Here is a 41,430-nt window from a genome sequence, read left to right on the forward strand (position 1 = left end):
AACCGCACTTGGGGTGAACCTGCTGAGCAATTACACGAACGTCATGATGCGTCAGACTTTGAGTTAAAAACTCAAGATAAACTAGATGCTCAGACAACTGAAGAATCGAAAAAATAGACGCTTTGTCTATGATTTACTAGCCTACTTAAATAGTCTTATTGGTCTATTTTAAAGGTAATGTTAATTTTTCCTGTTACTACTTGGGACGACTGTAAACATCCAATACTTTTGCACTTAAGACTGCTACTGTAAGGCTGTTAAATACCAACTAACCATAAAAATACTATTAAAAAGGATAAGAACTATGTCAACAGATTATGCTCAAAAAATTCAAGCCGGTACTACGTTTCCTAAAATGGAAGTACAAGTATTAAACAGTGAAATGACTTCGTTAGGCAAACCTGAAAACGGTCATGACTGGAAACTGGTTGTTGTATACCGTGGTAAACATTGCCCAATTTGCACAAAATACTTAAATACCTTAGAGACAGTAAAACAGTCTTTCTATGACGTCGGTGTCGATATCATCGCAGTATCTGCAGACAGTAAAGAGCAGTTAGAAGGTCATCTAGATCAAATAGATGTTAGCTTCCCTATGGCTTATGGTCTGACTATCGAACAGATGAATACGCTAGGTCTATACATCTCTGATCCACGTTCAGAAAAAGAAACTGATCATCCTTTCGCTGAGCCTGCTGTGTTCGTTATCAATGCTGAAGGAAAAGTGCATATCGTTGATATCTCAAATGCACCGTTCTCTAGACCAGATCTTGAAGCCTTGGCAAACGGTTTAGCTTTTGTTAGAAATCCAGAAAACAACTACCCTATCCGTGGTATGCACGGTTAATTGATATAGTAAATATAAAGTGTTGATCCACTCGGTTATTTAGCTGATTACTATCTAATCAGTATCTAACCAGTTAAATTGCAAAGGGCGTATCGAGATAATTCTTGATACGCCCTTTTTTTATTTATTGATAACCTATCTGCTATCAAACGTAGTCGCTTCATATCTAATTTCATTAATCTTTGCTCAGTACTAATGTGTGAGTAGCACTGTGAATCTATAAAAAGAGGTTCTAGACGAAACTCATAGACTAGCCAGCATATAAGGGCTATATTTGAACTCAAAATATCATCTACAAACATGTTACCTTTGAGCAAGCTATATTTCTTTTTTCATCGGTTAGTTTTTATGAATAAAACAGGCTGTCTTTATGGTCTGGTTCGTATTTCGCTTTGGCAAAATCTTGATATAATTGTACGTTCTAATTCACCAATGCTGTTTATTATTTGTTGTTAACACTCGTACACTGAGATTAATTTCTGCTAAAATCATGCAGCAACATTATCAATATCTCATCATAGGTATGAGTAAAAGGATTCGATATGCGATTGAAATCAATCGTTCAAAAATTACATGAACGCGCTCCAAAATTGGGCAAAGCTGCCTCACTGACGACAGCAACCAGCGTTATCACTTTTAATAGTATGTTAGCTGGTTTACCTGTCTGGGTAATGGGTGCTACCAAGGCTATCACCGGTGCTGCCATCGCTGACAAAGCCGTTATCGATGTGACGAACTATTGGATCAATAGCAACAATGCATTGATCGATAACGTATTACCGCGCAAAGACTGGCGCATTAACCTACCTGACGATGTGCATACCAACGGTAAGTATCTACTGGTAAGCAATCATCAGTCATGGGTTGATACCAGTATCGTGCAATATATCAGCGAAAAACGTTTGCCATTGACGCGTTTTTTTACCAAGTTTGAGCTCATATATATCCCTGTCATTGGTCAAGCTTTCTACTTTCTCGACTTTCCTATGATGCGTCGACATTCCAAAGAAGCCATAGCCAAAAACCCTGCTCTAAAGGGTAAGGATATCGAAGAAGCGAAACGAGCGTGTGCGTTGCTCAAGGACAAGCCTTTTACGCTATTGAACTATCTAGAAGGAACTCGCTTCACTCCTAGCAAACATGATAAGCAAGAATCCCCTTATACGCATTTACTTAAGCCACGCGCTGGCGGGTTATCACTGGCTATGAGTGCATTAGGGGAAGAGATTGATGGGATTTTGGACATGACGATTGTCTACCCTGACGGTGTGCCCACTTATAGCGATCTATGGAAAGGCAATATCAAACGTTTAGGCGTCGATGTGCGACATATTGAGATACCCAAAGACCTGTTTACTGCGATCAAGAACGGCGGCTATGAAACAGATGAAGCGATAAAAGCACAGATGTTTGAATGGGTAGAGCAAATATGGCATCAAAAGGATCAGCTAATCACAGAGATGTTGGCTGACTTTGAGAACAAAGATGCTATCAAAACAAGTGATCTTTGATACTTTTACCTAAAGATACTCATATATAGATAAGAGTTTCTCATAGTGTAGTAAGTTCTAATACAGATAATTTGGCACCTCATGACTGAAAATTGATGTGCCAAAGTTTTTGATGATGTATGTTTCAATAACTAGCTATTAATAACGAAGTCATTCAAACCTCTTCAATGTCTAACCCAATGACATGTTTGAGATGACCAGTTTTTAAGTATATGGTTGCGCCCTCCACCCCTACTTTTATTTGTACATTTGCATCTATCGGTAGGCGTATCCAACTATCCTGCTGATATACATGCTCACCTTCTATTAGCTTGCCTGCTACAACTAATATTTCTGCACCGCCATGAACTGTCTCAGTGAATAATAACTCGCCTGCATCGATACGCTGTAGACTAACGTGCTCTACCCCATCGGAAAAAAGTGGGCAGACAATACGATTACCTTGTTGTTGCCAATTAGCATCGTCATAAGTGTCGATAGCCACGTGCTGCGTTTCGTCAGACGACATTTGCCGTAACTTGACGAAAATAACAGCACCTTCATCACTATAAGGCCGATGACCTGAAGACGGTGGATTACGTAGATACCAACCTGCTGGATAATGAGTGTCATCTGCAGAAAAAGTGCCTGACAATACCAATATCTCTTCGCCGCCTGGATGCAGATGGTGCGGAAAGTAAGAGTTTGGCGCGTAACGCACAAGACTGGTAGCACGAGCCTTCTCCGCCCCCACACGATCAAGCATGACACGCTCCACACCATTTTGTGGTGACTTAATCCATTGATGTGCTTCAGGGGTTAATGAAGCACGTTGTGAAAAATCTGCATTGATAAGCATAAAGTACTCCAAAGGTATTAAACGATTAGGGCGTACCCACAATATAAAACCGAGGACACGCCCTAGACGATAAACACAAATATATGACGTTATTACCGCACTAGAATGACCGGCGATAACGTGCTAGCGATAATTTCTGTCGTTGTACTACCAAGAAACAGTTGCTGCCATTTCGAATGTCCGTACGCACCTACGACCATAATGTCGACATTGTTCTCTACCTGAAACTTTAACAATCCATCTACTGCATCAGAAGCAGATAAGTGATGTGCTTCAACGACAAATCCAGCATCTTCTAACTGTGCAGCGGCGGCGCTCATACTTTGCTTAGCAACGTCGTTATGATTGCCCACCATCACGATGTGACCTTTTAGACCTTTTAATAATGAACTTTTTGACACCATTCGTGCCGCTTTGATAGAGGTTTTACTACCATCAAAGGCAATCATATAGGAGCTTGGCTCTTCAAATTTCTCTGAGCAAATCAATATGGGAATATCTGACCCACGAGCGACCGTCTCAATCTGACTACCAATATTGATCCGACTGTTCTTATGATCTTCTCCGCGTCGTCCCATCACAATCGCACGATTTTCTTCTTTGAAGTGCTCAATGCTAGGAAGCAGTTTGCCGTGGCGTTGATAAACGCGAACATTGACATCAGCGAAACTGCTTTGAATATGGCTTTTTGCATCTTGTACCAACGCATTACTATAGCTGTTGACGACTTTTGCTCTTTGCTCATCCAACTGAGACAACTCTTCTAATAAAAACTGACGGCTGTTTATGCCTATGGCACCTGATAAATCTCGTCTGGTCGATGCCGGTATGTCACTGACATGCAACAACCCAACAGGTACGTTTAATTTACTGGCATACCATGCTGCATAGTCACAAACCGATTCAGTCACTGCCGAGCCGTCAATACAGGCTAAAATGTGCTGTGATGTTGTCATAATCTGTCCTTAAATTTAATTATTTAATCCTATACAGCTTGTTAGATCTGACCAAGCTATGCTCTTTGGCTTATGTTCTCTGACTGGGGTATGTTTCATTTACCTTATAATAGTTATTTTTCAAAAATTATCTTATTAAGTAAATTTATCCCTTCATTTGATAATAACCAATTTACACGGCTTCATCCAGCGATGTGTGCGACCCTTTTGCAATAATTGCAATTTGTTACTGACAGCATTGTATATGGCTTACCGCAGACTGAAATTTAGCTATATATAAAGTCTTACCATCGTCTGACCACATGCGCTAGGAAAGTTTGCTACAATGTATTTTTTAGCATTTATGATTTCGGTAACGTTATTTAGGTGATTGGATTATGGCAAAAAACGCCCTACAGGCTCAATTATTAAAGGCTGGATTGGTTGATAGCAAAAAGGCTAAGAAGATCAGCAAGCAAACGCAACATGCCAAGCGTACTGGTGACTCAGAAAGCGTCGAAGCAAAAAAAGCGTTGGCAGAGGCGCAAGCCCAAAAGCTGGAAAAAGATCAAAAGCTTAATCAAGAAAAACAGCGCGTATTGGAAGAGAAAGCATTAAAGGCCAATATCGTGCAAATGATTAAGCAGCATCAAATTACTGAGACAGAAGGTGAGGTCAGCTATCAGTTTGTCGATGAGTCCAAAGTAAAGAAAATCGCTATCACTCAGAAACTGTACGATCAAATCGTAGCCGGTCACGTGGTCATCGCACGCTTGGAAGAAAGCTACGCGCTATTACCTCGTCCATTGGCTGATCGTATTGATTCAAAAATGGAAGGCTTTATGGTTGTGTCCAACGATACTGCCGAAGAAGCATTGGCAGAAGACGATCCGTATGCTGCTTATGTAATTCCAGATGACTTGATGTGGTAAGGCATTATTCTACTGCTGCTGGCTTTACTATAGTGTTCTAAGCATCCCCTCAAAAGCCCTTTATAGAATTTATGTTCTATAAAGGGCTTTTTGCGTTTATACAGGTTAGGCAAATCTTTATAGCGCAAAATAAACGTCAAATGTGTCGATAGGCTCAATCAAACGTACATAAATCAGGCTTCTTTAACCTAACATTGCTGGTTTAGTTAAAGAAAGTAACCCAGCTACATAATTGCCAGAACATAGATACAATCAACTTGAACAGTTATTCAATAACTACTACAATGCATTTTCAGCACATATGGTGGTAATACTTTGTTTATTTTTGAGTAATCACTCAATATTATTCATACTTTACCTGTGTTTATTACCTGATAGTTCGGTGCCATCGTGCCCATTTTATTTGCTTAATTTGTTCCAATTCACTTTTGCTTTTTCTCAAAAAGAGATAATTCATGCCAAAACACTTGCCACTCTCACTATTATTTCTTCGCCTTGGTGTTTTCATCGTGTTCTTCTTTTGGACACTCGACAAATTTGTAAATCCTGAGCATGCCGCCAATGTGTTTGCTAAATTCTATGCATTGGAAAACTTGGGCATTACTATTGTTTACGTTATTGGTAGCTTACAAATAATTCTTATCTTCTCGTTTGTCATGGGTTTATTCAAAAAATGGACCTACGGCATCATTTTATTACTACACGCCGCCTCTACGTTTGCATCCTTTGGTCTTTATTTAACGCCTTTTGATAACTTGTTATTTTTTGCCGCATGGCCGATGTTGGCAGCCTGTTTGGCGCTATACCTAATGAGAGACTATGACGCCCTAACATTGGGTAAAAATACGTCTCCAGTATAACTGTTGGCAGCAGTGCTTATTGCTTCAGTCGTATAAATGTCAGCCAATAAGACATAATGTATATACTATCAAGACTGCCGACTTCATTTTTTTATCGTAGTTAGGCGATTCAGATGATTCGATTTGATCGCCACGTAACTCAACTATAGTTACTTAAGTATTGTTACTTAAGTTTAGTTATTCAGATGATGAGTATTCTACTGCTTGAGTAATAACTACGATTTTAGCCTTTGCTCCCTTATTTGGCCGGATTTTCCATGATTAAAAGAATATTTTTAATACTATTAATATTGATATTAGCGGCAAGCTTTTTTTATTTTGACCTAAATCAATTATTGACGCTTGATGGCTTAAAAGGGTCGATGGCGCAATTTAATGAATACAAAGCGCAGTCACCGCTATTGATTATCGGTGGGTTTTTCTTACTATATGTTGTCGTCACTGCCCTCTCCTTACCAGGCGCTGCGATTCTGACGCTAGCCGCTGGTGCGCTATTTGGTTTGGTTCAGGGATTACTCGTTGCGTCATTTGCATCGAGTATTGGTGCTACCATTGCCTTCTTGGCATCGCGCTATTTACTGCGTGACACCATCAAACAGCGCTTTCCTGAGCGGTTGGCAGCTATTGATGCAGGCGTCGAAAAAGAAGGTGGATTTTATTTATTTACCTTACGTCTGGTACCTATATTTCCATTCTTTTTGATTAACCTATTGATGGGCGTGACGTCTATTAAAACATGGACTTATTACTGGGTCAGTCAAATCGGTATGCTGGCTGGAACGTTTGTCTTCGTCAATGCAGGGACACAGCTGGCACAGATAGACAGCTTATCGGGTATTTTATCTTTCAACTTAATTGTCTCGTTTGCGTTATTAGGTTTCTTCCCCTTAATAGCAAAAGGAGTGTTGAATATGTTTAAAAAACGCCGTGTTTGTAAAAACCACACCAAACCTAAAAAGTTCGATCGCAATATGATTGTGATTGGCGCTGGCGCTGGCGGATTGGTCACAAGCTACATTGCCGCCGCGGTAAAAGCGAAAGTCACACTGATTGAAGCAGGTGAGATGGGCGGTGATTGTCTAAATTATGGCTGTGTACCTAGTAAGGCTATCATTAAGAGCGCAAAAATCGCTGATCAAATTCGTCATGGAGAAAACTACGGTCTAGAGAACACTGTACCGCAGTTTTCATTCAAAAAAGTGATGGCACGCGTACAGCAAGTAGTGGCTGATATCGCACCGCACGATAGCGTTGAGCGTTATACCAATCTGGGCGTCGATGTGGTCAAAGGCTATGCTAAATTAGTTGACCCGTGGACAGTAGAGATTCAACTGAATGACGGCGGCATGCAAACCCTAACGGCGCGCACCATCGTCATTGCCACGGGCGCCCGTCCATTTGTGCCACCTCTGCCAGGTATAGAAGAAACAGGTTACGTAACCAGTGACAGGCTATGGACTAAGTTTTCTGAGCTAGAAGAAGCCCCGAAAAAGCTAGTAGTACTAGGCGGCGGACCCATCGGTAGCGAGCTTGCGCAAAGCTTTGCTCGCTTAGGCTCTAACGTGACGCAAATTGAGATGAGCGATCGTATTATGGGCAAAGAAGACCTTGAAGTGTCTACCTTTGCTCACCAGTCGCTCACTGAAAGCGGTGTCAATATTTTGACCTCACATCAAGCAATGCGCTGCGAGATACGTGATGGCAAAAAATACATTATCGTCAAACACAATGAAACAGAAATCGATATCGAGTATGATGAGCTACTTTGTGCCGTCGGTCGTAGCGCACGCCTTGAAGGTTATGGTTTAGAGGCGCTAGGTATCGAAACCAATCGTACTATCGTAACCAATGAATATCTCGAGACGTTATATCCCAATATTTTTGCCGCAGGCGATATCGTTGGCCCATACCAGTTTACTCATGTCGCTGCCCATCAGGGTTGGTACGCCGCCGTAAATGGCTTATTTGGCAATCTGAAAAAGTTTAAAGTAGATTATCGCGTCATTCCGTGGGTTACGTTTATCGACCCAGAAGTCGCTCGTGTCGGTATCAACGAGCAAGAAGCCATTGATAAAGGCATCGATTACGAGATTACTCGTTTTGAGTTTGAAGAGCTCGATCGCGCCATTACGGATAGCGCGGCTAAAGGCTTTATCAAAGTCATTACGCCAAAAGGCAAAGACAAAATACTGGGTGTTACGGTGGTTTCTGAACATGCAGGCGACCTAATCGCTGAGTTTGTATTAGCAATGAAACATGGTCTGGGTCTTAATAAAATATTGGGCACCATTCATAGCTACCCGACTTGGGCTGAAGGTAACAAATACGCCGCTGGTGAGTGGAAACGTGCTCACGCCCCTGAGACCGTATTAAGTTGGTTAGAAAAATACCATACTTGGCGTCGCGGTTAATTAATGGCAGTTTGCTGATCAACGTCATTAAATGATGCAATTAGCAGCAAAGTTCTAAAAGACTCTAATAAAGCTGGTTTAGATTTTGTGATATCTGTTTGGTTTGACATGGCAGACTATGAAATCTTTACCAGCTTTACTAACATTTAAATCATAACGGAAACTTGAATGCGCGTTATTACCGCTTTACCGATGCTCAAACGTCTTACGCGATACAGCACCTACGCTATGGTGATGAGCATTTGTATTGGTATATCAGCAAGCACCGCATCGCCAACTACTGCCAATATTAACCAAGACTTGTCACCTTGGCAGCAGATAGAGGCCCAAGGCAGCAACCAAGATGTTTACTTTTATGCATGGGGCGGTGATCCACAGATTAACGCTTATCTACAATGGGTCTCCGATCAAGTCGATGATAAATATAATATCAACTTAGTCCATGTCAAATTGAGTGACACCAGTGAAGCAGTCAGTCGTGTACTCGCAGAAAAATCTGCTCATAATGACGATCAAGGCAGTGTTGATGTGGTCTGGATTAATGGTGCTAACTTTGCCACCATGAGTGAAAATTCGTTATTACTTAAACAGTGGGCAAACAAGCTACCCAATTTTGCGCTAACTGACCCAGAGAATAATCCAACTGTAAATTTCGACTTTGGTGTGCCGACCAACGGCATGGAAGCACCATGGGGACAAGCCTCTTTGACGTTTTATTACGACAGCCTGTCGACCAGTAAACCGCCAACAACGCTAACTGAGCTAACCGCTTGGACAGCACAAAACCCTGGCCGTTTTAGCTACCCACAGCCACCTGATTTTTTGGGTATGAGTTTCTTAAAATACGTCTTAGTTATGCTGCATGAACAAAAAGACGCTCAAACGGGTAAAAACACTAGCGTACAGCTCAACTTGCCTGCCACTGAAGAAAACACCGCGCTCATATTAGATCCGCTATGGGCGTTTTTGGATGGTTTTCATCCAACCTTATGGCGTAATGGCGAGCAGTTCGTGCAGACAGGTGCGCAGATGCGGCGCTTGGTCGATGATACTGAGCTGAGTCTGGCCTTTACCTTTTCAGCACCAGAAGTTCCTGCAGCCGTACAGCGTTATGACTTACCCCAGAGCATTCGCAGCTATGCGATGAGTGACGGCAGCTTAAGCAATACTCATTTTGTCGCTATCCCTTATAATGCCAGCCACCCTCAGGCAGCACAATTAGTAGCCAACTTCTTAATGAGTCCAGAAGCCCAAGCAAAAAAACAAACCCCTTCGGTATGGGGTGACAAAAGCGTACTGGTCCAATCTACGCTTAGCCCTGCACAACAAGCGTTATTCAAAACCAAGCAGCCCCATCCAAGCGCCCTGCCCTTTGATAGTGTCAAACGCACGGTAAGCGAGCCGCATCCAAGTTGGGTAGAGGCCATTCAGCAAGGCTGGCAAGCACGTTATGGGGTGAGTCCATGAGCCACGGCTTTGATAAAATAACGAAAAAAGGTGATAGTCCTAGACCTATTACGCTTGAGAAAAAAGACCTGTTTACGCGTATCGTGTCTTTTAGTCCCAAACTCTTAATTCTCATATTAATACTACCCGTACTCTGTGGCCTTATCTGTGTACTGTTGCCTGCCCTAAGCTGGGTTCCTGCCCTAGAAAAAACAACCTTGAACCTGCAAGGGTTTATAGACCTATGGCAAACGCCTGGCATCACGCAGATGGCTGCGTTAAGTCTTGCTACAGGACTTATCAGCACCCTACTCGCTTTTGTTATTGCCCTGATGATATTGGCTGCGTTTTTTAACAGTGTTTGGTTGCAGCGTATTGAGCATTTATTAAGTCCTATCTTAGTCATTCCTCATGCAGCTGCAGCCATTGCCGTTGGGTTTTTGATTGCGCCGTCAGGTATGTTTGCACGGCTCATCTCCCCGTGGCTAACTGGTTGGGAGATGGCACCCGATGGTATGTTTCCACATGATCCATACGGTATCAGTATCATCTTAGGTTTAACCTTAAAAGAGCTGCCGTTTTTATTATTAATGGCACTGGGCGCGCTTGCTCAGCCTGAACTTGGCAAAAAATTGCGCCAACAATATACTGTTGCGCTCAATTTAGGTTATTACCCAATTACTGCTTTTTTTAAGGTGGTCTTGCCCTTGTTATATCCTTTTCTACGTTTACCGATTTTGGCCGTGTTGGCCTATGCCAGTGCGAGTGTCGAGATGCCATTGATATTGGGTCCTAATACACCGCCAACGCTTGCCGTCTCTATCATACAATGGTTCAACGATGTCGACCTGACATTGCGTATCAAAGCATCAGCAGGCGCATTATTACAACTCGTACTGACAGCAGGTTTAGTTGCCTTTTGGCTGGGCGGCGAAAAAACGATCAAAGCCATGTTTAGTGTTTCGTCAATCAATGGCAAGCGTCATTATGCAGATACTATCTGGCAAAAAGTCACCGCTATACTTACCGTAGGCGTGATTGGTTTTATGCTGCTGTCACTAGCCGGCCTTGTGTTATGGGCATTTGCAGGGTTTTGGCGGTTTCCGGCGATGCTACCAGAGCAATTCGTGCTACTACATTTTCAAAGCGCCTTTACCCAAATGAGCACACCACTGGTCAATACGCTTAGCATTGGTGCCGTCAGTACTGCCTTTGCTGTTTTTCTAACTTTGCTATGCTTGGAAGCTGAGCAATTAAGTGCTAAACCATTGTCACACTTCACCAGTTTTATTATTTACTTACCGCTACTAGTGCCAAGTATTGCGTTTCTATTCGGCTTAGTATGGTTACAGCAGTTGGCCAATCATCAATCAGAATTTTTTAATGTGGCATTTGCCCATCTTTTATTCGTGCTACCGTACGTGTTTTTATCACTGGCCAGTAGCTATCAACGCTTAGACTCACGTTTCGCTCATGTGGCCGCTAGCCTTGGTGCTGCACCAATGAAAGTATTTTTTCAGATAAAACTACCACAGTTATTTGCCCCTATTTTAATTGCTATAGCACTCGGTCTAGCGATCAGCTTTGGTCAGTATTTACCAACTCTATTGGCAGGTGGTGGACGTATTGCCACTATCACGACAGAAGCGGTGACATTGGCAAATGGTGCCAGTAGACGTACCAGTGCTGTCTACGCAATTATGCAAATGGCGCTACCGCTCATCGGTTTTATATTGGCTTGGATGCTACCCAAATATTTCTTTAGAAGTGGCGCTCGGTAGCAAGCTGTTCATGAATAAGAACAGTTGTGAAAAGTATCAGCTATCGAAAATAGCCATTATGAAAAAACTAGCTGCTAAAAATACTCAATATTAAAATAATTAGTCATAGAAAACGCAAATAAAGGGTTCCTGATGCCATCATCTCTACAGATAAAAGACTTACAACTGTTTCGTCAAAACGAGCAGTTATTGAGTATCAATGAGCACATCGCTGGTGGCGACATCCTAACCGTGATGGGGCCTTCTGGTAGTGGTAAGTCCAGTTTGCTGAACTGGCTGACAGGCACTTTGGCGAGCGATTTTACCGCGACGGGTACTGTCTGGTTGAACGATGAAAACGTGACTCACCTGCCAGCCCATTTGCGCCGTATTGGTGTGCTGTATCAAGATGCACTGCTGTTTTCACACCTATCAGTCGCGGGCAACATTGCTTTTGCTATGCCAAAAGGAAATAAGAGACAGCGAGTTGAAAAAATAGCGCAGTCTTTAGCGCAAGTGGGCTTAGAAGGGATGGGAGATCGTCATCCTGATAACCTATCAGGTGGTCAACAAGCACGTGTCGCCCTACTACGTACGCTACTGAGTGAGCCCAAAGCGATACTACTTGATGAACCGTTTAGCAAACTTGATACTCAATTGAGAATGGATACGCGGCAATTGGTATTCGATCAGATTCGTACTCATAAGTTGCCTGCTATTATGGTCACGCACGACCAAAGCGACGCTGAAGCAGCTAACGGTAAAGTTATCTATGTAGGACGATAATTTTGGACATCAGAGTCAAACACTCAGTCAAAATGACAAAGAAAGCAAAATATAAAAGGCAGCTCGCATGTTAGACAAGTTCATTACGCCCGTTATCAAGCCGCTGCTAACACCAATAGTAGCGACATTGCATAAGCTCGGCATCACGGCTGATCAGCTTACGGTAGCTGGGTTTTTGATTGGTATGTTGGCATTACCACTACTTGCGTTTGAGCTATGGTATGGCGCACTGGCAGCGATAACATTGAATCGTATTTTTGATGGACTGGATGGCGCAATGGCACGCTACGCAAAGCAAAGCTCAAGCGCTGGCGGCTACCTAGATATCACCCTCGATTTTTTGTTTTATGCCGCTGTGCCACTTGGGTTCATTTTAGCCAATCCTGCGCAAAATGCTATTGCAGGTGCCTTGTTGTTAGCGGCATTTATTGGGACAGGTTCGAGCTTTTTGGCTTTTGCGATTTCTGCAGAAAAATTTCAATTAGATAAGCCTCAGTTTAAATATAAGAGCTTTTATTATCTCAACGGCCTCACCGAGGGCACCGAGACTATTGCTCTTTTTATTGCTCTTTGCATTTGGCCTCAGCATTTTGTGCTACTGGCTGGTATCTTTGCTACTGCCTGCGCTGTTACTATTTTTACTCGTATACATGGTGGATATCATACTCTCAAGCAGTTAGAATCTACCAAGTAAGCGTCTGAAGATATACGCTGTGTTGGATAACCGACCTTGACACTATTAAGCATTTACTGAATCATCTAGTCGCAGTGCTTCTATAGATAAAGCCATATCTTCAGCAAGGGCGTGTACCGTCGAGCTCTCTATGTCACGCTGGGCAAAGGCACGCAATCCCATGACTTCTGCCTGTAGACGGCGACCAAGCCTAACCGGATCAAGCTCACGATCCATCTCACCGACATTCTGCGCTTCTTTAAAGCATTCTATAAAACGCGTCTCCATACCTGCCAGCAGCATTTCCACCTTGGTTAACGCTTTCTGCTCACGCGCACCCAGCTCTAGTAAGCTCTTGACCAGCATGCAGGCTCGGCTCGGTAACGCCTTATCACGAATCCCACCAAGCTGACGTATATAAGCGGCAAGGCCTAATAAAGGCGTTTCATAATGGCTCAACACTCGCTCAAGCTCGGTCAAACCTAGACGTGCATAGTATTCTAGCGCTTCTTGAAACAAACCTTCTTTATTACCAAAAGCGGCATAGATACTGCCTGGGCGCATATCGAGTGCTTGCTCGATGTCTTTTAGAGACGTGGCATGAAAACCCTTTTGCCAAAAAAGCTGTAGCGCACGCTCCAAGGCGTCATGACGGTTGTAAAGTGCGGTGCGTGACATAATGTGCCCCATTTAAAAAGCCGTGACCTCATATAAAAATGGGCACGGCTATAAAACTTGAATGATTGCTCAATTTTATCCTGAATGGGTGCGACAGTAAAGTTAATATAAGAAACGGTCTGGTAAACAAACGTAATGCTAGAGCGCGACCTAGCTATCAACAATCACTCTACAATAATTCAACAGTCATGCTGATAGCTAGAAAATAGCCACTCTATAGTGGCTAATGACAATCTAGTCAAAAACCCAATTAATCGGTCAGTAATACGTGTTTGCTCTTCTGATAAGCGGACAAACCATCGCCGCCTAGCTCACGTCCGATACCACTTTGTTTAAACCCGCCCCACCCAGTTTCAGGCAACACAATTTGTTGCTCGTTAATCCAGATATGCCCGGCTTTGATTTGTAGCGCCATCCCGAGTGCGGCAGTCTCATTGGCGCTCACGATGGTTGCTGCTAGAGCAAACTTGCTGTCATTGGCTAGGCGAATAGCCTCTGCATCGTCAGTAAAGGTTGTACTGACTAATACAGGACCAAACACTTCCTCCATCCATAATTGACTGGTCGTTGGCACATTCGTATAGACAGTTGGCGTTACAAAATAGCCAGATGCTTCTAATAGCTCACCGCCAGTTAAGCAGTCCAGATTTTCAGCTGTCGCAATCTCAAAGAATTTTTTAACTTGGTTCAGCTGCTGCTCACTCACCAATGGACCCATTTGCGTCTCTGTCGCAAAACCATCACCAATCTGCAAACTTTCTGTTTTTACTTTTAATGTGTCAAACAGCTGCTCAGCGATATCTTGATGTACAACCAATCGCGACGTGGCCGAGCATATCTGACCTGCATTGGTAAATATACCGCCAATGATTAAATCACAAGCATAATCAATATCAGCATCTGCGCATACCACGATGGCAGACTTACCACCCAGCTCTAGGCTAATGTCTTTGATGCCTTTTGCTGCTTGAACCATCACCTTTTCGCCGACTACATTACTACCAGTAAACGATACTTTGTCAATCAGCGGATGGCTGGTCATAGCAGTGCCCACTTCAGCAGCACCCGGTAAGATATTAACCACCCCTTTTGGCAAGTCAATCTCAGACAAGATATTACCTAGCATAAGCTCTGGTAATAGTGTCACTTCAGACGGTTTCAATAGCACGGTACATCCTGCCGCTAGCGCAGGGGCCAACTTCCAAGAGGTCGTCACCATTGGGAAATTCCAAGGGGTAATCAGCGCACAAATACCTACTGGCGAGTACGTCTTTAACAAACGAATGCCTGACTCAAGCGTTGAGACCTTAGACCACGTTGCTTGCTCTGTGATGAGATTGGCATAGTAGCGATAGCAGGCGATGGCATCGCCGACGTCTATCTTTGCTTCCTCAATTGGTTTGCCGTTGTTTAATACAGACAGTCCAACCAAGGTATCGAATTGCTGCTCCATAGACTCTGCAATCGCATTTAGATAGCGAGCACGCTCACTTACACTAGTCTGTGACCAGCTAGCAAAGGCTTCATCAGCTGCTTCGACTGCCTGCTCTACATGAGCACTGGTGCATAAGCGTGCCGTTGCAATCACCTCACCTGAATTTGGATCATACAACGCATGATTATTCGTATTATCAAAGCTTGCATCACCAGAATCGGTCGCGAGCGCTTCAATCGTAACCCAGTCACCATTGATATAAGCGGCATTTAATACAACTTCGTTTTGAGCTGCTTGTAGCGCAATTTCTCTGGTTAAGTTTGTAGAATTCAGCATTTCCATAATGGTCAATCGCCTTATATTTTTGATCAAATTGTCTTTATGTACGTAACGTCCGTAATGTGATTGGCTAAATGGTCGGTTTAACTGCCTACAGAAAAACCGACCATTTGCATATTATCGTCAGGCTAGACGCCTTGTGAATACTAGACGCGCCACTAATACAGTAGATGCGCCACTGATGTAATGACTACTAGGCTGATAAGCGTGCGAAGGATAAAGATTAAAAATAGCTCTAACACGTTTAGCTTGATATTTGACTTCAAAATCAGCGCACCAACTTCAGACATATAGATAATCTGAGTAATTGAGGCAGCACCAACGATAAATCGTGTCATCTCACTTTCAATGCTTTTGCCAACTAGCGCTGGCAGATACATATCTGCAAAGCCCATAATCATGGCAGGTGCAGCCTTTGCCGCCTCCGGAATCTGTAACCACTCAAGTAGTGGTACAAGTGGTGTCGCAAGCCAATTAAAGACTGGCGTGTACTCTGCTAAGCCAAGACCGATGGTACCAATCGCAAAGATAACAGGAATCAGTCCAAAATAGATATCAAACAGATTGTGTACGCTGCGTTTGAACACTTTACCTAAGCTTGGCATAGAATGCGCGCGAGTAACCGCACGATTAACTGCCCACTTATACGTTGTATATTCAGCAGGAATGCCTTCATCTAGCATGCTTTCGCCAGAGTGATACGTATCAGGCTTGAGTGATAAGGGCGGTATACGCGGCATGATAATCGCAGCGATGAAACCAGTTAGCGCAATGGTCAGATAAAAGAAAACGAAGTTATTGTCTACGCCGATGGTTTTGGCAACTACGTAGGTAAAGGCGATAGAAGTGACGGAAAATGTGGTCGCGATAATGGCGGCTTCACGCTGACTATAGAAGCTTTTGTCATACTCTTGCATGGTGACTAGCAAGCCTATAGATGCTGCACCAAACCAAGAAGACATTGCATCGACAGCAGAACGACCAGGTAGTTTAAAGAGTTTGATAAATACTTTACTGGCTAAGGTACCCAAAAACTCCATCAAACCAAAGTCTGTCAAAAATGGCAGCGATAAAATGGCGAAGAAAAACAACGGAATCAGAATAGGAATCAAATCTTCGAAAATGACGCCGCCCGTATTCCGATTGATAATAAACTCGGGGCCGACTTGTAGGAAAATCATCCAAACAAACAACATACCTAAAAAACGCGTGGACAGCCAAAACCAATCAACATCAAAAAGCTTTTTTACCAATGAATCTTCATGCAAATTAGACTTTAACGCTTTGACTGCCAGTGCACCAAGAGCGGAGATAGTCACTATCGCCATCGCAATATAGGCTACAAATCCACCTAACACGGTTTGTAGCGTATCGGTCAACACACCCAATAAAATTGTGACCTTACCATCCCACTCAAACGGTATGATAAAAAGTGCAATACCCAGTGCTGAAAACAATAGGAACTTCCACATTGCTGCACGCCACTGTCCTGCTTTTGGCGTTGCTGGATCAACCGTATTATTCCCTAAAATCGGCTGCTGCGATTTATCCATATAACTCGTCATTTAATTTCTCCTTAATGGGCGATGATTGCCAGTTTTTCCATTTCTCTGTCTGACCAATACCTGGGTTAAGCGAATTGGTTGGATCCAGTTTCTTATAAAAATAATATAGCTCAGCTTTAGCAGGATACACATGCCCCACATTGTGCTCAGCAGGATACTCAATATGACGTTGGTCATAAAATGCTAGCAGCTCATCCTTGAATTGCTTGGCATTGGTCTTAGGTTTTAATAAATAGTCTTGGTGCATGACATGACAGAAAAAATGCCCCAGATAAAAGGTTTTACTGACTTGTTCTTGCAAGTGTTCAGGTAGAGTCTCGTCCCAATCTACGGCATTTCTAGGTAAAGCAATATCGGTCGATAGCAGCTCGCCAAATTTATCTTGATTTAAATTATGATAACGGAACATAGCAGCGGTCGCGGCACTGCGAAATACCAATAACGATTGCGATTCAAGCTCTGTACACACATGCAGCGCACCTTGATACTGCTGTAGATAGTTTTGCAAAAAATCCTGCGCAGCGGCGATATTGTTGCCATCATTTTTATTAGAATCTTTATTAATGCCATTATCAAAGTCGTTAACAAAACCATCTGCGACTTTTATAATCAAATGGTATTTATATGAGAGTGCCTGCGTGGTCAAAGTGGCTGGTAACGACGGCGGCATAAACCTAGATGTCATCTGTAATATCCGATCTGGCAGCGTCTTTGGGAGATGCCACTTATCCAGATAGTAGCCAATCTTTGCTTGCAGTCGATACAGCGACCCTATCTTGCTAGCAGGAAGCTTACGCATGCTCAAGCAAGTGTCTCGACCATAGTACATCGTGATGTCGTTATAGTTTTTATACATATACTCAGCTAACACGGGCAATTTCAACTCGCTTTTTAACCATTGTTTTCTGAGTGTGGTCAAGGTGTCAGCGTCGTTGGTCGAGATATAAAATGTTTGCTCTTGCTTGGGCTTGGCAAAGGTCGCTACCCTTACCGCAAATACAATGACCTTGCCAGCTGAACCAGACGCTTCATACAGGCCGTTAGGATCGTTGTTAAATCTAGCAGGTGTCTCTGCCTCACAATCACGGACTTTATGTTGATAATGATGGTTGGTGCAGGCGTTACTGTTGCTCGTACTGTTTGAGACCTTATTAAACGTGCCAGCTTGCAGGTTCTCTAGCATTTCCTCTGGCTGTGTGCCCAAATCCAGTCCCAGATGATTGATTAACTCAAACGCTCCTGAGGTATTACGTCTGGCAAATAACGCCATCTCAGTATAGGCAGGTCCACGCTGCACCAACATCCCGCCCGAGCTATTGCAGATGCCGCCTATCACCGATGCACCTACGCAACTAGAGCCCAGTACTGAATGTGGCTCACGCCCTAGTGGCGCAAGGGTGGACTCTAATTGCTGCAAAGTAGCGGCTGGCAAAGCAATCAGTTCTGCTGCATCATTAAGTAAATGCACACCGCCCAATAACTGCATAGAGATTACGACTAGCGGCCTGTCATAATCTCCATTCGGCGTTGAGCCACCTGTTAGGCCTGTATTGGCTGCTTGAGCAATGATAATCACATCGGCAGCGGCACAGATATTAATGACGCGCCATAGTGCCACAAGAGAGTGCGGTATCACAACTGCGACGGTAGCGTCTGTGATAGCCTCAATTGCACCTTGCACATAAGACTGCTGTTGGCTAGGTTTTGTCAATACATTGGTCGTACCAACGACAGCAGCAAGCTCCGTCAACAAACGCAGCATTTGCTCATGTCTACTTTTTGACATTTCTCTAGCATTTGGCGTCATGAACGTGCTTCCTTGCGTAACCAGCGTTTGTCGTTTTTTAGAACTGTGACTATCAGTCTCGTGATTATCCGTGGCATTAGAGCCAGTATTACTATTAACTAAAATAAGTCACTGTCTCAGCCATTTCTTTTAGAAAATCATCTGCTTCATCAATCTCATAAATAATCGGCTGTTTACCTTTCGTGTCTGTCTTTAATGCGTCTAGCAATTGCTGCTTATCGGTGATTCTACGATAGCCAGCGCCAAACCCTGCTGCTAATGGCTCAAAGTTTGGTGTTTTGATGTTGACGCCAATTAGTGGTAAACCGCCCTCTTCCATGTAACGACGAATCTCACCGTAGCCTTGGTTGTTCCATAGCAAAACAATCAATGGTAGCTCAAGCTCGGCGGCGCAGATGAGCTCAGCAATCGTGAACTGAATACCGCCATCACCCATTAGACTGACGACGGGTAGATTTGAGCCAACCATGGCCCCAATAGCAGCAGGCAAACCATAGCCTAATGTGCCAAAACCCGTCGATGAGTTGAACCATTTACGCGTCGCCAAGGCTTCAAGACCAAGATTGCCGCTATAGACAGGCTGCGTTGAATCACCAACAAAAATGACGTCTTCTACCTCATCTCTAATCAGCTTCAGTAAAGCATTTTGACCCGAAAAGTCTGTCGTTACATCCTTCAAGATGGCCTGCTTTGCCTCATTGACACGTGACAGTGCTTGATGATCGAATGTCTGACCTTCTAAGCGGCTACATAAACCACTAATCGCCATCTGTGCGTCAGACAGTACTGCAATATCTGCTCTAAATGGACGCTGCAATTGCTGGGCATCACAGTCGATACGTACCAGCGTACCGTTGATTTTAAACTCACCATTAAAGAACACATCATAGTCAGTCTCGCCAAGCTCAGTACCAATCGCTAACACCCAGTCGGCCTCGGTAATCACGGCTCGACCTGCGTCTAATGACTGGTTGCTACCTAAACTTAATGGATGACCAGGTGGCAGCAAGCCTTTGGCATTAATCGTCAAAAACGTTGGCGCATCTATCAGCTCTGCCAATCGCTGTGCATCGTGATCGACATCGACGCAGCCGCCCCCATAAAGTAGTACGGGATTTTTCGCGGTTTTTAATGACTGTACGATTAGGTCTAATTGCGTAGGATTCGGCAGTGGTCTTGTAACCTGCGATAGGCTCACACTATTTGTACCAGCTTCGCTATTTGCTACAGCAGTTAACTTAGGCGGCTTAGCAACATGGCTAGCATCAGCGGTGATGACATCGATAGGCAGCTGAATATGTACAGGGCCAGGACGTGCACCGTTAAATAAGGCAAAAGCTTCTGCAATGACTTTAGGTAACGATTCAGGTTGCCAAATGGTCTTACTCGTCAATGCTACTTTGCTAATCATGCCTTGCTGATCATGCAATTCATGCAAATGCCCTTCGCCACTACCCGTGTCTTTGACTTTATTGACACTAGATATCACTAGCATCGGTATCGAATCAGCCAGTGCTTGCGCCATCGCCGTCATAATGTTGGTCATACCAGGACCAGTGATGATGAAACACACGCCAATCTTGCCAGAGGCACGGTAGTAGCCATCTGCCATAAACCCAGCGCCTTGTTCATGGCGCGGTGTCACATGACGGATATTGGTATTTGGAAGGCCGCGATACAGCTCTACCGTGTGTACACCAGGGATACCAAAAACGGTCTCTACACCATAATATTCTAGCCACTGCACCAATAGCTCACCGCAGGTCAATGAGGAAGTTTCAGACAAAGAAGAAGGCTTTTGCGTCAATTGGGTCATGGGTCAGTCATCCTGAAAAATATAATTAGTATTAAGTTAAAGTTTTTATTTGAAGTTGCTTTTTATTTAGAGTAGTTAGTTATTTTAAATCGCTGTTAATTTTGAATAATAATTAAGTGCTATTCATTACAAGTCATGTTGTCGTAACCAATCATCAATCATGATGTTTAAGCGTTTACCTGAAAAGCTAGGGAAATGCCCACCATGAACGACTCGCACCGGCAGTGCGTTTAAGCGGCGCATGCTCTTAGCGTAGTCAGACATATTGCTGTGCCACGTATCTTCAATTAATGGGCCATCATAGATAAGGTCACCAGAAATCAGCGTTTCGCTAGCAGCTTCCCACAAGGCGATACCACCTGGTGAATGACCCGGCGTATGAATCACTTCAAATTGACGATTGCCCAAATCAATCACGTCACCGTCTTCAAGCTGCATAATTTTCGCTGGTGCAGCAATTTTATAGCCGCAATGGGCATAAGGTTCAGGCGGTAGCGCGTCAAACATCTCATCGTTAACAAACATATCTGCCAAAGTACGAGCATTGTCTGGTTCAGCTAAGATGTGTGCTTCAGCAGAATGGACATGACAGCAGTCAAACTCATTTGCCGCGCCAATGTGGTCAAAATGGGTGTGACTGGCTACACCAACGATATCGCGATCAGCGAGCAAAGCGACATGGCGGCGCAATGGTACAGCACCTAACCCAAAATCTACTAATAAATCGCGTTCGCTACCTCGTACGTGCCACAGATTGCAGCGGAAAAACGGCTTAATCCATGGCTCATCAATAAGTGTGATTCCGTCACTGAGCGTGGTGGTTCGATACCAATTTTCTGGTTTGATTCGAGGTAATGACTGCTCACTCATAAGTCAGCTCCATTAACGACATGAGTATCTTTAAGAACACGCAGGTCCTTAAGATAATTTTGATGCATACGACTCTCATCAATACGGGCAAGATCAATATCTACTATCATCGTGCCAGCGGTCAAACCAAGCCTGCCGATTACCTCGCCATCGGGACCAGCAACGATACTATTACCACAGTAATGAAGGGTGTCTTCTACGCCTGAGCGGTTGATACAAGCAACAAAGCATTGATTGTCCATGGCACGAGCGCGAATTTGCGGTACTTGACGCTCTGCATTTGGCAACATATTTGCTGTCGGTGACAGTATGACCTCCGCCCCCGCTTGTGCCAGTTCTCTTGCCACCTCTGGGAACTCATTATCGTAGCAAATCATTAAACCCAATTTGCCGAACCTAGTATCAACCACGCAGGACTTTTTACCTGCTGTAAAGAACTCGTTTTCACGATCCCATAAATGACGCTTGTTATAAGTCGCAAGGTGTTGCCCATTGTCATCTAGTAGTATGGCAGAGTTGCTTAACTTACCATTAGGCTGGCGCTCAGCGAGACCAAACAATAAATGCAAGTTGTATCTATCAGCAAGTCTCGCTGCCTCAGTGACAATTGGACCATCGATAGTTTGCACTAAGCGATCAAGATGCTCAAAGATGTTGTAGCCTGTGAATGCAAGCTCTGGCAACGCGAGCAGATCTACTTTTGCCTCTACTGCTAGGCGGCAAAGCGACTCTAAAGCTTCTAGATTGGCCGTCGCTTCAGCCAGTAAAGGATTGGTTTGAGCAATCATCAATTTCACAATGACGGCTCCTTTTGAGCTGAAGTGACAGCGCTACTAGGACGAGTGAACAGAGTCGCGCCTAACCAGTACAGTCCACCAGTAATGATAAAGACAGGTAATGAAGCACCGAAAGACGGAGGCGCTATTAAAGTCCAGTATGCGGCAAGCGCTGCACCGATTAGATATGCTGCGATAGCAATCTTTGCAGTAGGACGGCCTAACTGTTTGGTAGAGTCAAGCAGTTTTGCGGTGTAGCCTTCCTGACCAACAAGGTAATAATCGACAATCATGACTGAAAATGCTGGGATAAAGAGTGCACCTACGATCAATAAGAAGTTTTGGAACTGGTCTAAAATGCCTGGTATCAGCGCCCCAAAGATAGTGACCAAGCCAATGATAAGTGCAGGTTTCCAAAAGCTCATGTTAGGAGCAACGTTCATGCAGGATAGCGTTGCGCTATAGACTGCCATTACATTGGTTGTCATGACTGAAAAGAAGATAACTAGAGCAGCTGGCAGACCAAAACCAAAGTCAGCAAGCAGACGAGTCGGGTCGTAAGTCTGTTCCATACCGTTTAAGATAGAAAGCCCTGATATCGTCGCACCCAAACCCATAGCAACGATAGCCGCCATGATATAACCAAAGTAAGTACCCCATACGGCAATCTTTGAAGTCTTACAGTTGCGGTTGTAATCAGCCGCTGAAGACATCCAAGAAAACGCAGTGGCAATGACGATATCAAACGCAATACCTAGCGTAATACCATTACGTGATTCAACTGGCATCTCAAACAGGGTCGATACATCATAATGTTGATTAAGTTGATAGAGCACGATAACGGTAAGCGCGGCCATGGCTAGTGCCGCCCAACGCTCGACAAGCTCAATACCGAGGTGACCGCGTAGCACAATTAGCACCACGACTGTCTCACACAAGATCACAAATAGTGGCAGGTTACTATAACCTGTAGTCGCTTCAATCGCGTAATTCAGACTCATGCCAGCGAGCAGCGCCTGAATACAGCTCCACGCAATAAGTACACCCATGTTTACCAGTGAAATCAACTGGCTACCAAGTGGTCCATAAGCTCTACGTGTCAGAGCCATCGATGGCAAACCGGTACGCTGGCCCATCAAACCAACCAAAAGCAGTGGAATTGCACCGATTAAAGAACCAATGAGTACGGTCGTTATAGCAGTGGTAAAACGTAGATCTGGTACCAACAACATCCCAGTTAAGATGGTCGTGACTACGATATTGGCACCAAACCACAGCGCAAACGTACCAATTGAACCCAAACTGTGTCCAGCTTCATTTGGAGAAAGGGTATCTTGACCAAAAAATGAAGAAGGTTTACTCATTAGTGTCTTCCTTAACCGAGTTATATTAATACCAGTCATTGCACTGGTGCCGATAAAGCTACTCTATACTCCACATCTAACCAATAAGAGATTGTTAATAACCCATTCCTTTTACGGTTATCATGTTGAGACTTAACGACTAGTAAACTGCCTTAACCTTGTCGTCATAGCGTACGCCCGGCAGGATGCATAGCATCTCGAACAATAAGTTCGCCGCCAATACCGAGGTGTTACCAAATGGATCATACGGTGGTGATACTTCGACCAAATCCCCGCCGACCACATCTAGACCACGCATACCGCGAATGATTTCGATACCTTGAGTAGATGTCAAACCGCCGATTTCAGCAGTGCCCGTACCTGGGGCAAAGGCAGGATCGATACCGTCGATATCGAAGCTCAAATAAACAGGACCATCACCTAGCTTTTCGCGTACTTCAGCCATAAGCGGTGTTAGCGACTTATACCAACACTCTTCAGCAGGTACCACGCGGAATCCTTGCTCAGTTGACCAGTCAAACTCTTCTGCGCTATAGCCTGTACCACGTAGACCAATCTGTACCACACGATTACCATCGATGAGGTTTTCTTCAACAGCGCGGCGGAACGGCGTACCATGAGCGATTTTTTCGCCAAACATATCATCATTGATATCAGCATGAGCATCGATATGCACCATACCAACAGGGCCATGTTTTTTGGCAAGTGCACGTAGGATAGGCAACGCGATAGTATGATCGCCGCCTAGTGTTAGAGGAATCGCGCCGTATTTGACGATTTTATCGGTATAGAATTTTTCGATGATATCAACGCTTTTTAGCAGGTTGAAGGTATTGATAGGCACATCGCCGATGTCAGCGACTTGTAATGATTCAAAAGGCGCAGCGCGAGTGGCCACATTGTAGGGACGAATCATTCTTGACTCATCACGAATCTGTCTAGGACCCAATCTTGCACCGCTACGGTTGGATGCACCAATATCTAAAGGTACGCCAACAAACGCCACATCTAACCCTTCAGCATCGGCCTGAGTTGGCAGACGCATCATAGAAGCGAAACCGCCAAATCTTGGCATATCATTGCCGCTTAATGGTTGATTGAATGTCATAAGTTACTTCCTTGTTCTATTTGGTTTAAGTACACAATTTGCTACATGCCATTGACAATACATAAATATAAGAGAAGGAACCATGGTAAAATTTAGAAGTAAACTTCTATTTTTTCGTAGTAAAGTGCGCTTATAGGTCGCTATCAGAAGTTTATGAAAAGAAGTATCGATTAAAAGATGATATTGATTGATAAATGAGGAGCCGCTTTTGATATTGGATGAACTGATAAAGATAGACATCAAAACACTACGCAGCTTTATGGCTATCGTAGAGTGCCAAGGCGTGACGGCCGCCCAGTCGCGTTTGAATGTCACTACTTCTGTGATCAGTGGACATTTGACGCATTTAGAAGACCGCTTAGGAATGACGCTGTGTCATCGTGGCCGAGCAGGATTTAAGCTCACAGAGGACGGTGCCGCTGTTTACGAGGCATGTTTGGGCTTTACCGAATCAGTCGCCAGCTTTCAACATCAGCTGCATTATATTAAACAATTAGACTCAGTTCACGGCGGGCACATCAGGCTTTGCTTGATTGATCAGATGCCCAAGTTTTTTTACGATGCGCTTAGACAACGTCTAGCCAACAGCTACCGTAATAACCCGTTAATACACTTTTCTATCGACGTACAAAGCCCTGAAAGCATGTTAGAAAAGCTCTTAAGTAACGAGAGTGACATTGGCGTGGGATACTTTGGCAGCTTTCCACCTTTACTGACCTTTAAGCCAGCATTTGTTGAAAAACAAGTGGTCTGCTGTGGACGCGAGCATAGACTGTTTTACAACTCAGAAGGATTAACTTTTGAGGATTTAGAACAGAACTATCCGTGGATAAAAAGAGGCTATGTGGTAGAGCATCATATCAATCATATTCGCCCCAAGACGTTAAGCGCGACTACTTATCATATGGAGGCGACAGCGCAGCTTATCCTTGCGGGTCACCATGTTGGCTACTTGCCGCGTGATTTAGCGAAGCGTTATGAAGGTATGGGACTGATGAAAATACTACTGCCTGATGAGGCAAGCTATGATGTCGAGCACCATTGGGCATATCGAGAAAATCAGCCTAAACAAGCGGCTGATTTTTTGAATAAGATGATGAACTTGTTATAAGATACCACTCGATTTATTACACTATTGCAGACGGTTGTTGATACTTTAGACCAATGGTTCTTAGCTTCCCCTTGTCATCGACTTCCTTAATCACCAATGACCACTCGTCACTCACCACAACGGTATCGCCCGACACTGGCGCGGTACCTAAATGTGATTTCACGTACTCGGCTACCGTCTGCTCCCACATGTTTTTTGCGCTGTCTTCATCAGACGTTTTGAGTGTTTTTACCAGAGTCTCCGACGCCATAATTCCTGTAAAAAACGGCAAATCTCCAAGCTTAACACTCGGTGATAGCAACCAATCGCCATAGAAATCATCGATAGCTTTGCGATCTAATGTCGTGTCATTAAAAATCTTGGCAATTTTGCTCGCGTGATTACCTCTCATCGCATACCAGACACTGTCGCCGAATTTTAGCTTTGTGTTGTCATCGACTACTACGATTTGCTGATTACGGACTAGCGCAAAGACACTAATTTCATCTGGGTTGATGCCTTTGGATATACCCATAGGATGACGCCCAATGGCAAATGCACCCGACTTTGCCTCAAACTCATACAGCGTGATACTGGCCTTATCGGACACCCAGACCTCATGCTCTTCTTTCGGGTCTTTATTGGTTGGAATACGTACCTTAAATAGATTGGCCATCGTAGGGATGGTCGTACCTTGCAAAATCAACGACAGAACGACGACGCCAAAGGCAATATCAAACAGCATAAAGGCGTTATCTATACCAGCCATGACAGGTAAAATCGCCAAGGTAATAGGCACTGCACCGCGCAAACCAACCCAAGAAATAAACCCAATCTCTCTGTCTTTGAATTTGAAAGGTTTTACGCTGGTATAGACGGCAATAGGACGCGCTACAAAGATCATAAAGAGCGCGATCGCAACCGAATAATGCCAGACATTGAGGACGTTTGATGGAGTGACCAGTAGCCCTAGCACCACAAATAGCACTGCCTGAGACAGCCAAGCAAAGCTGTCCATCACTCGCATGACATGCTCTGTCGAGCGCACCTTGTGGTTGCCGATTAGCACACCAGTGAGGTATACCGCCAAAAATCCACTGCCGCCAATGAGATTGGTCGCGGCGAACACGGCCAAGCCAGCAGAGAGAATCAAAATGGCGTACATGCCTTCTGCTAAATGTACCTTAGGTAATAATCGAGATAAGAAATAACCGAACAATAAGCCCATCCCTAGCCCAAAGCTCAGCTGCTGTAGCAATAAAACTAAAAAGCCAAATACGGTCTGACCATCAGGATCAACATTTAGGGCAATCAAACCAGTGACTAACAAAATAGCCAAAGGATCGTTGGCACCAGACTCAAGTTCAAGCGTGGCTTGCACACGGTCATTGAGCTTGACGCCGCCATTACGTAATAGAGAAAATACCGCTGCGGCATCGGTCGAGCCGACAATCGCCGCCATCAGTAAACCAAAACGCCAATCGACATCGAGCAGCCAAGTGACAAATACCCCTAGCACCATGACTGTGACCAACACGCCCCACGTGGCCAGCGTAATCGCAGGTTTTAGACCCACTCGGAACGATTTAAAGGACGTACGTAAACCACCATCTAGCAAGATACAGGCTAAGGCTGCTTGCCCAACGAAATTGGCTAGCGCATACTGAGAGAACTCAATACCCAAGATACCCTGCTCGCCTGCCAACATACCCACTATCAAAAACAGCAACAACAATGGTACGCCTAAGCGCGCCGATAATGTACTCGCCATGATACTGGCGAAAATTAATACTGCGCCGACGAGATACAGGATATTTAAGGTATCCATTTTTTTTGAGCCCTATTTTTTATTATTAAGAATAGTAATTGATTGCGATGGGGTTTTCGTTATCTTGCTGTTAGGAGATATTACACCAGTGAGCCTATCATAAGCGGCCATTATTCAAAATATGAATGACAATTATTTATAATGATATTAGCATCACCATCAGAACTAGCAGCCAATATTAAATCAATAAAAATACTTCAATAAAAAAGTTCAAATATTAAAAAATCTTATAAAATGCTATTGCTATGATAAAAGGTTTTGTATGTTGCTGATGCTTAACCTTGAATGTACTGCCATGTCAGTACCAGAATCGCAGCCGCAACCGTCCAAGCGACTACGCCTAATAGCAATGCCTTATATAAGCTCATATAACTGATGCTAAAAAACACCACAAAGGTATAAATCAAATGCGGTATGACGCCAAGCATACTGAATATCAGCGCGACCTTTAAATCAGCGGGACTGCGCTCAGTACCAACAATAAAGTGACTGATTAACGTAAAAGTGGGGAATAGCGGCGCAAGTGCCGCCAAATAGAAAAATCGGGTTTGGGCGAACATTTGAATCGCCAGTACCATCAATGCGCCGATAAGCATTTTTAACCAAATCACGACGGGTCTGTCTCCTGTTGACTATCAAGGCTGAACGTAGCCCAATCCGCCATAATACTAAAGTCTGCAAACTGACATAAGAGCAATTGCTGATTAATTAATCCGTATGATAAAAAAATGCAAAAAACCCCATCTAGCTAAGTTGCTAAATGGGGCTATTTACTTCTATTAAGTAAGCTTTTACGAACTACTTAATCCTTTTTTGGCTTTAGTGCGGCGCTGATGTCTGCTAGCAATGGCGGGATATCGTGCTTGTCTGCAATTACCTCAATCATTATAAGCTTATCGGTAGTCGCAGCAGCTTTGTCGAAAGCAGATTTTAGCTCGCCTGCCGTCTCTGCTTTGAGTAGTACACTATTTTCTTCTGTCGCGCCAAATGCTCGCGGCATAATTTGCCAATCGCATTTAGGGATATCGTTATAGTATTGGTTTTCACCATGAATCGCACGCTCTACCGTATAGCCGTCATTGTTGATTAAGACGATCACAGGATTGATGCGCTCTTGAATCATTACCGCCAACTCTTGAACAGTCAACAATGCTGAACCGTCACCAATTAATAACACACTGCGTTTAGCTGGCGATGCGATTGCTGCGCCCAAGCTGGCAGGCAACGTGTAACCAATTGACCCCCACATTGGTTGTCCATATGACGTCACCCCTTCTGGCAAACGCACATCACTGATACCAAAATAGGCTGTGCCTTGTTCAGAAAACACCAAGTTATTGTGATCTAAACGGTCAGCGATAATATGCCATAAATCATCTTGGCGGATAGCCTCACTGTCTTTGCCTTTTTGTTCGTGCGGCTTAACTTCTTCACAGAAAGGTTTTGGCACGATGTTAATGCCAGAGGTCATCACTTCATGCAGGGCTTGCAACGCATCTTTTAGCGCAATCGGTGCAAAGTTCTTACCACTGATAGAAGCACGCTCATAATGCAAGTCTACGACCACATCTTCATTGATATCTTGGCTAAACCCTGCGGTAGTAGTGTCAGTATATTGCACCCCTACTTTGATCAGGCATTCGCAGTTTTCTACCGCATCTTTGACAATTGGACGCGAAGCAACACCCGCATAAGTGCCTGCCCAACGTTCGCTATTTTCATCAAGCAGCGTCTTGCCCCAAGATAGCGTGGTATAAGGAATATCTGTCTCAGCGATCAATGCTTTGAGCTGTGGCTGCAATCCCAAACGATGCACCATCAAATCTGCCATTAGTGTGGTAGTCTTATTTGGCAAAAACTCTGTTAGTGCTTGCTTGAAATCTGATAATGCCGCTTGGCTAGTAATGTCTTCTTGACTATCGATCAACTTAGTCGTTGGTGGATAGATAGGCTGGCGCGCAACGTCTGGTGATAAGAGTAAGTAACCTGGGCGATGCTTTTTGAGAATCAAGCGAATCACTCGATCAATTTCTGAGGCAGCGTTCTCAGGAGTAAGCTGCGCACGAGCTACCGTCACTGGCTCGACCATCTTAATAAAATGGTTGAATACGCCATCACCAAGCGAATGATGAATACGGCGCTTTGAGTCTTGTAGCGCTGTGCTTGGCGCACCTACGATATGCAATACCGGCGCGTACTCAGCAAAAGAACCTGCGGTCGCGTTAATCGCTGATAGTTCGCCTACGCCAAAAGTCGTCACCATGGCGGCAAACCCACGCTCACGTGCATAACCATCAGCAGCATAGCCAGCATTTAGCTCATTGGTATTACCCACCCAGCGTAACTTGTCAGAAGCAATAACGTTATCCAAAAAAGTTAAGTTAAAATCACCAGGCACGCCAAATATCTCAGATGCACCCGCTTCTGCGACACGATCAAACAAATAATCAGCGATGGTATATTGTTGACTCATTTTTTATCCTTATGACTTATCTTTGTAAGTATTGATAATTGTAAATGTGATTGAGGTTAAATTATAAAGTGCGTCCCAGCTTATTTATGTACTACAAAGCTTTTGGAATACATATTATAATAAACCGTTATAACATATATCCATGGCCAGAAGACATGCCTATTTTAATAACTTTAATTTTTTTCGTCATAGGTGTTGACACCTAAAAAAAACTGCGTATAATACGCCTTCATCAACTGACGATAGTTAATTGATAATTAGCGGGAATAGCTCAGTGGTAGAGCATAACCTTGCCAAGGTTGGGGTCGAGAGTTCGAATCTCTTTTCCCGCTCCAAATATGGCTTGAAAAGCACTAAAATCCTCACTTCTTAAATAAGAAGTGAGGATTTTTTTTGTCTTATTTTCAGGGATTGTAGCGATTTTCAGTATCAGCTATTCAGTGCAATTTCTAAGCTTATCTAATATATCAAAAGCTTAAAGATTAGCACCGCGACCAAAACGTGACCACTTTCTAAAACTGAAATTTCTTTTCAACTATTAAAGTTATAGTACTATTAGAGTTGATTATCACTACAGTGCATTCTAATTAATGACACAGATTGCGAAATATTTATATCGTTAGTATCATTTCAGTTTTGAAATGACTCAATTATAACTAGGAAAATATTATGGCAAAATTAGAATCAAACATCGAGTTAGAAGCTGCAGCATTTCGTCGTTTACTGACTCATTTAGACGAGCGCAAAGATGTACAAAATATTGAGCTAATGAACCTTGCCGACTTTTGTCGTAATTGCTTATCTAAATGGTATAAAGCGGCTGGTGAAGAGCGTGGTATTGAAATCGAATACGAGGATGCGCGCGAGCTTGTTTATGGGATGCCTTATGCCGAGTGGAAAGAGAAATATCAACAGAAAGCAACGCCAGAGCAATTAGCGCGTTTTAACGAGATTGAAGCTGCTAAGAATAAAACGAATTAAAACTGACAGTGATGGCTCAAATAAAACAAGCCACCACCAGAGAATGATATCAAAAAACCCAACATTGCCGCTAGATTAGAGGCTTTCTATGGATTTGAGTATGCTACTAAACCCTATGGTTCCTTGTTTCTGCATTTGACGGTCAAATAGGCGACCGACTAATGGCAGTGGTACAATCAATCTACCCTCAGATACCCAAGTCACGTGTGTGGTGCCATCGCCCAAGTCTTTTAAATCAATGATGCCTTTATCATGTTGCATTTTGATAGGTTTAGACTTTTCGATTTGGTATTGCATATGAGTAGGACGCTCAAACGCTGTAATCCGTTCCCAGAACTTAACGGGTCCCGTTTTAATGCTACGTAAAGCCCCGACACCATTGCGCTCCTCGTCACCTTCATTCACCAACTTAGCCACTCCCACCGCTTTAAATGAGCCATAACTGGCATGGTCACTCAGTGCTTCAAATACCTCATCAATCGGTTTTTTGACAATGCGCTCTACTTTTATTTTAAACATAATATGCTCTCGTTAAGACTAAAGTTATTTAGCTTACTGCTATTTCAGAAATAAATATAGCCGTCACATTGTGAAAAATTATTACCGTGAAGAGCCTCGTCCTTTTGAAGGACGCCTGCCATTGGTAGTAGGTTTACCATTGCCTCCAGATTTACCATTATTGCCTGACGGCTTACCACGACCAGTAGGACGTCCATCCCTACTTTTAGAACCTGCTGGTTTTCTAGCATCATCCTTGGCGTATTTGTTACGCCCCTTTGCTGCACCTGCTGATTTTGTAGATGGTTTTGACTTTGACGACGCATCCGTACGAGGTTTTTTTCGTGGCGCATTGCGAGATTTCTTATTTGAGTGACTGTCTTGCGAAGAGGAATCTTCTACAGATTTAAGTAACACAGACAGCTCTTTTGGAGTTAAGTCTCGCCAGTCACCAACGGGAAGCCCCTTGAGACTCACATTCATAATCCGCGTACGTTCAAGCTTGACGACTTCGTAGCCAAAGTGCTCACACATACGGCGAATTTGACGGTTCAAGCCTTGAACGAGCGTGATGTTAAAGACATTAGGCGCCACTTTAGTCACTGGGCATTTTTTGGTCATCTTGCCAAGCATCGGCACACCGCCCGCCAAACCTTCGATAACACTATCAGTTAACGGCTTATTTACTGTAACTAGATACTCTTTCTCATGATTATTGCCAGCACGTAGTACCTTATTGACCAAATCACCATTATTAGTCAAAAAGATCAAACCTTGAGAATCTTTGTCCAAACGTCCAATCGGAAAAATACGCAAACTATGTCGCACAAAATCGACAATATTATTTTTCTCAGAGCTTTCTGTAGTACTCACAATGCCTACTGGCTTATTTAATGCAATAAAAATAAAATCATCAGGCTCTCGTGGCTCAATAAGCTGCCCATTAACTTTTACTGCATCACCAGCGACCACTTGATCGCCTACCGACGCACGTTTGCCATTGATGTATACATTACCTTGTTCAATAAAGCGGTCAGCGTCTCGCCTAGAGCAAATACCACTTTCGCTGATGTATTTATTTAAACGAGTCGAGGAAGCGTTGAACATAAAGCACCGTTTTACCTGATAAGAAGCGTTTTTTGCTAAGAAAAAAGCCTAAATTGAATGGATCAACAATAACGAAACAGCTTACATTATATAGGAAATCGACTGACCTTTTAGATTGAATTGAGATGTGCATGAACTGAAACTTATAGAACGCCAGTTCATTCTACAAAACCTTAACTCTTTAGCATTAGTCATTTATTAATGCTTGAACAGCCCTTTACATCGAATTACTTTTGAAATTTTTTTCGGTTTAGTTTGGCAGTGTGGTTAATCATTTGTATGGGTTACAAAGTAGAAAACATGTATAAAATTTCTATAAAAAAACCGTCTATCACTGATAAACGGCTTTTTTGTTCATAAAGTACAGTGTTAGAAGCTTATCTATCTGTTGAATTTATTTTACTCACTCTCAGTTTATTAAGTAAATAGCATGAAATTAATAAGTCTGAAACTCTAGCCCAACGCCTGCTCCAATATCACTCGACTGAGTATCAGAGTCTACGCCCCATAAGCGAGATGTCACTAAAGTTTTTGGGTTCAACTGATGCGCCCATGATATGTCAATAGCGGTCAGCTTATCCTTCGTTGGAAATGCTTGGTTATCAGACTTTCCAGTGCGACGATCTAACTCTCCTGACTGATTAACCTTGGCATATTGCAGTTTTGTATTGACAAAGTTTCGACTATCTAGCCATAACTTGCCACCTACTGATATGCTCTCTGCATCGCCGCCCAAAGAATGCCCGAGTGGATAGCCTTGCTGGTAGTACCCATCAGTATATGTACCATGATCATAGGATACGCCTCGGACTTTACCACTAGTACGTGTGTCTGCATATTCTGTATACAATTGATATGGTTTTCCATAAACTTCAGAAGCGTAGTCAGCACCAGCAAGATACATGTTCTTCGCTGGTAGCCCGCCCGCCTCATCTTCGCCCACATACTGCGCGTATACTGTGGCTGGGATATTTACCAAAGGCGCAAGATTCATACGCGCATCAAAACCACCTAATTGGTTAGCAGGATCTTCACCAATCGTCGCACCATTGTCACCATTATCTTTAGTGCCTAAAACAGCATCACCAAAGGAGCTAAAACTCTCTGGACGACCTTCCCCGCCCCACATAAAGGTTCGAGACGCACCAACTTCTAACCACTCCCATGGACTCGCAGTAAGGCGAGCACCAAATAGCTTAGCATCTGGTACGGCATCATAATCTTCAAGTTGACCTGCAAATAACTGATACTGCCAGGGACCAACCCATGAAAGATAAGGCGATGTTGGTGCCTTTTGCTCATCACGTTGCATAGTGATACCTGCAACAGGACGACTGGCATCGCCACGAATCAAACTGCCGTCAGTACCAGGGCCCCACCATGTCGGGATCTGACCGGCAATCAACCATTGATTGGCAGCAGAGCCAGCAATATATGAGCCTTCAAAACTTAAGTCGTTATTGTCTTCGAGCAAACTGTCGTTTTTTAGATTGGCTTGAAATTTCATCTCCCAATTCTCTTCACTCAAACTGAGCGCTGCTGAAACCTCTTGCCCTGCTAAATGGTCATCAGCAAAAGTTTGCGGCAACTGCTGACGATCGGTCTGTACATAAGCGTCTACTTCAGCCTTCACCAAGGAGTTGGGGTTTTTAGCAAGTGTGGCACGGACTGACTGTAATACTTTTTGCTGTGCGTCAGTGCTCACCTGAGCCGTGGTGATTGCTTTTGTAATTTCATTAGCAGTTAAAGGCCATGTACTGGTACTAATGTGAGTGACGCCTTGCGCATTTAACCATTCTAGCTCTGACTTGAGCTTCATATCATTCATATACAAATTCTGTGCTGAGGCCAGCATGGATATCATACCCAGCCCTACTAACACACTCAGCTGCTTGTACTTTCTTTGTTTAGGCATAATTATCTACTCTTTATAAAGTGTACTTATCCAGAATAGATAAGTCTTAATTGATCATCGTTTATTTAGCGTCTGCATCCGTATCAATACGGGCAAGGACTTTGTCTAAAGCCTGAACAGTTTGCGTGATCTCTGCTTCTGTCAAAGTTGGATGCACCAAAAACATCAAACTGGTTTCACCCAACTGCTTGGCTATTGGCAACCTAATTTCTGGACGCAGACCTGTATCATCAAAAGCTTTTTCTAAGTACACTTCAGATGCTGAGCCTGAAAAGCACGGCACGCCTTGCTCATTAATCTCTGCAATAATAGCATCTCGTGTCCAGCCTTCAGGGAGATTTTCAGGCTTTACATAAATATAAAGCTTATAGTAAGCGTGTTTGGCATCAGCAAAGTCGGTGCGCTCTTCTAGGCGGGGTACAGACAAATAGCCTTTTTCTGCCCAGCGTGTACACACATCCAAAATTGCCTGCGCGTTTTGCGTGCGCTTTTGTGTCCAATCGCTCATTCGCGCCAGCTGAATACGCCCGATTGCCGATTGCATCTCAGTCATGCGCCAGTTGGTACCAAAGCTTTCATGCAGCCAGCGGTAGCCAGGTGGGTGCTCGGTTTCATAGACAGCGGCGTAGCTTTTGCCATGGTCTTTAAACGCCCACATTTTGCGCCACAAGTTTTCATCGTTGGTGGTGACCATGCCGCCTTCACCGCCTGTGGTCATAATTTTGTCTTGGCAAAAGCTCCATGCGCCTACGTGACCGATACTGCCGACACTGCGTCCTTTGTAGGTCGCGCCATGTGCCTGCGCGCAGTCTTCGATGACGTATAAATCATGCGCGTCCGCCAATGCCATGATACCGTCCATATCGCACGGCCAGCCAGCCAAATGTACACAAATGACGGCTTTGGTCTTATCTGTCAATACGGCTTTGATGGTCTCAGGCGAGATATTACCAGTCTCGGCATCCACATCCGCAAATACAGGCGTCGCACCTGCATTGACCACACAAGAGATACTGGCGATAAAAGTGCGCGGCGTGACAATCACTTCATCACCCGCGCCGATATCCAGCGCTTTTAATGCCACATCCAATGCTAGGGTGCCATTAGCAACGGCTACCGCGTATTGGCTATCTGCCCATGCTGCAAATTCTTTTTCAAATTCGCGCCCTTCTTGCCCTGTCCAGTAGTTGACTTTATTAGACAACAAAACAGCGCTGACCTTGTCCGCCTCTTCTTGAGTAAAGCTCGGCCACGGTGAAAAAAATGAATTTAGCATAATATCCTCAATAAATAAGACGTTGGAACTATAAAGGCGATAGGTTAAGAAAAAATTGAGCGGGTCTTAGCGCGCCATCGGTTTGGCGGGGTTACCTATCATGACAGCACCTGCAGGCACGCTCTTGGTGACGACAGCGCCCATGCCGATGACTGCGCCCGCACCGATGACTAAGGGCTTGTCAGGAGTGCCTTGTTTGATCACGGCACCTGCACCGATATAGGCATGGTCATGGATATGAATGTTGCCGTTACAACTGACACGCGGAGCAAAGGTCACATAGTCGCCAATGACGCAGTCATGCTCGACATAACTGTATAAATTGGCATGAAAGCATTTGCCAATACGCACATTTGCACCAATAGTCACAAACGGGCTGAGCGCTGCACCTGCTGCTATAGTCACGTCATCCATTATAACGGTGCTATCTGCTTGTACTGACCAGGGCGCGATAGCATCAGCAGCAAGTTTGGCGGCGATGCGCTCGCGTACTTGGCTATTGGCAATGGCTATCAGTACTGACTTGTCAGCGCTTAGGGCGACGAAATCTTGATAGTTCATCGCTGGATAGCCATTAACTGTAGCAGGATGCTCTAAACCATCGTCAATAAATATCAAATCTGCTGCGCGCTCTTCCCGCATCACCGTCATTTTGGCAACAGGCATCAAGCTGCGACCACAGCCCGATGCGCCATAGACCGCATATACCTTACGCATGGCTTGGCTCAGCTGCCATACTGCCAGTAAACTTTGGCATCGTTGCTTCACCTTCAGCGCTGATACCGTCTTTAATGACGACTTTTTTAACCGTTTTAGCCAAAATTTTGATATCTAACCACAGCGATTGATTGTCTACATACCATGCATCAAGCGCGAACTTTTCATCCCAACCAATCGCATTGCGCCCATTAACCTGCGCATAGCCTGTAATACCAGGACGCACGTGATGGCGGCGTTTTTGCTCATCATTGTATAGCGGCAGATATTCCATCAATAATGGACGCGGGCCAACCAAGCTCATATCGCCTTTAATCACATTCCAAAGCTCAGGCAGCTCATCCAAGCTGCTGTCACGCAGACGCTTACCAAAATCGGTCAAGCGCTCGCTATCAGGGAGCACATTGCCGTCAGCATCGGTCGCATCTTTCATCGAGCGAAACTTGAGCATCTCAAATGGCTTACCATGCAAACCAGGACGAACTTGACGAAATAAGACAGGCGAGCCTAGATTCTTTTTTACTTTATAAGCGGTCACCGCATAGACAGGTGCTAAGACCACGAGCGCGCTGGACGCTGCGGCAATATCAAACAGTCGTTTTATCATAGTACACCTCTATTTCTTACAAGAATTTATTAAGACTTGTTGTAATTTCTCAGCAAGGCTGTCTCTTGAAAACTCATTTAAGGCTAATTTTTTCGCATTGATGCAAGCTGTATTATACTTTTTATAATCATTCAATAGACTTTCAATTTCATCAACTATTTCCTGATCACTTTTTTGCCAACCGACAATTCCACACTTATTCTTCTCAATAATCTCTTTCTGCCATCCACCATAGTTTATCAATATAGGTTTTGAGGCAGCTAATGCATCAAAAAATTTGTTTGCCGAGTTAGCTCGAATAGCAGGTATATCCAGTGCAAAGCTAGAAGCAATTGCAGAGTACTTTAGGTAAAAAGGTATTTCTTTTTTAGGGACTTGCTTAATAATGAATATCTTTTCATTCAATACATCATTATCTTCTGCATACTTGCATACCTCATCATACTCAATACCATCACCGATCAGTAGTATAGAAATATCAGAGTTTCTTTTTTTTAACTCTATTGCAATATCTACTGCTTTTTTTAATCCATTCACTATTCCAAAAGTACCGGTATATATAAGTACGTTTCCCTTAGGTAACCATGCATTCTTACTAAGAAATTCTAAATACTCTGATTCATCTACTTCAAATAGACTGTTATCAGAACTATTAGCAATTACTGTTACGTTACTCGCAGGATACCCTGTAGCAAGCACCCCTTCTTTCATTCCAGGCGATAAAGCAATAATCTGATCAGAATTATCATATGCCCATTTTTCTAAAATTTTTGCCAAATGAATCTGGTAAGGTTTGTGGAGAACTCCCATCGCTATAGGAACCTCAGGCCATAAATCTCGAACCTCAAAAACCATAGGTTTTCTTTTAAGTTTAGAAGCAATGACACCGGGTATGGCAATAGTCAAAGGTGTACTGGTAGCAAAAATTACATCTATATCTTTTATAGAATATGCTTTTTTAGTAGCAGCAGCTGCGAACTTATAAAATGCCTTAAGACGATCTTTGAATGACATTTTATTATTGTATGCATTTGGATACCAATGCACATGGATACCATCTATACATTCGTAATACCAAGTTTTTTCAACCGTTTCTTTCGTCCAACTTGTAATGACATGTACTTCATTACCAGAAGCAACTAGCCTCTTTGCCATTTCATAAGAACGTGTACCACCGACCATATTTGGAGTGTTGAAATACTGATGTAGATATGCAATTTTCATACTTTCAATCTCTTAATAAACTTTGCAGGTGAGCCACCATATAAGCTTTTTTCCTCTGAAAATGCTTTGTTTAGTACAGAGCCAGCAGCAAGAATTGAACGGCAAGGAAGGACCGCTCCACTTAGAATAGAGCAATTTGCTGATATCCATGAGCCTTCTTCTATCACTATAGGTTGTGAAATAGATTTTCCAAAACGGAATGAATTTCCCAAAAAGCTATGGTTTCCACTCACAACCACTGTATTTGGTCCGATCATTACTTCATTTTCAATAGTGATTTCTTTTCCGAGAACAACTACATTATGCGCAAAATACACATCGTCTCCAACGGAAATACCATTTAATGAATTAATATATGAGGTCGAAGAAACTTGAAAGTTACTACCACAAGACTTCATCATAAACGAATATAAAAATCCTCTGAAGCGCATTACAGGTGGTACATCTGGTAGCACTCTAGTTGATAGACGCACACCCCAAGAGTAAATTATTGATAACCTATGCATTAAATGCCTTCCTTATAAACTCATCTATTTTGAAGCCTTGAACTTTCTTAAAAGAATTTTCTTTCATATTATTTTGCAGCTCTACATCTTCGCATAATTCAACTACTCTATTTGCCAACGCTTTAGCATCATTAAAATCAAAAAACAAAATATCCTCATAATCTTTAAAGATATAAGGTAAAGAGCCTACAGGGGTGGTTACAACGAACAAACCATTTGCTATAGCCTCCAAGACCACTCTTGGAGAGCCCTCCGATATACTAGCAAAGCAGAATATATGATGATCTCTTAAAATATTATTCAGATGTTCTCTATCATCTACATGACCAAGAAAAACAACATCAAGGCCTGATTTTTTAGCTATTTCTGATAAGGTTTTTCTTTCTTCTCCTTCTCCTACTATAGTGAGAGAAAATAAATCAGGATATAATGTATTAAGTATCTCTAACGCCTGTAATAGAACTTTAACACCCTTAGCCTTTCTCAAATATCCAACGTAAACTAGCTTTATTTTATGATTTCTACTTATGTAATTTTTGTTTTCATAATAATCACTATCTGTCAAGGTGGATGAAATGAGAGGCTCAACATCAATACCAAATTTAGAGAGCTTATTAGCTATGTGATGACCATTGGAAAAAACTTTATCGGCTTTTAAGCTCGAAATAATAAACAGAAAATACTCTGGCATAAAAAATAATATTTTTGATGACTTTTTAATTAAACTCAATTCATCATTCTTTAGTATGGTATCTATAGGATCTCCAACGTAGTGTACAACTCTATTATCCTTAAAATAAAGCATTTGCAACCATCCAAAAGGGCTAGGATATCTTGTATACACACTATCAAATACTATGTCTTTTATTTTTTTATATAACTTAATATAGTGAAAAAAATTTTTATATGCGTTGGAATAACTAGAAAATGGAGGTAATTCAAATATCTTTATAATATTAGTATCAATTTTTGATAACTTACTCACTTGGTCTTTATTAATAATCTTAGTTGGTGAAACCAAATATATTTTTTTATATTTTTTTTCTATCGATCTGAGATAAATAGAATGCGAATATTCTATATAATAAGCATTATCGTATTTATAAACACCCCAAGCTTGGATTAGAACTTTATCTTTCATAACTAATAGATCCTCGATAGCTATTAACAATAGCAAACACAAACCAATAAAGCAGAAAAGTTATTGCGCCACCTGTCTTAAAAACAATTAGGAAAATCAAGGTAAGCATAAGTAGTGGCAACACATCTCTGCTATTGTAGTTTACTTTAATTGAGTTCAAAAAAAGATTGAGCCATAAGAAGCAAAATAGCAAGAAAGATATAAAACCTCCACATACTAAGACATATAAAAATAAATTATGTGTGTCTATGTAATATCCATACAATTTGCTCATCTGCTCAACATAGCCTGTTTCTCCCACTCCTAGGGGATTGTGTAAGGCAATATCGATTACAGTCTCCCATATATCCGTTCGACCAGCAGTATCACCTTCCAAAGCATTTTCCCATCTTGATCCTAAATCTTCCGAATTTAGTATGCGCTGAAATAGAGCCAATGATAAAATTACTGATAGAAAGCTGAAAAATATCTTCTTTCCTCTACTAATATTAGAAAATAAAAATATTAAATATACCCCTAAAACCATTGCTATAAAAGATCCTCGAGATCCAGATAATACAATCATATATACTAAAGTGGGTATAAAAATAATAGAGAAAAACCTAATATTACTTATTCTTAAAGGATTATTAACCATAAAATATATTATGTATACAACAGAAATTACTAATCTACTACTCGTAGAATTAGGGTTTTCATCCAAAACAATAAGCTGTCCTTTAACTATACTATACGAACTCGGATATAGAAATAGGACATATATAGAAAATAAAAAGCAACCTAAAGAAAAAGCCAGAAGTGAATAATGCATGTATTTTCTTTTTTTTCTAAAGAAACCACTTAATATCATAAAAAAAATAATACATGAAAGAAATTTAAGATTAACTAATGGCTTAATGAGCTCTGAATAACCATTCAAAACCTGAGCTAAAATAAAAAATATTAGTATTAGTATTAGTATATTAAAATCTGCTTTGAAGAAGAATTTTAAGCAATCAGATATATTAAAAAAGATAAAAGCAATAATGAATAGTAAAAGAAAAATATCAGCAGTATGTATTGAGCTTGTACTTGAAAAAAAAGGATCTAAAGTTCCAAATGCTAAAAATATGGAAAAAGGAATTATAAGCCAAAGTAATATTTTATTTAGCATTTACTACATTCCTAAAAAACCCTATTAAATCTAAAAAACCTTTGAAGCTACCTGGAATCTTATATGCTATAAAAACACCACATACCCAAAATGAAATCGCAGTCGAGATTGCAGCTCCTATAACCCCTAAATATCTTATAAATATAATATTTAGTAT

36 protein-coding genes and 1 tRNA gene (1 of these 37 cut by a window edge) are annotated in these 41,430 nt (G+C 42.7%); 13 read left to right on the forward strand and 24 right to left on the reverse strand.

Translation table 11 applies throughout. From position 1 onward, the window contains the following. From yghU to JMX07_RS10660, 3 genes are all read left to right on the forward strand, one after another. Positions 1 to 117, forward strand: the end of a protein-coding gene (gene yghU, locus JMX07_RS10650) for a glutathione-dependent disulfide-bond oxidoreductase (RefSeq protein WP_201607857.1). The gene continues 771 nt to the left of window position 1, outside the view; the window shows 117 of its 888 coding nt (coding positions 772-888); its start codon lies beyond the left edge, outside the window; its stop codon occupies positions 115 to 117. A gap of 187 nt (positions 118 to 304) precedes the next feature. After that, positions 305 to 847 carry a redoxin domain-containing protein gene (locus tag JMX07_RS10655; protein WP_057760581.1) on the forward strand — a complete coding sequence of 181 codons (543 nt, stop codon included), beginning with the start codon at positions 305 to 307 and terminating at the stop codon, positions 845 to 847. A 542-nt stretch (positions 848 to 1,389) separates the two neighbouring features. Beyond that, positions 1,390 to 2,358, forward strand: coding sequence for an acyltransferase (locus JMX07_RS10660; RefSeq protein WP_201607859.1), 969 nt, complete (start codon positions 1,390 to 1,392; stop codon positions 2,356 to 2,358). Between the two features lie 154 nt (positions 2,359 to 2,512). On the opposite strand, the gene JMX07_RS10665 is transcribed toward JMX07_RS10660, so the two are convergent. Beyond that, entirely contained in the window at positions 2,513 to 3,196 is a 684-nt protein-coding gene (locus JMX07_RS10665) for a cupin domain-containing protein (RefSeq protein ID WP_201607861.1), read from the reverse strand. A 92-nt stretch (positions 3,197 to 3,288) separates the two neighbouring features. After that, positions 3,289 to 4,152, reverse strand: a complete 864-nt coding sequence (locus JMX07_RS10670; RefSeq protein WP_201607863.1) for a universal stress protein — start codon at positions 4,150 to 4,152, stop codon at positions 3,289 to 3,291. Positions 4,153 to 4,529: 377 nt separating this feature from the next. On the opposite strand from JMX07_RS10670, the gene JMX07_RS10675 reads away from it, so the two are divergent. The 7 genes from JMX07_RS10675 to JMX07_RS10705 all read left to right on the forward strand — a co-directional run bounded on the left by JMX07_RS10675 (position 4,530) and on the right by JMX07_RS10705 (position 13,020). Further along, positions 4,530 to 5,063, forward strand: a complete 534-nt coding sequence (locus JMX07_RS10675; protein ID WP_102078489.1) for a DUF2058 domain-containing protein — start codon at positions 4,530 to 4,532, stop codon at positions 5,061 to 5,063. 455 nt (positions 5,064 to 5,518) lie between these two features. Beyond that, positions 5,519 to 5,923, forward strand: coding sequence for a hypothetical protein (locus JMX07_RS10680; protein ID WP_201607865.1), 405 nt, complete (start codon positions 5,519 to 5,521; stop codon positions 5,921 to 5,923). Positions 5,924 to 6,285: 362 nt separating this feature from the next. Further along, on the forward strand, positions 6,286 to 8,334 hold the full coding sequence (locus JMX07_RS10685; protein ID WP_265088366.1) for an FAD-dependent oxidoreductase: 2,049 nt from the start codon (positions 6,286 to 6,288) through the stop codon (positions 8,332 to 8,334). Positions 8,335 to 8,502: 168 nt separating this feature from the next. Beyond that, complete coding sequence (locus JMX07_RS10690) at positions 8,503 to 9,801, forward strand: ABC transporter substrate-binding protein (protein ID WP_201607870.1); 1,299 nt, start codon at positions 8,503 to 8,505, stop codon at positions 9,799 to 9,801. After that, complete coding sequence (locus tag JMX07_RS10695; RefSeq protein WP_201607872.1) at positions 9,798 to 11,561, forward strand: ABC transporter permease; 1,764 nt, start codon at positions 9,798 to 9,800, stop codon at positions 11,559 to 11,561. The genes JMX07_RS10690 and JMX07_RS10695 overlap by 4 nt, the downstream gene beginning before the upstream one ends. Before the next feature lie 132 nt (positions 11,562 to 11,693). Then, the gene (locus JMX07_RS10700; RefSeq protein ID WP_201607874.1) at positions 11,694 to 12,326 is read left to right on the forward strand and encodes an ATP-binding cassette domain-containing protein; all 633 of its coding nucleotides are present in this window, start codon (positions 11,694 to 11,696) and stop codon (positions 12,324 to 12,326) included. 67 nt (positions 12,327 to 12,393) lie between these two features. Next, the gene (locus tag JMX07_RS10705) at positions 12,394 to 13,020 is read left to right on the forward strand and encodes a CDP-alcohol phosphatidyltransferase family protein (RefSeq protein WP_201607875.1); all 627 of its coding nucleotides are present in this window, start codon (positions 12,394 to 12,396) and stop codon (positions 13,018 to 13,020) included. A 45-nt stretch (positions 13,021 to 13,065) separates the two neighbouring features. Here JMX07_RS10705 and JMX07_RS10710 read toward each other — a convergent pair whose 3' ends face one another. The 9 genes from JMX07_RS10710 to speB form a co-directional block, all read right to left on the reverse strand. Then, the gene (locus JMX07_RS10710; protein WP_201607876.1) at positions 13,066 to 13,677 is read right to left on the reverse strand and encodes a TetR/AcrR family transcriptional regulator; all 612 of its coding nucleotides are present in this window, start codon (positions 13,675 to 13,677) and stop codon (positions 13,066 to 13,068) included. Positions 13,678 to 13,927: 250 nt separating this feature from the next. Further along, on the reverse strand, positions 13,928 to 15,454 hold the full coding sequence (locus JMX07_RS10715; RefSeq protein ID WP_227684791.1) for an aldehyde dehydrogenase family protein: 1,527 nt from the start codon (positions 15,452 to 15,454) through the stop codon (positions 13,928 to 13,930). A 155-nt stretch (positions 15,455 to 15,609) separates the two neighbouring features. Then, a complete protein-coding gene (locus JMX07_RS10720; protein WP_201607877.1) occupies positions 15,610 to 17,016 on the reverse strand; it encodes a YjiH family protein in 1,407 nt (468 codons plus the stop codon). Then, positions 16,997 to 18,823 carry a D-lactate dehydrogenase gene (gene dld / locus JMX07_RS10725; protein ID WP_201607878.1) on the reverse strand — a complete coding sequence of 609 codons (1,827 nt, stop codon included), beginning with the start codon at positions 18,821 to 18,823 and terminating at the stop codon, positions 16,997 to 16,999. Before dld ends, JMX07_RS10720 begins: the two co-directional genes overlap by 20 nt. A 94-nt stretch (positions 18,824 to 18,917) precedes the next feature. After that, positions 18,918 to 20,639: a 5-guanidino-2-oxopentanoate decarboxylase gene (locus tag JMX07_RS10730; RefSeq protein WP_201607879.1), complete on the reverse strand. Its 1,722-nt coding sequence runs from the start codon at positions 20,637 to 20,639 to the stop codon at positions 18,918 to 18,920. 126 nt (positions 20,640 to 20,765) lie between these two features. Then, positions 20,766 to 21,509: an MBL fold metallo-hydrolase gene (locus JMX07_RS10735; protein ID WP_201607881.1), complete on the reverse strand. Its 744-nt coding sequence runs from the start codon at positions 21,507 to 21,509 to the stop codon at positions 20,766 to 20,768. Further along, positions 21,506 to 22,297 (reverse strand): carbon-nitrogen hydrolase family protein, encoded by a 792-nt coding sequence (locus JMX07_RS10740; RefSeq protein ID WP_227684794.1) that lies wholly within the window; start codon positions 22,295 to 22,297, stop codon positions 21,506 to 21,508. Before JMX07_RS10740 ends, JMX07_RS10735 begins: the two co-directional genes overlap by 4 nt. 5 nt (positions 22,298 to 22,302) lie before the next feature. After that, a complete protein-coding gene (locus tag JMX07_RS10745; RefSeq protein WP_102093380.1) occupies positions 22,303 to 23,649 on the reverse strand; it encodes a purine-cytosine permease family protein in 1,347 nt (448 codons plus the stop codon). Positions 23,650 to 23,788: 139 nt separating this feature from the next. Further along, positions 23,789 to 24,757 (reverse strand): agmatinase, encoded by a 969-nt coding sequence (speB, locus tag JMX07_RS10750; RefSeq protein ID WP_201607885.1) that lies wholly within the window; start codon positions 24,755 to 24,757, stop codon positions 23,789 to 23,791. 208 nt (positions 24,758 to 24,965) lie between these two features. Between speB and JMX07_RS10755 the strand changes: the two genes are divergently transcribed. After that, on the forward strand, positions 24,966 to 25,868 hold the full coding sequence (locus JMX07_RS10755; RefSeq protein WP_227511139.1) for a LysR family transcriptional regulator: 903 nt from the start codon (positions 24,966 to 24,968) through the stop codon (positions 25,866 to 25,868). Positions 25,869 to 25,884: 16 nt separating this feature from the next. Here JMX07_RS10755 and JMX07_RS10760 read toward each other — a convergent pair whose 3' ends face one another. From JMX07_RS10760 to JMX07_RS10770, 3 genes are all read right to left on the reverse strand, one after another. Continuing rightward, positions 25,885 to 27,675 carry a potassium/proton antiporter gene (locus JMX07_RS10760; protein ID WP_201607887.1) on the reverse strand — a complete coding sequence of 597 codons (1,791 nt, stop codon included), beginning with the start codon at positions 27,673 to 27,675 and terminating at the stop codon, positions 25,885 to 25,887. Between the two features lie 275 nt (positions 27,676 to 27,950). Beyond that, positions 27,951 to 28,286, reverse strand: a complete 336-nt coding sequence (locus JMX07_RS10765; RefSeq protein ID WP_224737711.1) for a GlpM family protein — start codon at positions 28,284 to 28,286, stop codon at positions 27,951 to 27,953. 191 nt (positions 28,287 to 28,477) lie between these two features. Then, the gene (locus JMX07_RS10770) at positions 28,478 to 30,148 is read right to left on the reverse strand and encodes an alpha-keto acid decarboxylase family protein (RefSeq protein WP_201607889.1); all 1,671 of its coding nucleotides are present in this window, start codon (positions 30,146 to 30,148) and stop codon (positions 28,478 to 28,480) included. A 260-nt stretch (positions 30,149 to 30,408) separates the two neighbouring features. On the opposite strand from JMX07_RS10770, the gene JMX07_RS10775 reads away from it, so the two are divergent. After that, positions 30,409 to 30,483, forward strand: a tRNA-Gly gene (locus JMX07_RS10775). 334 nt (positions 30,484 to 30,817) lie between these two features. Next, entirely contained in the window at positions 30,818 to 31,129 is a 312-nt protein-coding gene (locus JMX07_RS10780) for a DUF1244 domain-containing protein (RefSeq protein ID WP_201607891.1), read from the forward strand. 75 nt (positions 31,130 to 31,204) lie between these two features. On the opposite strand, the gene JMX07_RS10785 is transcribed toward JMX07_RS10780, so the two are convergent. The 10 genes from JMX07_RS10785 to JMX07_RS10830 form a co-directional block, all read right to left on the reverse strand. After that, positions 31,205 to 31,648, reverse strand: coding sequence for an SRPBCC family protein (locus JMX07_RS10785; protein ID WP_201607893.1), 444 nt, complete (start codon positions 31,646 to 31,648; stop codon positions 31,205 to 31,207). Positions 31,649 to 31,729: 81 nt separating this feature from the next. After that, entirely contained in the window at positions 31,730 to 32,734 is a 1,005-nt protein-coding gene (gene rluF, locus JMX07_RS10790) for a 23S rRNA pseudouridine(2604) synthase RluF (protein ID WP_201607896.1), read from the reverse strand. Between the two features lie 436 nt (positions 32,735 to 33,170). Next, positions 33,171 to 34,649 carry a capsule assembly Wzi family protein gene (locus JMX07_RS10795; protein WP_201607898.1) on the reverse strand — a complete coding sequence of 493 codons (1,479 nt, stop codon included), beginning with the start codon at positions 34,647 to 34,649 and terminating at the stop codon, positions 33,171 to 33,173. A gap of 61 nt (positions 34,650 to 34,710) precedes the next feature. Next, complete coding sequence (locus JMX07_RS10800) at positions 34,711 to 35,925, reverse strand: DegT/DnrJ/EryC1/StrS family aminotransferase (protein ID WP_201607899.1); 1,215 nt, start codon at positions 35,923 to 35,925, stop codon at positions 34,711 to 34,713. Between the two features lie 66 nt (positions 35,926 to 35,991). Then, on the reverse strand, positions 35,992 to 36,642 hold the full coding sequence (locus tag JMX07_RS10805; RefSeq protein WP_201607903.1) for a NeuD/PglB/VioB family sugar acetyltransferase: 651 nt from the start codon (positions 36,640 to 36,642) through the stop codon (positions 35,992 to 35,994). Next, on the reverse strand, positions 36,635 to 37,249 hold the full coding sequence (locus JMX07_RS10810; protein WP_201607904.1) for a sugar transferase: 615 nt from the start codon (positions 37,247 to 37,249) through the stop codon (positions 36,635 to 36,637). The genes JMX07_RS10805 and JMX07_RS10810 overlap by 8 nt, the downstream gene beginning before the upstream one ends. A 9-nt stretch (positions 37,250 to 37,258) precedes the next feature. Then, complete coding sequence (locus tag JMX07_RS10815; protein WP_201607905.1) at positions 37,259 to 38,473, reverse strand: glycosyltransferase family 4 protein; 1,215 nt, start codon at positions 38,471 to 38,473, stop codon at positions 37,259 to 37,261. After that, a complete protein-coding gene (locus JMX07_RS10820) occupies positions 38,470 to 38,979 on the reverse strand; it encodes an acyltransferase (RefSeq protein ID WP_201607906.1) in 510 nt (169 codons plus the stop codon). The genes JMX07_RS10815 and JMX07_RS10820 overlap by 4 nt, the downstream gene beginning before the upstream one ends. Continuing rightward, positions 38,972 to 40,120, reverse strand: a complete 1,149-nt coding sequence (locus tag JMX07_RS10825) for a glycosyltransferase family 4 protein (protein WP_201607907.1) — start codon at positions 40,118 to 40,120, stop codon at positions 38,972 to 38,974. The genes JMX07_RS10820 and JMX07_RS10825 overlap by 8 nt, the downstream gene beginning before the upstream one ends. Continuing rightward, positions 40,110 to 41,273, reverse strand: a complete 1,164-nt coding sequence (locus JMX07_RS10830; RefSeq protein WP_201607908.1) for an O-antigen ligase family protein — start codon at positions 41,271 to 41,273, stop codon at positions 40,110 to 40,112. Before JMX07_RS10830 ends, JMX07_RS10825 begins: the two co-directional genes overlap by 11 nt. Positions 41,274 to 41,430 lie beyond the last annotated feature (157 nt).

The sequence above is a fragment of the Psychrobacter immobilis genome (assembly GCF_904846235.1).
In the GTDB taxonomy this organism is placed as follows: Bacteria; Pseudomonadota; Gammaproteobacteria; order Pseudomonadales; family Moraxellaceae; genus Psychrobacter; species Psychrobacter immobilis_C.

What these genes read in the sequence shown, in the direction of transcription:
- JMX07_RS10715 (WP_227684791.1), bottom strand. Translation starts at nt 15,454, where the DNA reads ATGGAAATGCTGAATTCTACAAACTTAACCAGAGAAATTGCGCTACAA.
- dld (WP_201607878.1), bottom strand. Translation starts at nt 18,823, where the DNA reads ATGACGCCAAATGCTAGAGAAATGTCAAAAAGTAGACATGAGCAAATG.
- JMX07_RS10745 (WP_102093380.1), bottom strand. Translation starts at nt 23,649, where the DNA reads ATGAGTAAACCTTCTTCATTTTTTGGTCAAGATACCCTTTCTCCAAAT.
- JMX07_RS10800 (WP_201607899.1), bottom strand. Translation starts at nt 35,925, where the DNA reads ATGCTAAATTCATTTTTTTCACCGTGGCCGAGCTTTACTCAAGAAGAG.
- JMX07_RS10820 (WP_201607906.1), bottom strand. Translation starts at nt 38,979, where the DNA reads ATGCATAGGTTATCAATAATTTACTCTTGGGGTGTGCGTCTATCAACT.
- rluF (WP_201607896.1), bottom strand. Translation starts at nt 32,734, where the DNA reads ATGTTCAACGCTTCCTCGACTCGTTTAAATAAATACATCAGCGAAAGT.
- speB (WP_201607885.1), bottom strand. Translation starts at nt 24,757, where the DNA reads ATGACATTCAATCAACCATTAAGCGGCAATGATATGCCAAGATTTGGC.
- JMX07_RS10710 (WP_201607876.1), bottom strand. Translation starts at nt 13,677, where the DNA reads ATGTCACGCACCGCACTTTACAACCGTCATGACGCCTTGGAGCGTGCG.
- JMX07_RS10830 (WP_201607908.1), bottom strand. Translation starts at nt 41,273, where the DNA reads ATGCTAAATAAAATATTACTTTGGCTTATAATTCCTTTTTCCATATTT.
- JMX07_RS10660 (WP_201607859.1), top strand. Translation starts at nt 1,390, where the DNA reads ATGCGATTGAAATCAATCGTTCAAAAATTACATGAACGCGCTCCAAAA.
- JMX07_RS10730 (WP_201607879.1), bottom strand. Translation starts at nt 20,639, where the DNA reads ATGACCCAATTGACGCAAAAGCCTTCTTCTTTGTCTGAAACTTCCTCA.
- JMX07_RS10805 (WP_201607903.1), bottom strand. Translation starts at nt 36,642, where the DNA reads ATGCGTAAGGTATATGCGGTCTATGGCGCATCGGGCTGTGGTCGCAGC.
- JMX07_RS10665 (WP_201607861.1), bottom strand. Translation starts at nt 3,196, where the DNA reads ATGCTTATCAATGCAGATTTTTCACAACGTGCTTCATTAACCCCTGAA.
- JMX07_RS10705 (WP_201607875.1), top strand. Translation starts at nt 12,394, where the DNA reads ATGTTAGACAAGTTCATTACGCCCGTTATCAAGCCGCTGCTAACACCA.
- JMX07_RS10770 (WP_201607889.1), bottom strand. Translation starts at nt 30,148, where the DNA reads ATGAGTCAACAATATACCATCGCTGATTATTTGTTTGATCGTGTCGCA.
- JMX07_RS10740 (WP_227684794.1), bottom strand. Translation starts at nt 22,297, where the DNA reads ATGATTGCTCAAACCAATCCTTTACTGGCTGAAGCGACGGCCAATCTA.
- JMX07_RS10795 (WP_201607898.1), bottom strand. Translation starts at nt 34,649, where the DNA reads ATGCCTAAACAAAGAAAGTACAAGCAGCTGAGTGTGTTAGTAGGGCTG.
- JMX07_RS10685 (WP_265088366.1), top strand. Translation starts at nt 6,286, where the DNA reads ATGGCGCAATTTAATGAATACAAAGCGCAGTCACCGCTATTGATTATC.
- JMX07_RS10690 (WP_201607870.1), top strand. Translation starts at nt 8,503, where the DNA reads ATGCGCGTTATTACCGCTTTACCGATGCTCAAACGTCTTACGCGATAC.
- JMX07_RS10780 (WP_201607891.1), top strand. Translation starts at nt 30,818, where the DNA reads ATGGCAAAATTAGAATCAAACATCGAGTTAGAAGCTGCAGCATTTCGT.
- JMX07_RS10670 (WP_201607863.1), bottom strand. Translation starts at nt 4,152, where the DNA reads ATGACAACATCACAGCACATTTTAGCCTGTATTGACGGCTCGGCAGTG.
- JMX07_RS10810 (WP_201607904.1), bottom strand. Translation starts at nt 37,249, where the DNA reads ATGATAAAACGACTGTTTGATATTGCCGCAGCGTCCAGCGCGCTCGTG.
- JMX07_RS10700 (WP_201607874.1), top strand. Translation starts at nt 11,694, where the DNA reads ATGCCATCATCTCTACAGATAAAAGACTTACAACTGTTTCGTCAAAAC.
- JMX07_RS10720 (WP_201607877.1), bottom strand. Translation starts at nt 17,016, where the DNA reads ATGACGAGTTATATGGATAAATCGCAGCAGCCGATTTTAGGGAATAAT.
- JMX07_RS10815 (WP_201607905.1), bottom strand. Translation starts at nt 38,473, where the DNA reads ATGAAAATTGCATATCTACATCAGTATTTCAACACTCCAAATATGGTC.
- JMX07_RS10675 (WP_102078489.1), top strand. Translation starts at nt 4,530, where the DNA reads ATGGCAAAAAACGCCCTACAGGCTCAATTATTAAAGGCTGGATTGGTT.
- JMX07_RS10695 (WP_201607872.1), top strand. Translation starts at nt 9,798, where the DNA reads ATGAGCCACGGCTTTGATAAAATAACGAAAAAAGGTGATAGTCCTAGA.
- JMX07_RS10785 (WP_201607893.1), bottom strand. Translation starts at nt 31,648, where the DNA reads ATGTTTAAAATAAAAGTAGAGCGCATTGTCAAAAAACCGATTGATGAG.
- JMX07_RS10825 (WP_201607907.1), bottom strand. Translation starts at nt 40,120, where the DNA reads ATGAAAGATAAAGTTCTAATCCAAGCTTGGGGTGTTTATAAATACGAT.
- JMX07_RS10655 (WP_057760581.1), top strand. Translation starts at nt 305, where the DNA reads ATGTCAACAGATTATGCTCAAAAAATTCAAGCCGGTACTACGTTTCCT.
- JMX07_RS10680 (WP_201607865.1), top strand. Translation starts at nt 5,519, where the DNA reads ATGCCAAAACACTTGCCACTCTCACTATTATTTCTTCGCCTTGGTGTT.
- JMX07_RS10760 (WP_201607887.1), bottom strand. Translation starts at nt 27,675, where the DNA reads ATGGATACCTTAAATATCCTGTATCTCGTCGGCGCAGTATTAATTTTC.
- JMX07_RS10735 (WP_201607881.1), bottom strand. Translation starts at nt 21,509, where the DNA reads ATGAGTGAGCAGTCATTACCTCGAATCAAACCAGAAAATTGGTATCGA.